Annotated in this window: 47 protein-coding genes (1 of these 47 cut by a window edge); 24 read left to right on the plus strand and 23 right to left on the minus strand. The window is 68.8% G+C overall.

Annotated features, from left to right (window positions below; translation table 11 throughout):
• The 4 genes from Amac_RS57305 to Amac_RS13955 form a co-directional block, all read right to left on the minus strand.
• Nucleotides 1-744: the 5' portion of a serine/threonine-protein kinase gene (locus Amac_RS57305; RefSeq protein ID WP_155354789.1), read on the minus strand. 1,491 nt of this gene lie to the left of the window's left edge; only the first 744 of its 2,235 coding nucleotides appear in the window; its start codon is at nt 742-744; its stop codon lies beyond the left edge, outside the window.
• A 56-nt stretch (nt 745-800) separates the two neighbouring features.
• Complete coding sequence (locus Amac_RS13945; RefSeq protein WP_155354790.1) at nt 801-1,967, minus strand: serine/threonine-protein kinase; 1,167 nt, start codon at nt 1,965-1,967, stop codon at nt 801-803.
• A 93-nt stretch (nt 1,968-2,060) separates the two neighbouring features.
• Nucleotides 2,061-3,701, minus strand: a complete 1,641-nt coding sequence (locus Amac_RS13950) for a fumarate hydratase (RefSeq protein ID WP_155354791.1) — start codon at nt 3,699-3,701, stop codon at nt 2,061-2,063.
• 37 nt (nt 3,702-3,738) lie between these two features.
• The gene (locus tag Amac_RS13955; RefSeq protein ID WP_246268321.1) at nt 3,739-4,665 is read right to left on the minus strand and encodes an EamA family transporter; all 927 of its coding nucleotides are present in this window, start codon (nt 4,663-4,665) and stop codon (nt 3,739-3,741) included.
• A 68-nt stretch (nt 4,666-4,733) separates the two neighbouring features.
• Between Amac_RS13955 and pdxR the strand changes: the two genes are divergently transcribed.
• Nucleotides 4,734-6,107 carry a MocR-like pyridoxine biosynthesis transcription factor PdxR gene (gene pdxR / locus Amac_RS13960; protein ID WP_155354792.1) on the plus strand — a complete coding sequence of 458 codons (1,374 nt, stop codon included), beginning with the start codon at nt 4,734-4,736 and terminating at the stop codon, nt 6,105-6,107.
• 12 nt (nt 6,108-6,119) lie between these two features.
• Here the strand turns inward: pdxR and Amac_RS13965 are convergent, their stop codons facing one another.
• On the minus strand, nt 6,120-7,283 hold the full coding sequence (locus Amac_RS13965; protein ID WP_155354793.1) for an MFS transporter: 1,164 nt from the start codon (nt 7,281-7,283) through the stop codon (nt 6,120-6,122).
• Between the two features lie 111 nt (nt 7,284-7,394).
• On the opposite strand from Amac_RS13965, the gene Amac_RS13970 reads away from it, so the two are divergent.
• The gene (locus Amac_RS13970) at nt 7,395-8,027 is read left to right on the plus strand and encodes a DUF1707 SHOCT-like domain-containing protein (RefSeq protein ID WP_246268322.1); all 633 of its coding nucleotides are present in this window, start codon (nt 7,395-7,397) and stop codon (nt 8,025-8,027) included.
• A gap of 178 nt (nt 8,028-8,205) precedes the next feature.
• Here the strand turns inward: Amac_RS13970 and glpX are convergent, their stop codons facing one another.
• The gene (gene glpX, locus Amac_RS13975) at nt 8,206-9,240 is read right to left on the minus strand and encodes a class II fructose-bisphosphatase (protein WP_155354794.1); all 1,035 of its coding nucleotides are present in this window, start codon (nt 9,238-9,240) and stop codon (nt 8,206-8,208) included.
• Between the two features lie 416 nt (nt 9,241-9,656).
• Between glpX and Amac_RS13980 the strand changes: the two genes are divergently transcribed.
• The 3 genes from Amac_RS13980 to Amac_RS13990 all read left to right on the plus strand — a co-directional run bounded on the left by Amac_RS13980 (nt 9,657) and on the right by Amac_RS13990 (nt 11,578).
• Nucleotides 9,657-10,259, plus strand: a complete 603-nt coding sequence (locus Amac_RS13980) for a TetR/AcrR family transcriptional regulator (protein ID WP_155347081.1) — start codon at nt 9,657-9,659, stop codon at nt 10,257-10,259.
• A gap of 24 nt (nt 10,260-10,283) precedes the next feature.
• A complete protein-coding gene (locus Amac_RS13985) occupies nt 10,284-10,820 on the plus strand; it encodes a DUF4245 domain-containing protein (RefSeq protein ID WP_155354795.1) in 537 nt (178 codons plus the stop codon).
• Between the two features lie 566 nt (nt 10,821-11,386).
• Nucleotides 11,387-11,578 (plus strand): hypothetical protein, encoded by a 192-nt coding sequence (locus Amac_RS13990; protein WP_155354796.1) that lies wholly within the window; start codon nt 11,387-11,389, stop codon nt 11,576-11,578.
• Between the two features lie 163 nt (nt 11,579-11,741).
• On the opposite strand, the gene Amac_RS13995 is transcribed toward Amac_RS13990, so the two are convergent.
• The 3 genes from Amac_RS13995 to Amac_RS14005 form a co-directional block, all read right to left on the minus strand.
• Nucleotides 11,742-11,981, minus strand: coding sequence for an exodeoxyribonuclease VII small subunit (locus Amac_RS13995; protein ID WP_155354797.1), 240 nt, complete (start codon nt 11,979-11,981; stop codon nt 11,742-11,744).
• A 9-nt stretch (nt 11,982-11,990) separates the two neighbouring features.
• Nucleotides 11,991-13,202, minus strand: coding sequence for an exodeoxyribonuclease VII large subunit (gene xseA, locus Amac_RS14000; RefSeq protein ID WP_155354798.1), 1,212 nt, complete (start codon nt 13,200-13,202; stop codon nt 11,991-11,993).
• 457 nt (nt 13,203-13,659) lie between these two features.
• Nucleotides 13,660-14,433 (minus strand): hypothetical protein, encoded by a 774-nt coding sequence (locus Amac_RS14005; protein ID WP_155354799.1) that lies wholly within the window; start codon nt 14,431-14,433, stop codon nt 13,660-13,662.
• A gap of 98 nt (nt 14,434-14,531) precedes the next feature.
• Between Amac_RS14005 and Amac_RS14010 the strand changes: the two genes are divergently transcribed.
• Nucleotides 14,532-15,506 (plus strand): 4-hydroxy-3-methylbut-2-enyl diphosphate reductase, encoded by a 975-nt coding sequence (locus tag Amac_RS14010; protein ID WP_155354800.1) that lies wholly within the window; start codon nt 14,532-14,534, stop codon nt 15,504-15,506.
• Between the two features lie 108 nt (nt 15,507-15,614).
• On the opposite strand, the gene Amac_RS14015 is transcribed toward Amac_RS14010, so the two are convergent.
• Nucleotides 15,615-16,082, minus strand: a complete 468-nt coding sequence (locus Amac_RS14015; protein ID WP_155354801.1) for a DUF6542 domain-containing protein — start codon at nt 16,080-16,082, stop codon at nt 15,615-15,617.
• A 168-nt stretch (nt 16,083-16,250) separates the two neighbouring features.
• Complete coding sequence (locus Amac_RS14020; RefSeq protein WP_373869816.1) at nt 16,251-17,516, minus strand: DNA recombination protein RmuC; 1,266 nt, start codon at nt 17,514-17,516, stop codon at nt 16,251-16,253.
• Nucleotides 17,517-17,666: 150 nt separating this feature from the next.
• On the opposite strand from Amac_RS14020, the gene ychF reads away from it, so the two are divergent.
• From ychF to Amac_RS14080, 12 genes are all read left to right on the plus strand, one after another.
• Nucleotides 17,667-18,743 carry a redox-regulated ATPase YchF gene (ychF, locus tag Amac_RS14025; protein ID WP_155354803.1) on the plus strand — a complete coding sequence of 359 codons (1,077 nt, stop codon included), beginning with the start codon at nt 17,667-17,669 and terminating at the stop codon, nt 18,741-18,743.
• A gap of 236 nt (nt 18,744-18,979) precedes the next feature.
• Entirely contained in the window at nt 18,980-19,780 is an 801-nt protein-coding gene (locus Amac_RS14030; RefSeq protein ID WP_246268323.1) for an SAM-dependent methyltransferase, read from the plus strand.
• A 50-nt stretch (nt 19,781-19,830) separates the two neighbouring features.
• Nucleotides 19,831-20,463, plus strand: a complete 633-nt coding sequence (locus tag Amac_RS14035; RefSeq protein WP_155354804.1) for a nitroreductase family protein — start codon at nt 19,831-19,833, stop codon at nt 20,461-20,463.
• A 112-nt stretch (nt 20,464-20,575) separates the two neighbouring features.
• Nucleotides 20,576-21,466 carry a hypothetical protein gene (locus Amac_RS14040; protein WP_155354805.1) on the plus strand — a complete coding sequence of 297 codons (891 nt, stop codon included), beginning with the start codon at nt 20,576-20,578 and terminating at the stop codon, nt 21,464-21,466.
• 304 nt (nt 21,467-21,770) lie between these two features.
• A complete protein-coding gene (locus tag Amac_RS14045) occupies nt 21,771-22,769 on the plus strand; it encodes a conjugal transfer protein (protein WP_155354806.1) in 999 nt (332 codons plus the stop codon).
• A 50-nt stretch (nt 22,770-22,819) separates the two neighbouring features.
• Nucleotides 22,820-23,134 carry an LptF/LptG family permease gene (locus Amac_RS14050; RefSeq protein WP_155347094.1) on the plus strand — a complete coding sequence of 105 codons (315 nt, stop codon included), beginning with the start codon at nt 22,820-22,822 and terminating at the stop codon, nt 23,132-23,134.
• Nucleotides 23,135-23,164: 30 nt separating this feature from the next.
• Nucleotides 23,165-25,195 carry a TcpE family conjugal transfer membrane protein gene (locus tag Amac_RS57310; RefSeq protein ID WP_155354807.1) on the plus strand — a complete coding sequence of 677 codons (2,031 nt, stop codon included), beginning with the start codon at nt 23,165-23,167 and terminating at the stop codon, nt 25,193-25,195.
• Complete coding sequence (locus Amac_RS14060) at nt 25,188-27,671, plus strand: ATP-binding protein (RefSeq protein ID WP_155354808.1); 2,484 nt, start codon at nt 25,188-25,190, stop codon at nt 27,669-27,671. The genes Amac_RS57310 and Amac_RS14060 overlap by 8 nt, the downstream gene beginning before the upstream one ends.
• Nucleotides 27,668-29,965 carry a type IV secretion system protein gene (locus Amac_RS14065; protein ID WP_155354809.1) on the plus strand — a complete coding sequence of 766 codons (2,298 nt, stop codon included), beginning with the start codon at nt 27,668-27,670 and terminating at the stop codon, nt 29,963-29,965. The genes Amac_RS14060 and Amac_RS14065 overlap by 4 nt, the downstream gene beginning before the upstream one ends.
• A 2-nt stretch (nt 29,966-29,967) precedes the next feature.
• A complete protein-coding gene (locus Amac_RS14070; RefSeq protein WP_155354810.1) occupies nt 29,968-30,603 on the plus strand; it encodes a hypothetical protein in 636 nt (211 codons plus the stop codon).
• The gene (locus tag Amac_RS14075) at nt 30,600-31,751 is read left to right on the plus strand and encodes a C40 family peptidase (protein ID WP_246268327.1); all 1,152 of its coding nucleotides are present in this window, start codon (nt 30,600-30,602) and stop codon (nt 31,749-31,751) included. Before Amac_RS14070 ends, Amac_RS14075 begins: the two co-directional genes overlap by 4 nt.
• A 77-nt stretch (nt 31,752-31,828) precedes the next feature.
• On the plus strand, nt 31,829-32,236 hold the full coding sequence (locus Amac_RS14080) for a (deoxy)nucleoside triphosphate pyrophosphohydrolase (RefSeq protein ID WP_155354811.1): 408 nt from the start codon (nt 31,829-31,831) through the stop codon (nt 32,234-32,236).
• Between the two features lie 1,905 nt (nt 32,237-34,141).
• Here Amac_RS14080 and Amac_RS14085 read toward each other — a convergent pair.
• Nucleotides 34,142-34,321 (minus strand): hypothetical protein, encoded by a 180-nt coding sequence (locus Amac_RS14085; protein WP_155354812.1) that lies wholly within the window; start codon nt 34,319-34,321, stop codon nt 34,142-34,144.
• Here Amac_RS14085 and Amac_RS14090 point away from each other — a divergent pair.
• Nucleotides 34,308-35,069, plus strand: coding sequence for a hypothetical protein (locus Amac_RS14090; RefSeq protein ID WP_155354813.1), 762 nt, complete (start codon nt 34,308-34,310; stop codon nt 35,067-35,069). The genes Amac_RS14085 and Amac_RS14090 overlap by 14 nt on opposite strands.
• Nucleotides 35,070-35,127: 58 nt before the next feature.
• Here Amac_RS14090 and Amac_RS14095 read toward each other — a convergent pair whose 3' ends face one another.
• From Amac_RS14095 to Amac_RS14125, 7 genes are all read right to left on the minus strand, one after another.
• Nucleotides 35,128-35,874, minus strand: a complete 747-nt coding sequence (locus tag Amac_RS14095; RefSeq protein WP_155347110.1) for a succinate dehydrogenase/fumarate reductase iron-sulfur subunit — start codon at nt 35,872-35,874, stop codon at nt 35,128-35,130.
• The gene (locus Amac_RS14100; RefSeq protein ID WP_155354814.1) at nt 35,874-37,793 is read right to left on the minus strand and encodes a fumarate reductase/succinate dehydrogenase flavoprotein subunit; all 1,920 of its coding nucleotides are present in this window, start codon (nt 37,791-37,793) and stop codon (nt 35,874-35,876) included. The genes Amac_RS14095 and Amac_RS14100 overlap by 1 nt, the downstream gene beginning before the upstream one ends.
• A gap of 2 nt (nt 37,794-37,795) precedes the next feature.
• Complete coding sequence (gene sdhC, locus Amac_RS14105) at nt 37,796-38,581, minus strand: succinate dehydrogenase subunit SdhC (protein ID WP_155354815.1); 786 nt, start codon at nt 38,579-38,581, stop codon at nt 37,796-37,798.
• A gap of 106 nt (nt 38,582-38,687) precedes the next feature.
• A complete protein-coding gene (locus Amac_RS14110; RefSeq protein ID WP_155354816.1) occupies nt 38,688-39,140 on the minus strand; it encodes a response regulator in 453 nt (150 codons plus the stop codon).
• Nucleotides 39,133-40,689 (minus strand): sensor histidine kinase, encoded by a 1,557-nt coding sequence (locus Amac_RS14115; RefSeq protein WP_155354817.1) that lies wholly within the window; start codon nt 40,687-40,689, stop codon nt 39,133-39,135. The genes Amac_RS14110 and Amac_RS14115 overlap by 8 nt, the downstream gene beginning before the upstream one ends.
• 1 nt (nt 40,690) lies before the next feature.
• Nucleotides 40,691-41,851 carry a PP2C family protein-serine/threonine phosphatase gene (locus Amac_RS14120; RefSeq protein WP_155354818.1) on the minus strand — a complete coding sequence of 387 codons (1,161 nt, stop codon included), beginning with the start codon at nt 41,849-41,851 and terminating at the stop codon, nt 40,691-40,693.
• Between the two features lie 36 nt (nt 41,852-41,887).
• Nucleotides 41,888-42,811, minus strand: coding sequence for a LysR family transcriptional regulator (locus Amac_RS14125; RefSeq protein ID WP_155354819.1), 924 nt, complete (start codon nt 42,809-42,811; stop codon nt 41,888-41,890).
• Between the two features lie 155 nt (nt 42,812-42,966).
• Here Amac_RS14125 and Amac_RS14130 point away from each other — a divergent pair, with 155 nt between their 5' ends.
• The 3 genes from Amac_RS14130 to Amac_RS14140 are packed head-to-tail and all read left to right on the plus strand — an operon-like array spanning nt 42,967 to nt 46,357.
• Complete coding sequence (locus Amac_RS14130; RefSeq protein WP_155354820.1) at nt 42,967-43,701, plus strand: succinate dehydrogenase cytochrome b subunit; 735 nt, start codon at nt 42,967-42,969, stop codon at nt 43,699-43,701.
• A complete protein-coding gene (locus Amac_RS14135; protein ID WP_155354821.1) occupies nt 43,698-45,623 on the plus strand; it encodes a fumarate reductase/succinate dehydrogenase flavoprotein subunit in 1,926 nt (641 codons plus the stop codon). The genes Amac_RS14130 and Amac_RS14135 overlap by 4 nt, the downstream gene beginning before the upstream one ends.
• A complete protein-coding gene (locus Amac_RS14140; protein WP_155354822.1) occupies nt 45,620-46,357 on the plus strand; it encodes a succinate dehydrogenase/fumarate reductase iron-sulfur subunit in 738 nt (245 codons plus the stop codon). Before Amac_RS14135 ends, Amac_RS14140 begins: the two co-directional genes overlap by 4 nt.
• A gap of 65 nt (nt 46,358-46,422) precedes the next feature.
• Here the strand turns inward: Amac_RS14140 and Amac_RS14145 are convergent, their stop codons facing one another.
• The gene (locus tag Amac_RS14145; RefSeq protein ID WP_218041061.1) at nt 46,423-46,980 is read right to left on the minus strand and encodes a Clp protease N-terminal domain-containing protein; all 558 of its coding nucleotides are present in this window, start codon (nt 46,978-46,980) and stop codon (nt 46,423-46,425) included.
• The gene (locus tag Amac_RS14150; RefSeq protein ID WP_155347118.1) at nt 46,977-47,210 is read right to left on the minus strand and encodes an RNA polymerase subunit sigma-70; all 234 of its coding nucleotides are present in this window, start codon (nt 47,208-47,210) and stop codon (nt 46,977-46,979) included. Before Amac_RS14150 ends, Amac_RS14145 begins: the two co-directional genes overlap by 4 nt.
• 130 nt (nt 47,211-47,340) lie before the next feature.
• Between Amac_RS14150 and Amac_RS14155 the strand changes: the two genes are divergently transcribed.
• The gene (locus tag Amac_RS14155) at nt 47,341-49,029 is read left to right on the plus strand and encodes an ABC transporter ATP-binding protein (RefSeq protein WP_155354823.1); all 1,689 of its coding nucleotides are present in this window, start codon (nt 47,341-47,343) and stop codon (nt 49,027-49,029) included.
• Nucleotides 49,029-50,768: an ABC transporter ATP-binding protein gene (locus tag Amac_RS14160; RefSeq protein WP_155354824.1), complete on the plus strand. Its 1,740-nt coding sequence runs from the start codon at nt 49,029-49,031 to the stop codon at nt 50,766-50,768. The genes Amac_RS14155 and Amac_RS14160 overlap by 1 nt, the downstream gene beginning before the upstream one ends.
• A gap of 46 nt (nt 50,769-50,814) precedes the next feature.
• On the opposite strand, the gene Amac_RS14165 is transcribed toward Amac_RS14160, so the two are convergent.
• Both Amac_RS14165 and Amac_RS14170 read right to left on the minus strand, forming a co-directional pair.
• Nucleotides 50,815-51,684, minus strand: coding sequence for a peptidoglycan recognition protein family protein (locus Amac_RS14165; protein ID WP_155354825.1), 870 nt, complete (start codon nt 51,682-51,684; stop codon nt 50,815-50,817).
• Between the two features lie 1,170 nt (nt 51,685-52,854).
• Nucleotides 52,855-53,251, minus strand: a 397-nt coding sequence (locus Amac_RS14170; protein WP_218041062.1) for an HNH endonuclease signature motif containing protein, incomplete at its 5' end; no start/stop codon positions are given.

Here is a 53,251-nt window from a genome sequence, read left to right on the forward strand (position 1 = left end):
CTCCAGCAGGCCCTCCAGCACCGGCCGCAGCGGCCCGGCATGCGTGGGCGGGTCGCAGCTCTCGGTCATCAGCGCGGTGAGCGTCTCGGCGACCGACCGCCGCTCGTACGCGGGACGGCCCTCCACCGCGTAGTACAGCGTCGCGCCCAGCGCCCACAGGTCGGACTCCGGCCCGGTGTGATCGCCCCTGGCGCGTTCCGGTGCCGTGTAACCGGGCGAACCGATCACCATCCCGGTCTGGGTGAGCGCGCTGTCGCCGATCGACTTGGCGATGCCGAAGTCGGTGAGCACCACCCGGCCGGTATCGGTGAGGATCACATTGCTGGGCTTGACGTCCCGGTGCAGGATGCCCTGGGCGTGCGCGGCCCGCAGCGCGCCGAGCAGATCGTGGCCGATCTCGGCCACCAGCCGGAGCGGCAGCGGCCCCTCCGCCTCGATGACCCCCTCCAGCGAGCGCCCCTCGACCAGCTCCATGATGATCCACGGCACGCCCTCGAACTCGATCGCGTCGTAGATCGTGGCCACCGAGGGATGGCGCACCCTGGCCGCGGTGCGGCCCTCACGGATCATGCGTTCTCGCAGCTCGTGGCGTTGCTCGGCGGTCAGACCCGAATCCTGCCTGATCTCCTTGACCGCGACGTCGCGCCCGAGCGAGCGATCGACGGCACGCCAGACGGTGCCCATGGTCCCGCGACCAAGGGGTGTGATCAACTCGTAGCGCTCAGCGAGCAGCCTGCTCTGCATGAGTAGAAAGATAGCGATTCTTCCTTGAGTATCGCTTTCTGATCACTTGCGAATTTTCAGCGGCCAAGCCGCCGGGGCCAGAACCGGCGGGGAAGCACCATCTTCAGGAAGTTGGAAAGGGCTCGCGAGAAAGGGCTCGGAGTCACCTCGTACTCCGCCGGTTTGCGGTGCACGCCCTCGCTCGGGCGGCGGCGCTGGGCGGGCACCGGCACGGCGGCGATCTCGCCGGTGTGCGGTTCGCGTGGGTAGACCGGCAGAGGAGACGGGCGCGGCGCGGGCCGGGGCAGCGGGCGCGCCTCGGCGCGGTGCTGCCCGCGATGTGGTGGTTTGCGGGTCGCCGACGGGAACACCGGCGGCGCGGACGGGCGAGGCGTGCGATGCGGGGTGATCGGCTCCTCGGCGGAGCCGCCCGCGGCCACCCGGGCCAGCATGAGGGCGGCCCGGACCGCGTCGAGGCGCGCCTCCGGGTCGATCTGCAGCAGCCCGCGCAGCACCGGGGCCAGCGGCCCTGCGCGCTCCATCGGGATCGGCGCGCCGCTGGTCAGGGCGGCCAGCGCGGCGGCAGCCGTACGGCGGCCGTGCAGGCCCCGGCCCTCGACGGCGGTGTACAGGGTGGCGCCGAGCGACCACAGGTCGGCGGCCGGGCTGGCCTTGTCGCCCAGCACCCGCTCCGGCGCGATGTATCCGGCCGAGCCGAGCACGATCCCGGCCTGGGTGATTGAGACGTCGCCCTCCAGCGCGGCCAGACCGAAGTCGGTCAGCACCGCCCGGTCCTCGGTGACCAGCACGTTGCTGGGCTTGACGTCCCGGTGCAGGATGCCCTTGGCGTGCACGGCGCGCAGCGCGCCCAGCACCTGGCGGCCGATCTCGGCCACCCGCTGCGGGTTCTGCGGGCCGCTGTTCTTGACCAGCTCCTCCAGGGACTCGGCCTTGAGTAACTCCATCACGATCCAGGGCCGGTCGTCCTCGGTGATGACGTCGAAGACCGTGATGACGGAGGGGTGGGCCACCATGGCGGTCGCCCGGCCCTCCCGTTCGGTCCTGGCGCACAGTTCGGCGCGCAGATCCTCGTCCAGGACCAGCGGCAGCCGCACCTCCTTGACCGCGACATCACGGTCAAGAAGCTCATCGCGGGCACGCCAGACGGTCCCCATGCCGCCGCGTCCCACCGGCTGGAGCAGCCGGTAACGCGCGGCTAACTGGTATCCGGACGGCGCGCGCATGGGTGGCAGCTTACCCATTTCGGTACACGTGCCTGTAGACACCTGGCCGAATAGTTGTCGAGATCTTCTGTCAAATCCGGTCAGGACGGTCGTTCAACGCCTGCCGATGGTCAACACCGGGCCTGTGGTGTCCTGGAAGAAGTCCTCACCCTTGTCGTCCACGACGATGAAGGCGGGGAAGTCGACGACCTCGATCCGCCAGACCGCCTCCATCCCAAGTTCCGGATATTCCAGGACTTCGACCTTCTTGATGCAGTCCTGCGCGAGGCGGGCGGCCGGGCCGCCGATCGAACCCAGGTAGAAGCCGCCGAACTTCTGGCACGCCTCGGTGACCTGCTTGGAGCGGTTGCCCTTGGCCAGCATGACCATCGATCCCCCGGCCGCCTGGAAGCGCTCCACGTAGGAGTCCATCCGGCCGGCGGTGGTGGGGCCGAAGGAGCCGGAGGCGTACCCTTCGGGGGTTTTGGCGGGTCCGGCGTAGTAGACGGCGTGATCCTTGAGGTACTGCGGCATCTCGCCGCCCGCGTCCAGCAGGTCGGCGATCTTGGCGTGCGCGATGTCGCGGGCCACGACCAGCGGGCCGGTCAGGCTGAGGCGGGTCTTGACTGGGTACTTGGTGAGCTCGGCTCGGATTTCGGACATGGGTCGGTTGAGATTGATGCTGACCACGTCGTCGGAGAGGTGCTCGTCGGTGGTATCGGGCAGGAAACGCGCCGGGTCGGTCTCCAGCTGCTCCAAGAACACGCCCGCCGGGGTGATCTTCGCCAGGGCCTGGCGGTCGGCGGAGCAGGAGACCGCGATCGCCACCGGGCAGGACGCGCCGTGCCGGGGCAGGCGGATCACCCGGACGTCGTGGCAGAAGTACTTGCCGCCGAACTGGGCGCCGATGCCGAGCTTCTGGGTGAGCTCGAAGACCTTCTTCTCCATCTCCAGGTCGCGGAAGCCGTGCCCGGCCGGGGATCCTTCGGTGGGGATGCTGTCCAGGTAGCGGGCGCTCGCGTACTTCGCGGTCTTCAGCGCGTGCTCGGCGCTGGTGCCGCCGACCACGACCGCCAGGTGGTACGGCGGGCACGCGGCCGTGCCGAGCGAGCGGATCTTCTCCTCCAGGAACTGGAGCATGCGCTTCTCGTTGAGGACGGCCTTGGTCTCCTGGTAGAGGAAGGACTTGTTGGCGGAGCCGCCGCCCTTGGCCATGAACAGGAGTTTGTAGGTGTCGTCGCCCTCGGCGTACAACTCGATCTGGGCGGGGAGGTTGGAGCCGGTGTTCTTCTCCTCCCACATGGTCAGCGGGGCCATCTGGGAGTAGCGCAGGTTGAGCTTGGTGTAGGCGTCGTAGACGCCGCGCGAGATGTGCTCGGCGTCGCGGCCGTCGGTGAGCACGTGGCGGCCGCGTTTGCCCATGACGATCGCGGTGCCGGTGTCCTGGCACATGGGGAGCACGCCGCCGGCCGAGATGGAGGCGTTCTTGAGCAGGTCAAGCGCGACGAAACGGTCGTTGCCGCTCGATTCGGGGTCTTCGATGATCTTGCGGAGCTGGGCGAGGTGGGACGCCCGGAGGTAATGGGAAATATCGTGAATCGCGGTTTCGGTGAGCAGCCGGAGCGCCTCCGGGTCGACCTCCAGGAACCGGCGCCCCGCCCCCTCGACGACCCGCACCCCCTCTGCGGTGATCAGACGGTATTCGGTCTCGTCCGCGCCCAGCGGCAGCAGGTCGGTATAGTCGAACTCGGGCATCGTCCTTGATCCTCCGTGCGGGGTGTCCACTCGCCGTTCACTGTACGACGCCTCGCTCCGGCCGCAGGCCGAGGAGTATCCCGACGATCACGAGGGCCGCTCCCGCGAGGTCCGCGACGGACGGCACGCCAAGGCCGAGTACGACTCCCGTGCCGATCGCGCCAACCGGGATCATCCCGGCGAACAATCCCGCCTTTCCCGGGCCGAGCCGGGGCAACGCGCTGTACCAGAGGAAGAACGCGACCGTTGTCACGATGAGTGCCAGATATCCCAGTCCGAGCGCTTCCGCGAGCGTCGGAACTCGCAGGATCCCCGTCCCGTCGAAGACCACCCCGAGCACGAGCAGCGACGGCACGGCCAGCGCCGCCGAATACGCCGACACCCTGATCGCCCCCAACTTCGGCAACAGCGGCAACGCCAGCAACGAGAAGCACACCTCACAGGCGAGCGCGCCCAACGCCCACAGCAGCGCGGCCGGGGTCCCCGATCCAAGCCCGGTCGCGAGCGTGGCCCCCGCCACCACCACGGCGGCGGCGATCAGGATCCGCCTGGACGGCGGCGTCGGCTTGGCCCGGCTCAGCATGGCCGGGATCGGCGCACACAAGGCCAGTGCCAGCGGCACGGTCCCAAGAACGGTCCCGACCAGGGCAGGACCCGCATGCCGAGCTGACTCGATCACGCAAATATTGAAGATCACAAGCCCGGTGAGCGAGAGCAACACAAGCAGCACCCGATCCCGCGAAGTCAACCGCTCAGCCCGGAACCGCCTTGCGTCCATGGCCTGAGCCACCACGAACAGGACCACGGCGGCGACCGCGTAGCGGACGGCCTGGCCGCCGTAGAGCGGGTAGTTCTGGATCACGTCGGAGACGGCCGCGAGGGTGCCCACCATGAACATCGCGCCCGTGGCCATGGCGACGGCCTGGAGGTCTAGGGCGTGGGCTGTCTTGATATCCGTGGTCATGTCGCACGATGCTAGGGATGTAATGGTTCTCGCTAGGAGTCCAATTATGTGCGGGAATTGAGGACCAATTGGCTGATCTTCATGTGGAGATCGATCGGGAGGCCGGGGGGATCGCGGGGCAGATCGCGCGGGAGTTGCGGGAATCGGTGCGGTGTGGGCGGCTTGATCCGGGTGCTCGGCTGCCGGCGAGCCGGGATCTGGCGAGGGATCTCGGGGTTTCGCGGGGGGTGGTGGTCGAGGCGTACGAGCAGTTGGTCGCGGAGGGGTTTCTGGAGTCGCGGATCGGGGCTGGGACGCGGGTGGCGGTGACGGCGGGGCGTTCCGAGCGGGAGCCTTCGGTCATTCCGCCGGAGGCGTCCTTTGCGCATCGGCCGACATCTCCGGATTTGGGGGCGTTTCCGCGGCGGGCCTGGTCGGCAGCGTTGCGGCAGGTGCTGGCCACGTTGCCGAACGATGGGCTGGATTACGGGGATCCGGGTGGGGTGCTGGAGTTGCGGGTGGAACTGGCCGCCTACCTCCGGCGGGTACGCGCCGCCGACGTGACGCCCGGCGACATCGTGATCGTCACCGGGGTCGCGCAGGGGCTCAGCCTGCTGGTGACCGTGCTCGCCCAGGCGAAGGGCCGCCCGATCGTGCTGGCCACGGAATCGCCCACGAGCGCCCGCCAGGAGCCGCTGCTCAGGCGCGCCGGAGCCGACCTCGTCGGGGTGCCGGTCGACGACGAGGGCGTGGATGTGCAAGCGCTCACGCGTACCGGGGCTGAGGCCGTGCTGGTCACGCCCGCGCACCACTACCCGACAGGCGTGGTTCTGTCCCCGCGCCGCAGGGCCGAACTCGTCGCCTGGGCCGCCGCGACCGGAGCGACGATCATGGAAGACGACTACGACGCCGAGTTCCGCTTCGACCGCGACCCCGTCGGCTGCCTGCAGGGCCTCGCCCCCGGCCACGTCGTCTTCGCGGGCAGCGTCAGCAAGGCCCTCGCCCCGGGCCTGCGCCTCGGCTGGCTCGCCGCTCCACCCGCCCTGGCCCGCGCGGTACGGCTAGCGCGCGCCGAACTCGACCTCGGCTCCCCGGTGATCGACCAGCACACGCTCGCGCATTTCATCAGATCAGGCGGATACGAGCGACATCTCCGCCGCATGCGCCGCGAATACCGCACCCGCCGCGACGCCCTCGTCCAAGCCCTCGCCGAACACTTCCCTGACATCCGGGTTCGCGGCATCTCGGCAGGTCTGCACCTCTACGCCGAACTCGACGACCCCGCCATCTTCGCCCGCTCCGCACAGGCGCACGGCCTCGCCGCCGAAGTCGCGGGCGACGGGTTGGCGATCGGGTTCGCGCGGCTGCCGGAGCATCGGATCGCGGCAGCCGTTCGGGCTATCGCCCAGAAGGGCGGACCATGGCATGCGAGGGCCGATCAGGCGGGCTATGGCACAGGCTGATCGGGTGGGCTATCAGAGGGGAGGGCTGACCGGGCGCCCATCGAACCCCCGGGCCAGGACGATGATCGCGGCGGCCAGCACCAGCGGGGCGACGAACGCGATCCGCAGGTCGGCGGCGTCCGCGATGCCGCCCACCAGGGCCGCGCCGACGATGAACCCGACGTAGTTGAACATGTTGACCCGGGCGATGGCGATTCCCGTACCCGCCGGATCCAGGCGGCCCGCCGCGGAGAAGGACTGCGGGGCGATCACCGACAGACCCACTCCGGTGAGGGCGAAACCGGCGATCGCCAGGGACTCACTGGGAGCGGCGACGATCGCCAGGAAGCCCAGCGTGGCCACCACCGCGCCGGTCCGGACGATCGCGACCGGCCCGAATCGGCGCACCGCGACATCCCCGCCGACCCGGACCAGGAACGTCGTCGCCTGGTACGCGCCCAGCGCCCACGGCACCAGCCACGCCTCCGACAGCATGATCTTGTCGAAGTAGACCGAGCCGAAATTGGAGATCGAAGAGTCGCCGACGTACAGGAAGGCCATCGCGAGGCAGAGCGGCAGGATCGGAGCCCACGGGAAGCGGCCGACGGCCCGGGTGGTGGATTCGACGTGTTCTTCCGCTGGGGTGCAGAGCCAGTGGGACGCGATCAGGGAGATGGCGATGCCGGGGACCATGGCGATGGTGAAGGTCGGGCCGAGCGTGAGGCCTTCGGCGGCCAGGGACGCCCAACCGGCGCCGATCACGGCGGCGGCGCTCCAGAGGGCGTGGAAGCTGGTCATCACCGGGCGGGCGTACCGGCGTTCGACCGCCGTGCCCTGCATGTTCATGCCGGCGTCGACGCCGCCGAGGCCGATTCCGAACAGGACCAGGGCGCCGATCAGGAGGGGGACGTTCGCCGCGAATCCGCACAACACCACGGCTACGCAGGCCAAGGGTTGGACCGCGCGGAGGATCTGGCGGCTGCCGTACCGGGCGGCGAGGGCACCCGCGAGCACGCTGCCGACGCCCGCGATCACGGGGACCACGAGCAGGAGCAGGGTCAGTTCGCCCTCGCTGAGGCGGTGCTTCTCCTGGAGGGCCGCGACCTGAGTGAGGAGCGTGGCGAAGGTGAGACCTTGGACGAAGAAGACGGCGAAGGTGGCGAGCCGTGCCTGCCGGTCTCGTGGGGAGGGGGCCACGATGCCTCCGTTAGAACATGAGGGGCATTCAAGATTCCGTCAGGCTAGGGGTGCCGGAGACGGTGGTCAACGGGTGTGCTAGACCTTCGGGTCAGCGCTTAGGCTCAGGACGTGAGCAGTGAGTTCCGCGATTTCCGCGACTGGATCGCCGCCTGGGTGGCACCCCGCGACACCAGCGGCCCCCGGCCTCAGGACCTGCGCGCCTCCGACGCCGACCGGGAGCGAGTGATCATGGCGCTCACCGACGCGGTCTCCGACGGCAGGCTCTCGCCCGTCGAGCACGAAGAGCGCGTCGAGGCGGCCTACCGGGCCCAGACGCTGGGCGGGCTCGCCGAGCTCACCCGCGACCTGCTGCCGCCCGAAGACCAGCCCATCGTCATGCACGACCGCCCGGTCATGGCCTTGTTCCGCACCGAGAACCGGGGCGGACGCTGGGTCGTCCCCGCCAAGATCCCGGTCACCTCGTTCGGCGGCAAGGTCAACATCGACCTCCGCGACGCCCTCCTGGCCTCCCACCGCGTGGTCGTCCAACTCGCCGTCATGGCCGGCACCGTCACCCTCCTCGTCCCCGACGGCGTCCTCGTCACCCCCGCCCCCGGCGCCCGCGTCCGCTCCTTCAAAAACGAAACCCGCCCTCCGGACTCCCCTTCCCCACCGGTCATCGAACTCGCCGGTTTCGTGTACGGCGGCAGGGTCATCGCCCGCTGCCCCAAACCCCCCAAACGAGGCTTCTTCCGCCGCTGATTCCCTGGCAACTACCGCGAGGGCGGGGGTGGGCGGAGCCCGAGAGGTGGGTGGGTGGAGCTCCACGGCAACACCCAGCACCCGCTGCCGTTCTTGGCGCGGTATAGCGAGAACCACCACCGCCGCGAACAGTGCCGGATAACGGTGAGCCCGGCGGGCTGCGTCTCCGTTGGTGTCTTTAGAGGGCGGTGTCGAAGTTGATGGCGCTGTAGGCGCCGAGTTTCCAGAGTTGGTGTTCGCTTTCGATCTTGCGGATGGTGCCGGAGCGGCCGCGCATGACGAGCGAGTGGGTGACGGCCGCGCCGCCTCGGTAGCGTACGCCGCCCATGAGCTCGCCGTCGGTGATGCCGGTCGCGGCGAAGAACACGTCGTCGGAGCTGACCAGGTCATCGGTGAGCAGGACCTGGTCGAGGTCGAGCCCGGCGTCCAGGGCGCGGCGGCGCTCGGCGTCGTCCTGGGGCCAGAGCTTGCCCTGGATGACCCCGCCCAGGCACTTCATCGCACACGCCGCGACCGTGCCCTCGGGGGTGCCGCCGATGCCGAGCAGCAGGTCCACGCCGGTGCCCGCGCGGGCCGCCATGATCGCCCCGGCCACGTCGCCGTCGGTGATGAACTTGATCCTGGCCCCGGTCTCCCTGATCTCCTTCACGATCTGGTCGTGCCGGGGTCGATCCAGGATGACCACTGTCACATCCGATGGTTTGCCGCCCTTCGCCCGGGCGACCGCGCCGATGTTGTGCGCCACCGGAGCGTTGATGTCCACGGAGTCGGCCGCTTCCGGGCCGGTGACCAGTTTCTCCATGTAGAAGACGGCCGACGAGTCGTACATCGAGCCGCGCGGGCTGACCGCGATCACCGAGATGGCGTTGTTCATGCCCAGCGCGCACAGCCGGGTGCCGTCGATCGGATCCACGGCCACATCACACTCCGGCCCGGTTCCGACCCCGACCTCCTCCCCGTTGAACAGCATGGGCGCGTTGTCCTTCTCACCCTCGCCGATCACGACGACCCCGCGCATCGACACCGTGTTGATCAGCTGGCGCATGCTGTTGACCGCCGCGCCATCCGCTCCGATCTTGTCTCCGCGCCCCACCCACCGGGCGCTGGCCATGGCCGCCGCCTCGGTAACGCGTACGAGTTCCAACGCCAGGTTCCGGTCTGGCACATGCTCCCCAGTCGCCAGCACACCGGGGACAGCCGTCTGATCAGCCATGATCGAACTCCTTCACATGGTGCTTCCCTACCCAGCAGCGACACAATCGATCGTAATTGCCGCCCTCCAGCCGACCACGACCGGCTTCCCCACACGCCCTCAAGGGTTCAGCGAGGCGCTCTGGAGGGTGATCAAGGTGGGGGGCTGGACTGAGATCCATCAGCTGAGCCGGGGCGCGCGAATGCCGGTCAAGGCGATCGTCCAGCGCTTCCACGAAGGCTTCGCGGGGCTTCCGCGAGCTTCCTGAGGTTTCCGCCTTATGGTCCGCTTCGCGGGCTTCTGCTTCAGGGCTTGTGCTTCACGGGCGTCCGTGGGGCTTTCCGGAGCGATAGTTGGGTCTTCCCAAAGGGCTGTGCGGGCCGTCTAGAGCGAAGGTTCGGTCTCGTGGAGTGACGGTGGAGGATAATCTCGCCACCATGAGCAGCGACACGAGCGCCACCGAACGATCGGTCACCGTGCGCACGTCCGAGCGCGGCGCCGCCACCCGCGGCGCGCTCCTCGACGCCGCCAGGGAGATCTTCATCACCAGCGGCTTCGCCGACGCCGGAGTGACCGACGTGGTGCAGCGAGCCGGAGCCAGTGTCGGCAGCCTCTATCATCACTTCTCCGGCAAGGCCGACCTCTATCGGGCGCTCTTCGAAGACTTCCAAACCCGGCAGACAAACCGCACCAAACAGGCTGTCCAGCTCGCCCGGCTCTCCGGGGAGTCCGACCCCATGCCGCTGTTCCTCGCCGGAGCCCGCGCCTACCTCGACGGCTGCCTGGCCGAACGCGACCTCGCCGCCCTCTTCCTCCGGGGCGACGGCCCTCCCGGCTTCGAGGTCATCATGCGCGACCGCCTCCGCCAGTGGGCCCGCCGCAACGCCACCCTCTTCGAGAACGAGGACGCCCTCGTCGTCGTCATCACCGGCGCCCTCGCCGCCGTCGTCCAGGAACTCACCCTCTCCGACGACCTCGAAGCCGCCAGCCGGATGGCCGAAGACGCCCTCCTCATCATCAGCCGAATCCGCCCCCACTGACCCCGCCCGGTAGTCTCCATTGGCGTGCGCCAATTCACCCAGGGTTTCTACGGCTACGCCTTCGCATTGTTCGTCTGCCTATTGGCAGCAGGCGCGTTCCTCCTGATCACCCCGCAAAGCCGGACCCAGCACATTCCCCGGGTGGACTTCAGCATCGACACCGCGAACGCGGCCCGTCTCGCGCCCTACCGGGTCGAAGTCCCCCGCCAGGTCCCCACCGGCTGGACCCCCACCAGTTCCCGCGTGACCCAGGACCAGAACACCCTGACCTGGCGCCTCGGCTTCGCCACCGCCAACCAGATGCACGCCATGCTCGCCCAGAGCAACGAAACCCCCACCGCCGACTTCGCCGCCCGCATGGCCAACACCGCCACCATCACCGGCACCCAGCAAATAGGCGGCACCACCTGGGAACAACGCTTCCGCGAAGACAAAAACCAACGCTCCCTAATCAGAATCCTCCCCGACCACACCATCATCATCACCGGCTCCGCCGACTGGCCCGAACTAACAGCCCTAGCCACCACCCTCACCCCCGCCCCCAAACCCGCAGCCTCCTAAACACCCCCAACACCCCCTGTAGTGACACCCGCAGACGTGGAATTCGGGGGGGTGCCGATCGCCTCCCTGAGGTTGTGTTTGCGTCAGTCCGCGTGTTCTTTCCGGTGACGCCGGCAGGCCTGGAATTCGGGGCGGGTTGCCCGCCGAGGGCGGAGCTTCTGCCGTGGGCCTCCCTGAGGTTGTGTTTGCGTCAGTCCGCGTGTTCCTTCCAGCGACGCCCGCAGGTGTGGGGAAGTCAGGGCAGGCTGCCCGCCGACGGCGGAGCTTCTGCCGAACGCCTTCCTGAGGTCGTCATTTCCGTCAGAATGCCGCTCCTGCTCTTGGTGCCGGTGCGGCGAGAGCCAGCGCTAGCGTGAACGGCGCCGGATAACGGCGAGTGACTCGGCGACCTGGTCATTCTGTTGGGTGCTCTGAGCATGCCTCGCCGATTGGTCGCGTTAGTGGCGTTGTGCTTCGGCCAGAGTCCGTTATTCGCAGGTGGTCATCAAGCTTCGTGCAAGTAAGGGCCTCTCCAATGAAGCTATGGAGAGCATTTCTCCGGCGATCCGGCCACGGAGGAAGAGGACATGACCAACCCGGTCCGCTACATCATCGCCAGCCTCATCGTCGCAGTCATGATCGCGGCCGCCCTCGCAGGATTCCAGGGCTTCTTGAACCCGCCCGGGATACTCCTTGCGATCGGCCTCGGAATCTCCGGCCTCTACAAACTCTTCGAGTCACGCACGCCGTCCGACAAGGAGCCCGCCCCCGGCGAGTAACTCGGGCCCACCTGCAGATAGTTCCGGTCCAGCGCGGTCTTTGTCGGCCGGATGGTCCCGAGCGCGGGTGCGCCCGTCTGGCGGGATGGTTAAGACCACCCCACGAATGCCGCTGCCGCTTCGTCGGACGTGCCCGGGGGCACTGCCGGCCTGGGGGTTTGGGTTAGAAGGGGGCTTCGTCGGAGGTGTTGGGGTGAGGGGTTTCTCGTTGGGCCAGGGCGGCGGCTAGTTTGGCTCGGGCGCCCTGGAGCCATTCTTCGCAGACGGCGGCCAGTTTTTCGCCGCGTTCCCAGAGTTCGATGGACTGCTCCAGGGTGAGGCCGCCGGTTTCGAGGCGGCGGACCACCTCGGTGAGCTCCTCGCGCGCCTGCTCGTACGACGGGGTCTGCTTGTCCTGGGCCACGGCACCACCCTAGGGGGCGGTCTCGGTGACGGTCACCGAGACGCGGTCGTCGGGCAGGCGGAGGGTGAGATCGTTCCCGGGGGAGAGGTCGGCGGCACGGCGGACGACCTCGCCGGAGGGACGCTGCACGATGGCGTAGCCGCGTTCGAGGGTGGCGGCCGGCGACAGGGCCACCAGGCGGGCCCTGAGATGTTCCAGGCTGTCGGTCGAACGGTCCAGGGAACCGGTGAGGCAGCGGCGGGAGCGGTCACGCAGGGCGTCCACTTGTTCGGCGCGGCGATCGAGCTCCCGCACCGGATCCGACAGGGACGGCCGTGATCGGACCGACTGGAGCCAGTGCTGCTCGCGATCCAGCCAGCCACCGACCACCCGGCGCCCACGATCCCTGAGCTGCCGGACGAGCGTCAGCTGCTCTCCCACATCAGGAACGACCTTCTTGGCCGCATCCGTGGGCGTCGACGCCCGCAGATCAGCCACCAGATCCAGCAGTGGACTGTCCTGCTCATGACCGATCGCGCTCACCACCGGAGTACGGCACGCCGCGACCGCACGCACCAGCGACTCGTCGGAGAACGGCAGCAGATCCTCCAGCGAGCCGCCACCCCTGGTCACGATGATGACGTCGACCTCTCGATCGGCGTCCAGCTTCCGCAGCGCCTCGCTCACTTCGGCGACCGCGAACGACCCCTGAACGGCCACCGCCTCGATCTTGAACTGCACGGCCGGCCAGCGGCGGCGCGCGTTCTCCAGCACATCCCGCTCGGCCGCGGAATCACGCCCGCAGATCAACCCCACCGTGCCGGGCAGGAACGGCAGCCGCCTTTTGCGATCGGTGTTGAACAACCCTTCCGCGGCGAGCACCTGTCTCAACCGCTCCAACCGAGCCAGCAACTCCCCGACCCCCACCGGCCGGATCTCCAACGCGGTGAACGCGAACGACCCCCGATTGACCCAGAAGTCGGCCTTCACATGCACAACCACCCGAGCCCCATCGACCGGCCTCGGCAAACTCGCCTCATACACAGTCCGCGCACAAGTCACCCGAGCCGACACATTCGCCACCGGATCCCGCAAGGTCATGAACACGGTCCCGCCCCGCGCCGTCAACTCGGTGATCTGCCCCTCAACCCAGATCGTGCCCAACCGCCCAATCCACTGCGCCACCATCTGCAGCACGGACCGAACCGGCAACGGCTCCTCCGGAGACGTCTTCGCGCCCACTCACCCTCCCTGCCTCTGCTCACGCACCGCATTCAGCTACGCCCGGCAGCGTAGCCACCCCCACCGACAGAACAGCCCGACGCCCCGGCTCTCCCATCCACCCGCCCCGTCTAGTTCCAGGAACGCCTGGCCCAGCTCGTCATGATCCGCGGGAGAGAGCCTAGATCACCTACATCAGAAGACACTCTGGGCCTGGCGTTTCATTTCCGCCTCCCGCGTGGCGGGACTCGTGTCCGTACTTGTCGTACGGGGCGTTCACCCAACGGCGTCCGTTTTCGCCGTGCGGGTGCCCGCCCCGAAACGCCAGTACGCCGACGCCCAGGTCATTCCAGCGTCGGCCGGTTCAAGCGATCTGGCGGCGATTTCCACGAGGTGGGGCATGGCCGAACCAGGCGACCCGCTTCACCATCGTGCGTTCGGCCCCTTGTCTCGATGACCTGTCCCCGCCGGGAGCTCGTCAGATTCCGGATTCGAGCTTTGTCAGGCGGTTGCGGTACATGGTGGTGACTTCGGGGCGAGCGGACGTCGCCTCTTCGTAGGCGATCAACTGCTGGATTTCGACGGCGGACTTTCCGCGCATGCGGGCGCGGAGGGATGCGATCGTCAAGCCGGCATACCCGGGGATGGGCTCAGGCGGGGCAGCCTTCTTGGCGGGCGTGACGACGGCGGTGTCCGCCTGAGGCTCGGCAACCGGCTTGGCCTCGGCTTCCGGCTTAGGCGCGGAGTCCAGTTTGGGTTCAGCGCTCGGCCGGGGTGCGGCTTTCGGCTTGGCCTCGGCCTTGGGCTTGGGTTCGGCCTTCGGCTTGGGTGTGGAATCCAGTTCGGGCTCAATGCTGGGCCGGGGTTCGGCTGCTGGCTTGGGCTCGGCTTTCGGTTTGGGTGTGGAGTCCAGTTTGGGTTCAGCGGTCGGCTGGGGTTCAGCGTCCGGCTTGGGTGCTGGTTCAGGGGTGGGTTCGGGTTCTTGGTTGAGATCGGCGGCGGGTGTCGTGGGGCGAGGGGCGAAGATGACGGGCTCGCGGCGGGCCGGTTTCTCGGCTTCTGGAGCGGGGGATTTGGTGGGTTTCTCGTCGGGGGTGGCCAGGCGTCGGATGGTGGTGCGGACGCGGTCGGTGATGAGGAGGGCGTGGCCCACGCCGCTGAGGGCGGTCTGGAGGACCGCCATCGGGAGGTCCTTGGCCTTCTCCATGAGCTCACCGCGATGGTCGTACGCGTCACGGAGAGGCTTGGTCAAAGTTCGAAGGAGAGACATCGCGGCTCCTGGAAAGTGTCTTATCGGGTCAAGTCGACGTGAGGTCAGGATGCGGCTGACGCTCCACGTAGCATGAGACCATGACCTCACAGACCCCCGCGAGCATTCCGGACCGTAGACGTGTGCTGGTGGCGAAGCCGCGTGGGTACTGCGCGGGGGTGGATCGTGCTGTCGAGGCGGTGGAAAAGGCCCTCGCGCAGTACGGAGCGCCAATTTACGTGCGCAAACAGATCGTGCACAACACGCATGTGGTGAGAACCCTGGAAGGGCGTGGCGCGATCTTCGTCGATGAGACCGAGGAAGTCCCGGAAGGGGCGATCGTGGTCTTTTCCGCGCATGGGGTGGCTCCTGCCGTACATGACGAGGCTGCTCGTCGTCGTCTGAAGACCATTGACGCCACCTGTCCGCTGGTCACCAAGGTCCACAACGAGGCCAAGAGGTTCGCCGCCCAGGACTACGACATCCTGCTGATCGGTCACGAAGGCCACGAAGAGGTCGAAGGCACCGCCGGGGAAGCGCCCGATCACGTGCAACTCGTCGACGGCCTCGACGGCGTCGGCACCGTATCCGTCCGCGACCCGCGGAAGGTCGTCTGGCTCTCTCAGACCACCCTCTCCGTCGACGAGACGACGGAGACCGTCACTCGCCTCAAAGAGCGCTTCCCCAACCTTATCGACCCGCCCAGCGACGACATCTGCTACGCGACGTCCAACCGCCAGACCGCCGTCAAGGAGATAGCCGCCCAGTCTCAACTGGTGCTCGTGGTCGGCTCCGAGAACTCCTCCAACTCCAAGCGCCTGGTCGAAGTGGCCCTCGACTACGGCGCCAATGCCTCCTACCTGGTCGACGACGCCTCACACATCGACGACACTTGGCTCGACGGCGTCACCACCATCGGCCTCACCAGCGGCGCCTCAGTCCCCGAAATCCTGGTCGACGGCGTCCTCCGCAAACTCGCCACCCACGGCTTCACCGACGTCGAAGAAGTCGAATCCGTCCAAGAACGCATGCGCTTCGCCCTCCCCCACGAACTCCGCAAAGACCTCCGCGCCTAGCACCCCACAAGCCCGGGCACACAGCCACAAGTCCCCAGCGCCGGGTTACTCGCCGTTATCCGGCGCCGTTTACGTTCGTGTGGCGCTCTCGCCGTACTGGTGCTGGGGTCAGTCTTCTTTGGTGGAGCCGTACAGGCGGGGTTCGAAATAGCCTTCGGGTTCGGCTGCGTACGTGGGGGTGGTTTCGCGGCTTTGGCGGGGTTTGGGGACGCGGTGGGCGTGGGCCAGGCGGAGGGTGCGGATGTTGGTGGGGAGGCCGCGGTACCAGGCGATGGCGAGGGTGAGGGCGGAGCCGGCGAGGAGCCAGGGGGCGGCGGCGGAGAGGATCGTGAAGAGGCCCAAGGCCAGGGATTGCAGGAAGCTGGCGGTGCGGAGGGCGCGGACGCTCTCGATGAAGAGGGCGGTCAGGAAGAAGATCAGGGGCGGGGTGACGACCAGGGGGAGCAGGTCTCGGGCGTTGACCAGGGTGACGGCGGCCGCGCAGCCGAGAATGAAGATGGGGCCGGGGGCGATGAGCTGGCCAAGGAGAGTAATCACGAAAAGCAGCGTGACGGCGCCGCGCGCGGTCAACTTCATTGCCGGAAACCCCCTTTCTCCAGCCCCCTAACCTACCGTTCCACAGCTCTGGAAGAGGGCCGCTTACCTGCTCTTCCCGCTCCGTAGCGACAGCGGAAAGGCGCTTACCTGTTCTTCTCGTTGTACAGCGACTATGCGTGCTGGCGGGACGCTTGCCTGTTCTTTGCGTTACAGCGACAGTGGCGGGGCTTCTTCTTCCACCAGTTCCGGTACGGACAGCAGCCGTGGCAGTTCCTCGACCAGTTCGGGGGCGGCCAGCGGGCTGTCCACGAGGCCAAGGTCGCTCAGGCGGCGGGCGCTCACCAGCACCCGGTTCTCCAGCGACCCCACCGTCCGGTTGTACGCGGCGACCGCCTTAGACAACGACTTGCCGAGCGCGTCCACGTTCCGGCCGAGCCCGCCGAGCCGGTCGTACAGCTCCTTGCCGATGTCGAACACCGCGCGGGCGTTCTCGCTGAGCGCGGCCTGCTGCCAGGCGTACTGCGCGGTGCGGAGCATGGTGATCAGGGTGGTGGGGGTGGCGATGTGCACGCGCCTGTTCATCGCGTACTCCAGGAGGGCGGGGTCGCGCTCCAGGGCGGGGGCGAGGAACGCCTCGCCGGGGATGAACAGGACCATGAACTCGGGCGCGGGGCTGAACGCCTGCCAGTAGGTCTTGGCGGCCAGCCGGTCCACGTGCTCGCGGACGTGCCGCGCGTGCGCGTCCAGCCGGGCCCCCGCCAGCTCCGGATCCTGCGCCTCGGCCGCCTCCAGGTACGCCGCGAGCGACACCTTGGAGTCGACCACGATGTTCTTCCCGCCACTCAACCGGACGATCATGTCGGGCCGGACGACGCCGTCGGCGGTGTGCCCGGTCACCTGCTCGTCGAAGTCGCAGAACCGGGCCATTCCGGCGATCTCCGCGACCCGCCGCAGTTGGAGCTCCCCCCACCGGCCCCGGGCCTCCGGCCGTTGCAGCGCCCGCACGAGTGAGCGGGTCTGCGTCTGGAGCTGCTCCGAACTCTGCCGCACGAACTCCATCTGCTGCTGCAGCTCGGCCCGGGCCCCGCGCGCCCCGAGCTCGCTCTCCCGCAGCTGGTGCTGCACCCGGGCCAGCGTCTCCTGCAGCGGCGCGACCAGGTTCTCCACCGCCTGCCGCCGCTGGTCGAGATCCCCGGCGGCCTCGGCCCTGGTGGTGTTGAGCCGGTTCTCCGCGAGTTCGAGGAAGCGCAGGTTGTTCAGATCGAGCGCGCGGGCGGAGAGAGCCTGGAACCGCTCGGTGAGCTGCCCCTCGACATAGCCGAGTTTCTCTTCCGCGGCCCGCGCCCGGGCCTCCGCGTCGGCGAGCCTGGCCGCGGTCTCCTCGGCGGCGCGCCCGGTCTTGCCCCGGCCGAGCGTGTATCCGACGGCCAGCCCGGCGGCCAACCCGAGGGCGAGCTGGATTGCGAGAGCCATGACGTCCACATGGGGGATGATCCCAGTCCTTTTCCCACAGAAGGGGGAGGCGCGCTTGCGCGGCGTGCGCTGATTACTCAGGGTTTCCATCCCATTGCGTACGGCATGCACGCTCAGCCGCTCCCTGTCCGGCCGGTAAACTCGGATCCCGTGAGTCTGAGCATCGGGATCGTCGGCCTGCCCAATGTCGGCAAGTCCACCCTTTTCAACGCGCTGACCAAGAGCGCCAACGCCCTGGCGGCCAACTACCCGTTCGCCACCATCGAGCCCAACGTGGGGATCGTGGGTGTGCCGGACGCGCGTCTCGCCCAGCTCGCCACCATCCACGGCTCGGCCCGGATCCTCCCGGCCAAGGTGGAGTTCGTGGACATCGCGGGCTTGGTGAAGGGGGCTTCGGAAGGTCAGGGCCGTGGCAACCAGTTCCTCGCCAACATCCGCGAGACCGACGCCATCTGCCAGGTCATCCGGGTCTTCACCGACCCCGACGTGACCCACGTGGACGGCGACATCGCCCCCGAGCGGGACATCGAGACGATCAACACCGAGCTCATCCTGGCCGACCTGCAGACGATCGAGAAGGCCGTGCCGCGCCTGCAGAAGGAGGCCAGGACCAACAAGGACCGCAAGGCCGCCCTGGACGCGGCCGAGGCGGCCAGCAAGATCCTCGACGGCGGCACCACGCTCTACGCCTCCGGCATGGACCTGACCGACCTCCGCGAGCTCCACCTGCTCACCGCCAAGCCGTTCCTGTACGTCTTCAACCTCGACGCCGACGAACTGGTGGACACCGACCTCCGGACCCGGCTGTCCGCGATCGTCGCCCCCGCCGAGGCCGTCTTCCTGGACGCCAAGATCGAGTCCGAACTGGTGGAACTCTCCGACGAGGAGGCACTGGAACTCCTCCAGTCGGTCGGCCAGGACGAATCCGGCCTCTCCCAGCTGGCCCGCGTCGGCTTCGAGACCCTCGGCCTGCAGACCTACCTCACCGCCGGCCCAAAGGAAACCAGAGCCTGGACCATCAAGAAGGGCTCCACCGCCCCCGAGGCCGCCGGCGTCATCCACACCGACTTCCAGCGCGGCTTCATCAAGGCCGAAGTGGTCTCCTTCGACGACCTGATGACAGCCGGCTCCGTGGCCTCCGCCCGCTCCGCCGGAAAGGCCAGGATCGAGGGCAAGGACTACATCATGCGCGACGGCGACGTGGTCGAGTTCCGCTTCAACGTCTGACCAGACCAGCGGCGGAACCTGGGTCACCACCCCGGACAGGTACGGGAGCACCGTCCCAGCCACAATTGGTACAAATTGGTCAAAATTGCTAGAAGGCGCGATATTGGTCAATATCGGGTTTTTTTGGTGAAGGATCGATAATGATGCGATTAGATGGTGTCTGTTCGCAGTTACGATCTCATTGGTCTCCCGCTGAGGAGACGCCCGCTCCTGGGCTGCGCTGATGGAGGAACGCTTTGAAAGAGGACAGCGCACCTGTCGAACTCAAAGTCCACATTGCGCACCCAGCCCGGATGTACGACTACTACCTGGGCGGCAAGGACAACTTCGCGGCTGATCGCAAGACTGCGGAGGAATCACTCCGGGTGGCTCCCGAGATTCGGGACATCGCCCGGGAGAACCGGGCGTTCATGCAGCGTGCGGTGCGCTACATGGTGAAGGCGGGGATCCGCCAGTTTCTCGACATCGGTGCGGGCCTGCCCACCCAGCGCAACGTGCACGAGGTCGCGCAGGAAGAAGCCCCCGGCGTGCGCGTCGTCTACGTGGACAACGACCCGATCGTCCTCGTGCACGCCAGGGCGCTGCTGGCCGGGATCGGCGAGAGCGAGACGCGGGTCGTCACGGCCGACCTTCGCGATCCCCAGGCGATCGTGTCCCGGCCCGACGTCAACGGCTTCCTCGACTTCACCAAGCCGGTAGCGATCATGTTGTTGTCCGTCCTGCAGTTCATCCCCGATCGGGATCCCGAGGAACTCGTGGCTCCGCTGCGGGAGATCATGGTCCCGGGCAGCTTTCTGGTGATCTCTCACCCCACCCAGGATTTCCGGCGGGAGCAAGCGCTTCAGGTTGCGGAGACCTATGTCCGGGCCAGCGCGCCTGCCGTGGCCCGGCGAAAAGCGGAGATCGAGCTGTTGTTCGGGGATTTCCAACTCGTCGAGCCTGGCCTGGTGCAGAGCCCGCTGTGGCGGCCGGACCACGAGTTCATCGGCGAGCTCGACCATATTTGGATGTACGCCGGAGTAGCCCAGAAGAAGTAGTCGGGCCGCAACTGCCGGTATTTCGGACCTCTTCCCGCAAGGTGTGTGCCATGGACGTCATAGAAGCGATGACAACAACGGGAACGTGCCGCTATTTCCGTAGCGATCCCATCCCCGAGAAGGTGCTGCTGAGCGCGTTCGACGCCGCTCGCTTCGCGCCCCAGGGCGGAAACCGGCAGCCGGTGCGCTGGGTGGTGGTCACGGACCCCGACCTGAAGCGGCAGCTCAAAGCGTGGTACCTGGAGCCGTGGAAGGCCTATCTCAGCGCGGTCGGGGTCGGCGACATCGCCGTACAGGCACTGCCCAAGGTCGTCGCTGACGCCGACCACTTCGCCGAGCACTTCGACGAGGCGCCCGCCATCGTCGTCTGCTGCGCCGTGCTCGACGGGCTGCACCCCACAGATAACGAACTCGGGCGGCTGAGCGTCGTAGGCGGCGCGTCCATCTACCCCACCGTCCAGAACTTCTGTCTGGCCATGCGCTCGCAGGGCCTCGCCAGCGCCATCACCACCCTGCTCTGCCACTCCGAACCTCAGGTCAAGGAGCTGCTCGGCATCCCCGACGACGTCATCACCGCCGCCCACATCGCGGTCGGTTACCCCGCCAATCCTTTCCCCACCAGGCTCAACAGGATCCCGGTCGACGAGATCGTTTTCTCCAACACGTACGGCAGGCCGCTCTAACGGGCCCTTGACACTCCGAGGTTGACCCCAGGCGTGCGGAAATGTCAGAAAGGCCCACCGCAGGGGATGCGGATCGGTAGGCTCCTGCGCCGTGATCGATCAGAACATACCGGTGGAAAACACCGCTAACCTGTCGCGTTCCAGCGATGACGTCCAGGCTGATAAGGAAGCCAGTGGAAGCGTCATCGAACTGGTCGAACGCATCGCCTCGGTAGTCCTCCCGATCGGCGTCGCGCTTTACGCGGTCCTCTATATCGGCATCGAGGAGATATACGCGGTCTTCGGCATCAGCCCGCAGCAGGCGGGGATCGACCAGTCGGTGCTGTTCGGCCGGCTCGTGGGCACGTTGGTGCTGGTCCTGCTGCTGGGCATTCCGGCTCTCGGCTTGATCATCGGGCTGGGCTGGTTAGTCAACAAGGTGACCTTCGGCTACAGCGGAAGGCTCGTGGCGGGCATCAGGAAGCGCCCGTGGGTGGCCGCGCTGATCGCCGCGCTGTGGTGCGGCGCCACCTACTGGGGTTTCTTCAACTTCGTCGGCGACCTCGACCTCACCATCATGATCGCCATCGCCGTCGGGCTGGGCGTGCTGACGTTCCTGGTGCCGTTCCGGCTGCTCCGCCGTAAGCCCGTCGGCCGCGCCGGGTTGAAGGTGCTCGTCGGCGGACTGACCGGGCTGGGCCTGGGCTTCCTGCTCATCCTGGAGCTGTCGTACGGCGCGGTGGAGGTGCAGCGGACCGGGCAGGCCAACCTGCTGCTCGACACCCTGGGGTTCCAGGACCAGTGGGCCGTGTTGAAGAGCGCCGACGACGACAAGCCGCTCTACGACGGCCGCTGGATGATGCTGCTGGGGGAGAGCGAGGGCACGTACCTCTTCTACGACTGCGACAAGCTGGAGACCTTTCGCCGTCCGATCGAGACCACCAACCTCAGCAGCCTGCAACTCAGCCCCGAGCGCGAGGAGGGCTTCACCTGCGGCGGCCTCGCCGAAGGCGCAGGTCAGTGACCGGCCGTGGGGTGAAATCCAGGTAGGAGTCTCGGTACGGTTTGGATAGCTCTCGCTGACCGGTTGGTAATAGTACGGAGCGCTGGCCTGCAAAGACGTCGTTTCGTGGTCGTACCTGCCGGTACGGCCACTCTCCGTCTCATGCAGACTCGGTTTGGCCGGTTACTTAGATGCGCACAGCATGGGCGTGGCTTTCCTGGAACAATTGGCGGGACCGCTAGGGTGAATACTTCAACGTGGATAACCGGATCGAGAGTAAGAAGACACCGCGCCAGCCGGGGGGATCGGCGCGAGCGGAGGCGTGATGGCTCGCAGGTCAACCGTCCAGCAGGATCCTCGGATCGCTGGCGACCCCGAGTCGTACCCGTTGCCTGATCTCGACTCGGCGCCGGTGCGGCGCAGGGGCTGGAGCGGCGGCGGGGGCCGCTGGCTCGTGTGGGTGGGGCGCGCGATCCTGTGGGCGCTCATCGTCGTGATCGTGGTCAACGGGGTCCGGGCGCCGTTCGAGCGGTTCACCCAGGGCGAGAACGCGGCCGCGCCGGTCACGCCGGAGAACTCCGGGTTCCCGGTCCAGGAGGCGGCCGGATTCGCCAATCAATTCGCCGCGGTCTATTTGAATTTCGACGCGACCAATCCGGAGCAGCGCGACGAAAGGCTGACCGCTTTTCTCGCCCCCGGGGTCGAGCGCCGGTTCGGCTGGAATGGGTACGGCCGGATGTCGGCCGGGGCCATTCAATTCCAGAGTATCGACGTGGCCGCCGATAACGAGAACGCCACGGTCGTGGTGAGTTTCCAGTCGGGCAGTAAGAGATGGCTGCTTTCCGTGCCCGTCTACCACTCGGGTGACCGCTTCGTGGTGACCGGCCGCCCGGCGCTGCTGCCCGCGCCCGCCGTCGCCGATCTGCCGGCCGTCGCCGACCCGGACCGGGACAACAGCCTGGAGGACCAGCTCCGGCCGACGCTGGAGGGCTTCTTCAAGGCGTACGCGTCGGGGAACACGGCCGAACTCCGGCTGTACGCCACGGATGGCGCCACCATCGAAGGGCTCGGTGGCTCGTTCACGCTGGCCCAGCTCACCGATGTGATCGTGCCGGTGGGCGGGGAGTCGAGCCGGACCGTCACGGCGGTCGTGGTGTGGGCCGTGCCGTCGGGCGCCGCCGCGGCGCTGCCGAGCACCGACCCGGCCGCCGATCCGGCCGCGCAACCGGCGGGTCTTGAGCAGGCCTACCAGCTCACATTGGAGAGGCAGGGCGAGAAGTGGCTCGTCGGGCGGATCCAGGGCGCGGGCCGGTCCGTGGGGTAACACATGGCCGACCGTGATGTCGCTGATCCACACCCCCCGGGAGGGCGAAAATGATTGTGCACACGATTCTGGAGAGCGCCGTGTCCAGCCAGCTGGGCGGCGCCGAACTTCTTGCTTTCACGCCGACCCCGGCGCCGAACCAGGGCATCAACACCGAAGGGCTGGCCGAATTCCTGCGCCGCTTCTTCGGGCCTTTGTTCCTGGTGATCGTCTCGGTGGTCGCGCTCTTCTTCCTCTTCACCAGGGAGATCACGCGGTTCGTCCAGTTCATCATCCTGGCGATCGCGATCGGCGTGATCTTCTACGTGCCGAACATCATCGAGGTGACGGCGAAGGCCATCGCGGGGGCGCTTGGCATCCAGTGAACCTGGGCACGCTGGGAGAGGAGGAATCGGGTGGACCTACCTACATACACCAATATTTGGCGCATTGAGAAGCGGCTCTACAAGCTGTACGACCTACGGCTGCCGACGCCGCTCCCCATCGTCTGGATCGGTGTCTTCATCGGCGTGAGCGCGCCCTGGTGGGTCTTCCTGCGGCTCGTCGGCCTGGGGTTCGAGGCGCCCTGGCACGTGATCTACCTGGTTCCGCCCGGCGTGATCACCTGGCTGTCCACTCGCCCGGTGATCGAGGGGAAGCGCCTCACCGAGCTGCTCCAGTCGCAGAGCCGCTACTTGTCCGAGCCGCGCACCTGGTGCCGCCTGGCCCCCGTCTCGGAACCGGACGAGGTCGTCTTCCACAGCCGCGTCTGGCGCGCCTCTCGCCGTACGGTCCCCCGCCGCGCCCGGCATGCCCAGCCCGCACCCATGTTCGCTCGCGCCGCCGCCTCGGCGAAGCTCTCCGTGAAGCTCCCGCAGAAGTCCCCGGAGCCGCTGAAGCGCCGCGTCCCTGGCACGGTCCGCCCAGCCGTCGCCGCCGCGGCCGCCGCGATCCCGGCCGAGCCCACGCCGATCGCCCCGGTCGCCGAGCCGACCGTCCGTCCCTCCTGGGGTACGGCGACCGCCAAGGCCCCGGCCATCCCGGTCTTCGCGCCACAGGAACCCAGAAAACAGGAACCGAGCAAGCCGGAACCCGAAAAGCCGCAGCCGAAGAGGCCCGAGCTCGTCACGGCGAAGCCGGATATTTCGGAAATGCCCGAGCCGCGCAGGCCCGAGCCCCACATGCCCGAGCCACACATGCCCGAGCCGCGACGGCAGGAATCCCCGGTCGCCGAAACCACGGCCCCGCCGATCGGCCCCGACGCTCTCCGCCGCCTCCGCCGCCTGGCCGCCGCCTCCACTGAGACCGACAAATCGGCCCCAAGCCCCATGAGCGCCGCCACCTCCGCGACCGACTCCGCACCTCCCGCCGACAAGGCCAGAGAACAACATCGCCGCGGCCAGCCCCCCAGACCCCCCATCCCCGGGCGAAACCCCGAACCCGCCCGCCAGGTCTCCATCCGCGCCGTCCCGGCGTTATCCGGCCAGCCCGCAGCCCCCGTCCCCGTCCCCCGCCCCGAAAGCAAACCCGCGGAAGAGCCCAAGGTCCGCCGCGTCGAGTCCGTCGTCGGCCGGGATCCCCAAGGCGGCTGGCGGCGGATCGCCCAGGTCGTGGTGGGCAGCGGCGGAGGCCGTACCGATGGGACCGAGAACGACGAGGCGCGGGTGCGCACCCCGATCACCGGCAGCCGCCGCGTGGTCGTGCTGGGCTGCACCGGCGGCGCGGGCCAGAGCACGACCGCGCTGCTGCTCGGCCACACCCTGGCCCGGCACCGCGACGACGGCGTGCTGGCCGTGGACGCCAATACCGGCGACCACACCCTGACCACCAGGATCAGGCCCGAGTCCCCCGAGACGCTCAGCTCCTTCCTGGCCGTGATCGATCAGGTCGGCACCCACGTCGGCGCCTACACCAGCCGGTGCGAGTCCGGCCTGGACGTGCTGGCCGCCGACACCGACGAGGGCGCCGAGCAGCGCATCTCGGACCGGTCGGCCTTCTCCGACCAGCGGATCGCGCGCGCGATGCGGCTGCTGGACCAGCAGTACCGGGTGATCCTGATGGATCCGGCGGCGGCGCTGGCCGCGCGGCTGCTGCCGTACGCCGATCAGCTGGTGCTGGTGGCTCCGGCGAGCGCGGACGCGCCGGACGCGGTGGCCATGACCTACGACTGGCTGGACGGGCACGGCTGCGCGGACCTGCGGCGGCGCGCGGTCATGGTGGTGAACGGGGTCAGTCGGCGCAGCCTGGCGGACGTCGAGCGGGCCGAGGCGGTGGCGCGGGGCAGGTGCCGGGCCATCGTGCGGGTGCCATGGGAGGACGAGCTCGCCGAATCCGGGCCGGTGGATCTCGGCGATCTCCGCGCGGGCGGGCGCCGGGCGTATGTCGCACTGGCCGGAGTGGTCGCCAGCGGGCTGACCACCGCGAGAGGGGAGAGCATCGTTGGCTAGGGCGTCCCGGGCGCGAAGCCGCCTGGCCGTGCGGTATTTCGACGACCGCGTGTTGCTCACCGAGTCGGCGGCGTGGGCCTACTTCAGGCTCCCGACGGTCAGCTACGAGTTCATCACGCCCGAGGAGCGCGAGTCCCTCGCCACCAATGTGACGATCGCGCTGGCCGCGATCCGGATGCAGGACGCCGAGGTGCACCTGCGGGTCGCGCACCGGACCTATCCGGCGGCCGAGTGGGCGATGGCGCTGAACGCGACCTCGGACGAGGGCCCGGGCTGGCGCGACTACCTGGAGGAGATGTACCGGCACGTCTGGGCGAAGGACTTCTGGTCCAAGGAGGTCTACCTGGGGGTGCGGCTGGGGTCGCGCGGCACGCAGCTCGGCAGCGGCGTGCTGGCCCAGCTGTTCGGCTTCTACCAGCGTTCGGAGAAGTCGCTCGGCCTGGAGGACGACCACGTGCCCGAGCGCGAGGTGACGAAATGGACCGAGTCGGCGGAACGGCTCGGCCGCGCGCTGGCCTCCAGCGCGCTGTACGCCAGGCACGCCACCTCGGTCGAGATCGCCTGGCTGTTCCAGCACGCCGCGTCCGGCGCGCTCGGTGACCCGCCGCCCTCGGCCAGCCCGCGCAGGCGCTGGGGCCGGGGCGAGATCGAGGCCCTGGTCGAAGGCCAGATCCACAACGGCAGGTCACTGCTGCGGATCGAGCAGCCCGGCGGCGACTCCTACACCGCCCACCTGTCCTTCGCCCGCTTCCCCGACCTGATGCCGTTCCCCGACGGCGAGCCGTGGATTCACTTCGGCGACCAGCTGCCGTTCCCGGTGGAGATCTCCAGCCGGATGCGGCTGATCCCGCCGGTGCGGGCCAGCAAGGACGTGGCCCGCAAGCTGGCGCACGCCCGCGACATGGACATCCACATCAGGGAGGCGGGCGCGGAGGCCCCGCTGGCGCTGGCCGAGCAGATCGACGCGGCCAGGATGCTGGAGCACGGCATCACCAAGGAACGCCTGCCGTTCGTGTACGGCTGGCACCGGATGAGTGTCTCCGCCCCCACCGAGGAGATGTGCGTGCAGCGCGTCGAGGCGGTCGTCGAGCACTACCGCGACCTGGGCATCGACGTGGTCAACTCCACCGGCGACCAGTTCTCGCTGTTCTGCGAGGCGCTGCCGGGGGAGAAGGTGCGGGTCAACGCGTACGCCCAGCGCCAGCCGCTGCGCACGATCGCGGGCGGGATGGCGCACGCGACCGTGGATCTGGGTGACCGGGTGGACGACGGCAGTTCCGGGTGGCTCGGGCCGTACATCGGGGAGACCTTGGGCCGGGCGCGCAGCATCGTGCACTTCGACCCGCTGGTGGCGGCGACCAGGAACCGGCCGACGGCGATCGCGATCACCGGCGAGCCGGGCGGCGGCAAGACCACGCTGGCGCTGCTGATGATCTACCAGATGGCGGTGCGCGGGGTCACGGTGGCCGTGATCGACCCGAAGGGCGACGCCTCCTCGCTGGTGGAGCTGCTGCACCAGCGGGGCCGCCGGGCCAGGACGATCCCGCTGGCCTCGGCCGCGCCAGGGCTGCTGGACCCGTTCTCGTTCGGCGACGACATCGCGGCCAAGAAGACGATGGCCACCGAGACGCTGCGGCTGCTGCTGCCGCGTATGTCGGAGGAGCGCGAGTCGGCGATGATCCAGGCGGTGGCGGCGGTCTCCAACCAGCCGGATCCCTCGCTCGGCAAGGTGATCGACCACCTGGAGCAGACTGAGGACGCGGCCTCCAAGAACCTGGGCGCGGTGCTGCGCTCGATGTCGGAGATGCGCCTGGCCCGGCTGTGTTTTGACCGTTTCGGCGGCGACCAGATCGACACCGAGGGCTGGACGACGGTGTTCACCCTCGGCGGCCTGACCCTGCCGGACGTGGCCACCACCCGCGACGACTACTCCTACGAGCAGCGGCTTTCGGTCGCGCTGCTCTACCTGGTGTCCCAGTTCGCCCGGCGGCTGATGAACGGCCTGGACCGGCGGACTCCCAAGGCGATCTTCCTGGACGAGGCGTGGGCGATCACGTCCACGCCGGAGGGCGCCAAGCTGGTGCCCGAGGTGTCCCGGATGGGGCGGTCCCGTAACACCGCGCTCGTCCTGGTCTCGCAGAACGCGGGCGACCTGCTGAACGAGCAGGTCACCAACTGCCTGTCCTCGGTGTTCGCGTTTCGCTCGACCGAGCGGGTCGAGGTCGAGCACGTGCTGGAGTTGCTGGGTGTCGATGGGTCAGAGGAGCACAAGGCGGTCTTGCGTTCCCTCGGCAACGGCGAGTGCATCTTCCGCGATCTGGACGGCCGGGCCGGCCGGATCGGCGTGGACCTGATCTCGCCGGAGCTGCTGCGCTGGCTCGATACGAATCCGACGCACGACAAACCCGGCGAGAACATGCATGATCTTCAGGGGGGATCCAGCAGGTCGGGGGTCGCGCAGGAGGTGCGGTCGTGAGGTTTGTCCGCCGGTTAGCGCTGGTGCTGGTGGCTGTGGTCACCGTCCTCAGTCTTCCGTTGGTCTTCGCATCCAGTACGGCCAGCGCCGACGGGATCTGTGATCTGTCCTCGTCGCTGGCCCCGGAGATGGTCGGCGGCGGCGTCGACGGCCTGGTCAAACCGCCCCCACCGGACACCGGTGACACCGGCGCCGCGGCGGGCGCGGGCGTCGGCGCGGGCACCCCGGTCGAGGTCGCCCCGGACCAGCAGCTCACCAACTACGCCAGGTACGGCATGGCCGGCCAGTTCTGGCACACCTACGGCCTCGGCTGCTCGGACGTGGCCGCGGTGCTCGGCAACGCCTGGGCCAACACGATCTTCTCCTGGGCCAAGGCGGTCGACCGGCTCACCATCACCACCTACGAGGCGGCGGCCACCGAGGGCCCGCTACTGCCGATCAAGAACGTGGTCGACGACATGGTCGTCAACCTGGCCGACGCGATGTACTGGCCGTTCCTGCGGCCGATCGTGATCATCGCGGCGATCTGGCTGGCCTGGTACGGCCTGCTCCGCAAACGCGCCACCACCACCTACGAGGGTGTCATCTGGATGGTCCTGGCGGTCACCGTGGCCACCTGGTTCTTCAGCCGCCCCCAGGACCTGACCGGCGTCGGCAAGACCATCACCGACAAGACCAGCGAGATCGTCAACTCGGCCTTCTCCGGCCTGCCCGGCGCGGGCGGCGCGTCCTGCCTGCCGGCGCAGGGCGCCGAGGGCACCCGCGCCGCCAACGGCGGCTATGGCCAGCCCGGCACCCCCGGCGTGGCGCAGAACGCCGACGCGCTCTGGTCGACGCTGGTCTGCAAGCCGTGGCTGATGGGCGAGTTCGGCACGGCCGACCCGAACGCCCCGATCGTGGCCACCTTCGGGCCGAAGGTGCTGGAGATCCAGGCCATCGACCAAGCTGAGCAGCAAGCCCGCCAGGCGCCCGCCGGCGACGCCCACCAGCAACGTTTCGAGGAGGAGGTCGCCAAGCCCCTGGAGGCCACTCCGCAGTTCTTCCTGTTCCAGGGCAAGGACTGGACGAGCCGCCTGAGCGTGGCGATCGGGGCGTTCATCGCGGCGATGGTGGCCGGGGTGCTGATCTTCCTGGTCTCGGTCTCGCTGCTGGTCCTCAAGATCGGCTTCCTGCTGCTGCTGATCCTCGGTCCGGTGTTCCTGCTGATCGGCGTGCATCCAGGGGCCGGGCGGATCATCGCGATGCGCTGGGTGGAGATGCTGGTCGGCACGCTGCTCAGGCAGGCGGTGCTGGCCCTCGTGCTGGGCGTCCTGGTGTACGGCTACGCGCTGATCATCTCGACGCCGCTGCCGTGGGGCATGCAGATCATGTTCATGGCGTTGCTGACGCTGGCCGTGTTCTTCTACCGGCGGCCGTTCCAGCATCTGTTCTCCACCATGGGCGGCCACAACCTCACCACCCGGATGCTGGGCGAGGCGGCGAGTTCGCCGATCCTGCAGCGCTCCAGCGTGGTGCTGCCGCCGGTGGCCTCGGCCAGGATCGGCCGCTGGGGGCTGCGCAAGGCGGAGCCCGTCATCGGGGCCGCGTCCATGGCGGCGGGGGCCGGGGCGGGAGCGGCCGCAGCCACGACGGTGGCCCAGGGCAAGGTACGCGGCGAGGATCAGGCCGCCGGGGCCACCGGAGTCCGGGCGACCGGGCAGCCCGCGCCGCTGGAGACCGACGCGCGCAAGAAGGCCGGCGGCGTGCCCGCGCCACGGCCGGGCTCGGCGCCGCCGCTCAACCTCCGGCCACCCGCGGGCGCCCGTCCTGGGGCCACCGGTCCGCGACGTCCGGGTGGACCGGTTCCGTCCAGCAGCGGGAGTGTGCCGAGTTCGGGTGGTTCCTCCTCCTCTTCCGGAGGGTGGTTCGGCGGCCGTTCCGGCGGCTGGGCCTCGCGCCCGTCCTCCGCGTCCCGTGGTGGTTCATCGCGCGGCTCGTCCGGGTTGTTCGGTGGTGGCTCGTCCGGTGGCCGCAGTTCGTCCGGCGGTGGGTTCTTCGGTGGTGGCGGGAGCCTGTTCGGTGGCGGGCGGCGTTCGGGGCGGTCGGAGAGTCCGCGTGCGGAGCGGCGGTCGGAACCGCCACGGCCGCCGCGCGCTGAGACGCCCCGGTCGTCGCAGCCGCCCCGTGCCGAGTCGCCCCGGCAGCCACGTTCCGAAGCGCCGCCGCTGTGGCTGCCCAGCAGCAGAGCCAAGAGCGCGCGCGGCGGCGACAACGCACCGTTCTGGTTGAGGCCCCCCGACCGCGACAAGGACTGATCATGGAGGGAACCGACGGCCGGAGGAGACTCGTCTTCGTGGCCGTGGTGGTCGTGCTCGCCGCCCTCGGCATCTATCTCACGATGCTGGGCGGTGGGGATGGCCAGAACGACCCGGAGGCGGCCCCCACCGGCCGCAACGCTCCTTCGGGCACCGTGGCGCCCGTGTTGCCGAGCCAGGTGGCGAGCACGCCCTCGGGCGAGTTCGATGTCTACAACTACCTGCCGCTCAGCCGGGACGAGCTGGCCGCCGCCGCCGATCTGGCTCGGCGGTTCGTCGGCGCATACGGCACATACACGCATGCGGATCCGGTAGCCCGGGTGGATCGGGTGCGCAGATTCGCGACTGTGGAGTTCGGTGAGGAGCTGACCAGGAGCCTGACCGCGCCCGCGCTGACCGAGCACGACGCCGCCGAGCAGATCGTCTCGGACGGCTCGGCCAAGGTGACCTTGATCAGGGACATGAGCGTGGGGTCGGTGGTCTTCGTGGTCGACTCCATTCAGCACATCACCAGCACCGCGGGGGAGCGTGATCAGACCGACTCCTACGCGGTGACGGTCATGAAGCTGGGTGTGGACTGGCGGGTGTACGACATGCAGCCCGCCGACGCCGGGCAGGACGGGGACACCACCCCGTGACGAAGAGCCGGCTCTCGTGGAAATGGGTGGCCGGGCTCCTCGCCGTGGCCCTCCCGCTGACCCTGTTCGGGTCGATCGTGCTGATGACGCCGTTACCGGGCGGGTTGTTCGGTGGCGGGGGCGCGGAGTGTGAGGTCGATACGGGCGACCTGTCCGAGACCGCGAAAGAGGACATTCCGCCGGAGTATCTGGCTTTGTACAAGAAGCACGGTGCCGCCATCGGGGTGCAGTGGAATGTGCTGGCGGCGGTTGGCAAGCGGGAGACCGACCACGGGCGCTCCGATCTCCCGGGGGTCAAGTCGGGCACCAACGAGGCGGGTGCGGCTGGGCCGATGCAGTTCCTGATCAGTACCTGGGGGGGCAAGGCGCGGATCGAGATCCCGTCGGAGTTCAATGGCTACGCCTCCGACGGTGATGAGGACGGCATCGCGGACGTGTACAACCCGGCGGACGCCATCCTGGGGGCGGCCAAGATGCTCAAACGTAACGGCGCGCCCGACGACCTGCGCAAAGCCATCTTCGTCTACAACCGGGCGACCTGGTATGTGGATCAGGTGCTGGAGATCGCCGCCCGGTACGCGGCCAGCGGTGAGGTCGGCGTTCCTCCGGAGAACAATCCCGACTGCGATTTCACGGTGCAGGCGCCGAGCGCGGTCGTGGCCAAGATCCTTGAATATGCGCTGGCGCAGCGGGGCAAGCCCTATCGGTGGGGGGGAACCGGGCCGGACGCGTACGACTGTTCGGGGATCATCTACATGGCCTACCGGAACGCGGGGTTGTCGATTCCGCGGACGACGTTCGGGCAGTGGCCGTTCGGGGAGAAGGTCGACGCGGGGGAGGAGCAGGCGGGGGACCTGGTGTTCTTCAACGCGGGGCCGGGGACGTCTGTCACCAATCCGGGGCATGTCGGGATGATTGTTTCGCCGGGGAAGATGATCGAGGCGCGGTGTACGTTGTGCGGGCCCATCAAGATCACGACGTATAAGGATCGGATCGGGATCGTGGGATATACCCGGCCGTTGCAGAATCCGGATGTGCTGGAGCAGCTGAAACGGCTGCCGCTGGCGGTGGGGGCGCCCAGCCTTGGCGCGATGGGATCGCTGGGCGGTCGCGGCGGTGAGTCGGCTGGTCGGCGGGGTTCTGGTTAGGAGTTTGTTGGTTGGTAAACGTGAGTCAACCGCGTTGGTCCGGTGTGGGGGAGCGTTCCAGCGTACCCTAGGCAGGCATGGAGAAGATCGTTGTCGGCGCTGCGATTGTCGAGGGTGGGCGGCTGCTGGCCGCTCAGCGGGCCGAGCCGCCGGAGCTCATGGGTGGGTGGGAGCTTCCGGGGGGGAAGGTCGATCCGGGGGAGAGTGAGCATGACGCCCTGGTGCGGGAGTGTGATGAGGAGCTCGGGGTAAAGATCAGTATTGGTCGGCGGGTGGGTGGGGACTGGCCGCTGAGCGGGGGATACGTGTTGCGTGTCTGGCTGGCCACGCTGGCGGCGGGGACGCCGGTGGCGCGGGAGCATCTGGCGTTGCGGTGGCTGGCGCCGGCGGAGTTCTCTTCGGTGGCGTGGTTGCCTGCTGATCTTCCGATCGTGGGGGCGGTCCAAGATCTGCTCAAGGAAGGATTGAGCTCGGACCTGGTGTGACATAACGCTTACGAAGCGTGCATCGGGGGAGTTCGGGTGGCGAATTGGTGGCGGCGGGGATATGTCGTGTCGGTTGTGGGGGCTGGGGCCGTCATTCTCGGCGGCACCGCGACGGCCGCAATCGATAACCAGCCGATGACAGATCCTGCCGCGGTTCCGCTGCCGCCCCCGTTGCCCCTGCCTCCACCACCTCCACTCCCGCTGCCCCCGCTGGCTCCTCTGCCGCCTGGGTCGCCGCTTCTGCCGCTGCCTTCGTCCGGCCTGCCTGCCTGCGTGCCGCCGCCCATCACGGGTGTCACCATTCCGAGCATTCCAGTCATCCCGACGCCCGCCCCCTGGGTTCCGATGCCTAACGTTCCGATCCCTTCCGCTTCGGTTCTTCCCTGGCCAGTCCCACCATCCCCAGACCTCACCTGTACGCCTTCGCCCGCCACCGGGCCGTTCTTCGCACCGGCTACCGAGCCCTTGGCGACCCCTTCGAGAGGCTTGCCCAGCGGTCCGACGCCGACGCCGCCGATGCCCTCACCGTCTCCAGGGATCAGTGCTGGGCCGGGTGTCGAACCGTTCGCGCCCGTGCGGCGCCGCGAGGACTCCGAGTGGGAGAGATGGGACAGAGCCTGGCTGCTCGAAGATCGGCGTTTGAGGGCTGAATCGCGTGTGTTCGAACAGCACGAGAGGTCTGATTGGGGGAGGCAGCCTGATCAGTTGATGGCCGATTCCGCGAGTCCGTCGGGTCAGGGGGTTGTCCCACCCACCCTCCCTTCGTTTTCCCGCGGGCTCCGCCCGCCCCCGCCATCCCGTGGCTTCGCCACCGAGCCCCGGAGCGGCCCAGGTTCGCCGAGCAGTTCAGGGACGTCGAACTCAGGGACGTCGAACTCAGGGACGTCGGGCGGTTCAGGGACGTTGAGCTCGGGGGCGTCGGGCGGTTCAGGGGCGTCGAGCTCGGGGGCGTCGGGCGGTTCAGGGGCGTTGAGTTCGGGGGCGTCGGGCGGTTCAGGGGCGTTGAGTTCGGGGGCGTTGAGTTCGGGGACGTCGAGTTCGGGGACGTCGGGCGGTTCAGGGACGTTGAGCTCGGAGGCGTCGAGTTCAAGGGCGTCGAGCTCTGGAAAGTCGGGCAGTTCAGGGACGTCGAGCTCAGGGGCTTCGAGCTCGGGGACGTCGGGTGGTTCAGGGGCGTCGGGTGGCCAGGAGGCGCTGGTTGCTGGGCGGGATGCGCGGGCTGGGTCTGAGGTCGGGCGAGTGCCTCAGGTGCAAGTTGGGTCGGGGGCGTCGCAGGGTGGTTCGCCTAGTTTGGGGGTGCCGCCCGTTGTTGGTTCTGGTGCTGTGCAGAGTCCTTTGGGTGGGGGGAGTGTGTCGGGTTCGTCGGAGCTGGGTGGGGTGGCGGGGGTGCCTTCGGTGATTGTTCCCTCGCTGCCTGTGGTGACGCCGGAGATGGGGTCTGTTCCGTTCTCGCCTGGGTTGTTTGGGTCTGCTGGTGTTCCGCTTATCGCGCCTACGCCGGGGGCTTCGCCGCTGCTCAACCCGCCTTACCTGGGGAAGCACGTGTCTGCCCAGGCGCAGGATCGGCTTGATTCGATCAAGGGGTTGCCGGGTGTCGCGGCGGCGGTGGCGGGGTTGGTTGCGGTCTTGGGGTTGCAGATGCGGTTGGGCCGGAAACGTAGGGAGATTGAGGCCGAATAAGACTCGCTGGGTCGAAACATGTTTTGCCACTCCTTTGCCGGACTAGTATTTCCCTGACCTAGTAAGTCGGGCAGAGACGGCGAAAACGGCGGAGGATGCGGTGGTCGGACGCGCACGCAGGCGGGTCGCGTCCGTGGTCGCCGCCTCGCTGGCCTCGGCTTCGGTTGTGGTGATGATCGCCGCGAGTGCGCAGGCAGCCAATCCGGTCGATCCTTGTCCCCCCGGTCAGCCCTGCGTTACGACCACGATCACGGTTGAGCCCACCGGTGATGTCAGCGTCACCGTCACCGCGACGGTCACGCCGACGCCGACCACCGCGGCCCCGAGCCCGTCGCCTACGCCTGCGGCGCCCAGCAATACGCCCCCCGCCACGATCCCGACCGTGCAGCCGGTGATTCCGAACACCGATCCGATCATCCCAACCGAGAGCGCCGAGGTGTCGGAGCCCTCGATCTCCCTCCCGACCGCCGGAGAGACCCCGCCGGCGAATCCGACCCCCGGCCCGGCCTTGACCGAGCCCGACCCGGAGACGGTCGCGATCGAGATCCGCAACTCCATCCCCGAGTTCGACCAGACCGGCCTCAGCCGCAAGCTGGCCGCCCCGGCCGCGTTGCTGGTGCTGCTCGCGCTGGTCGGCTGGCTGGTCTTCGAGGGCCGCCTGCGCAGGCTGGCCCACGCGGCGGCGATCCGGCGCGGGATGCCGATGCCGGGGATGCCAGGCATGATGCCGGGGATGCAGGCGATGCCGGGCATGACCATGCCGGGGATGATGATGCCGGGCATGCAGGCGATGCCTGGGATGCAGCCGATGCCGGGGATGCAGATGCCGGGACAGCCGATGCCTGGTCAGGCGATGCCCGGCCAGATGATGCCGTATCCCGGGTATCCGGTGCAGCCGTACCAGCCGCCGGTGGTCAGCTATGTGCCGGTGCCGTACCCGATGCCGTACCCGCAGCAGCCGTATGGCCAGCCGGAGGCGCAGCAGCAGTCGTATCCGCCGCCCGCGCAGGCGCCGGGGTATCCGCAAGGGTATGTGATCGAGCGGACGATCGAGGAGCCACTGCCGGGCCAGCCGGGCGGAACCGCGACCTTCCCCGCGCAGGGGGATCAGCCCGGTGAGCAGGACGATCCACGCCGCCGCAGGCCGTACTAGAAGCAGGCCGTACTAGAACGAAAGCGCCGACCGGATGGATCCGGTCGGCGCTTTGATGTCAGCGGCGGAAGATCTTGTTGCCGAGCCAGACCAGCGGGTCGTACTTGCGGTCGACCACGCGTTCCTTCATCGGGATCAGCGCGTTGTCGGTGATCTTGATGTGCTCGGGGCAGACCTCGGTGCAGCACTTGGTGATGTTGCAATAGCCGAGCCCGTGTTCCTCCTGCGCGGCGTCCTTGCGGTCGGCCACGTCATACGGATGCATGTCCAGCTCCGCGATCCGCATCAGGAAGCGCGGCCCGGCGAAGTTGGTCTTGTTCTCCTCGTGGTCCCGGATCACGTGGCAGACGTTGTTGCACATGAAGCATTCGATGCACTTGCGGAACTCCTGGGACCGCTCGACGTCGATCTGCTGCATCCGGTACTCGCCGGGCCGCACGTCGGACGGTGGCGTGAACGACGGGATCTCCCGGGCCTTCTGGTAGTTGAACGAGACGTCGCAGACCAGGTCCTTGATGACGGGGAACGTCCGCATCGGGGTGACCGTGATCGTGTCGCTCTCCTCGAAGGTGGACATCCGGGTCATGCAGCCCAGCCGCGGCTTGCCGTTGATCTCCATCGAGCAGGATCCGCACTTGCCGGCCTTGCAGTTCCAGCGGACCGCCAGGTCGGGCGCCTGGGTGGCCTGCAGGCGGTGGATGACGTCGAGCACGACCTCGCCCTCGTTCACCTCGACGGTGAAGTCCTCCAGCTTGCCGTCGCCGCCCTCGCCCCGCCAGACGCGGAACTTCGCCTTGTACCCCATCACGACTCTCTCTTCTGTGCTGCCAGCGGCCCCGCGAGCGCGGCGTCGTACTCCGCCATTTCTTCCTCGGTGAGGTATTTGGCCAGCTCGCCGCGGTCGAACAGGGTGAGCAGGTCGTCGCGCATGGACGGCTGCTCCCGCTCGACCACGGTCACCTCCGCGCCGTCCGGTGGGGTCGAGCAGACCAGCAGCTTGCGCCGCCACCCGGCCGACATGACCGGGTAGTCGTCGCGGGTGTGGCCGCCCCGGCTCTCCTCGCGGAGCAGCGCCGCCTTGGCCACGCACTCGCTGACCAGCAGCATGTTGCGCAGGTCGATGGCCAGGTGCCAGCCCGGGTTGTAGATCTTGCCGCCGGTGGAGGCGGTGTTCTTGGCCCGCTCCTTGAGCTTCTCCACCACGTCCAGGGCTTCCTCGATCTCAGCCGACTTGCGGATGATGCCGACCAGCTCGTTCATGGTGCGCTGGAGCTCGTGATGCACGTCGTACGGATTCTCGCCGCTGGCCCGCTCCAGGGGCGCGACGGCCTCCGCCATGGCCTCCTCGACCCCGGTCACCACCGGGCGCTTGGCCAGGCCGTCCACGTACGCGGCGGCCCCGGCCCCGGCGCGGCGGCCGAAGACCAGCAGGTCGGACAGGGAGTTGCCGCCCAGGCGGTTGGAGCCGTGCATGCCGCCCGACACCTCGCCGGCCGCGAACAGGCCGGGCACGGAGGCGGCGCCGGTGTCGGCGTCCACCTCGACCCCGCCCATGATGTAGTGGCAGGTCGGGCCGACCTGCATCGGCTCCTTGGTGATGTCGACGTCGGCCAGCTCCTTGAACTGGTGGTGCATCGACGGCAGCCGCTTGATGATCTCAGCGGCGGGCAGCCGGGAGGACACGTCCAGGAACACGCCGCCCTGCGGGGAGCCGCGCCCGGCCTTCACCTCGGAGTTGATCGCGCGGGCCACCTCGTCGCGGGGGAGCAGCTCCGGCGGGCGGCGGTTGTTGGCCTGGTCGGTGTACCAGCGGTCGCCCTCCTCCTCGGAGGTGGCGTACTTGTCCTTGAACACGTCTGGCACGTAGTTGAACATGAACCGCTCGCCGAGCGAGTTGCGCAGCACGCCGCCGTCGCCGCGGACCGACTCGGTGACCAGGATGCCGCGCACCGAGGGCGGCCAGACCATGCCGGTCGGGTGGAACTGGATGAACTCCATGTTGATCAGGTTCGCCCCGGCCAGCAGGGCCAGCGCGTGCCCGTCCCCCGTGTACTCCCAGGAGTTGGAGGTCACCACATACGACTTGCCGATGCCGCCGGTGGCCAGCACCACGGCCGGGGTGTCGAAGAGGATGAACTTGCCGGTCTCCCGCCAGTAGCCGAACGCGCCGGAGATGGCGTCGCCGTCCTTGAGCAGGCGGGTCACCGTGCACTCGGCGAAGACCTTGATGTAGGCCTCGTAGTCGCCGTGCAGCGCGTAGTCCTCCTGCTGGAGCGCCACCACCCGCTGCTGCAGGGTGCGGATCAGCTCCAGGCCGGTCCGGTCGCCCACGTGCGCGAGCCGTGGATACTCGTGGCCGCCGAAGTTACGCTGGCTGATCTTGCCGTCCCTGGTGCGGTCGAACAGCGCGCCCCAGGCCTCCAGCTCCCAGACCCGGTCCGGGGCCTCCTTGGCGTGCAGTTCGGCCATCCGCCAGTTGTTGAGGAACTTGCCGCCGCGCATGGTGTCCCGGAAGTGCACCATCCAGTTGTCGTCGGGGTTGACGTTCCCCATGGCCGCGGCGGCGCCGCCCTCGGCCATGACGGTGTGGGCCTTGCCGAACAGGGACTTGCAGACGATCGCCGTGCGCTTGCCCTGCTGTCGTGCCTCGATCGCCGCCCGCAGCCCGGCTCCACCGGCTCCGATGACGACGACGTCGTATTCGTGACGCTCCACGTTGAGAATCCTTATGCGTACGGGAAGGTGATGACGCCCTTGGCGACCAGCCGGACATAGAAGTCAGCGATCATGACGGAGAACATGGAGGCCCAGGCGAGCTGCTGGTGCTTGGCGTTGAGCTTGGAGATGAACGTCCAGGCCCGGTAGCGCAGCGGGTGCTTGGAGAAGTGGTTGAGCCGCCCGGCGGTGATGTGCCGGCAGGAGTGGCAGGACAGCGTGTAGGCGACGATGAGACCCGCGTTGACCAGCAGGATCCAGGTGCCGAGACCGCCCGGCTTGTGGATCAGCGCGAGGATCGCGTCGTAGGTGAGGATCGCGCCGATCACGATGGCGCCGTAGAAGAAGTAGCGGTGCACGTTCTGGATGATCAGCGGCAGCCGGGTCTCCCCGGTGTACTTCTTGTGCGGCTCGGCGACGGCGCAGGCGGGCGGGGACAGCCAGAAGGACCGGTAGTACGACTTCCGGTAGTAGTAGCACGTCACCCGGAATCCGGCCGGCAACCCCAGGATCAGCAGGCCGGGGGGCAGACCGTACCAGTCGCCGAAGGGAGCCAGGCCCAGGAATCGGGCCCCCTCGGGGCACGACGTCGCCAGGCAGGGCGACGAGAATGGCGCTATATAGGGATCGACGAAGTAGCTCGCGTCGAAAGTCGCCCAGAACCCGTAGATGAGAAACGCCATGAGACCGGCGAACGTCAATGCCGGGGCAAGCCACCATCGATCGGTGCGAAGCGTTCGCACTTTGAGCTGAGCGCGTTGTTTCCTGGCCGGGCTCTCGGCCGTTGTCTGGGTCATCGGGGACCTCTCCACCGCGTACGGACGCCGTATTGGTGGGGGCTACGTTACGACCATGCAAACACTATGTGTGAAGCGGGTCACTGAGTTGTCCTTGTGATTCCTGTCACGTGCCCCGGTACGAGTTCCCCGGAAGCTTGACGACAGTCACGAAGAAGTCATCAATCTGCCGGACCACGCGGATGAACTGATCGAAATCCACGGGCTTGGACACGTACGCATTAGCATGCAGCCGATAGCTGCGGAGGATGTCCTCCTCCGCCTCGGACGTGGTCAGCACCACGACCGGGATCGCCCGCAACTCCGGATCGTCCTTGATCTCTTCAAGCACCTCCCGGCCGTCCTTGCGCGGCAGGTTCAGGTCCAGCAGCACCAGGTCAGGCCGTGGAACATCAGTGTAGTCGCCCTGCCGGCGCAGGAACGCCATGGCCTGCTCGCCGTCGCTGACCACGTGCAACTTGTTGCGTACCTTGTTGTGCTCGAACGCCTCCTGGGTGAGCAGCACGTCGCCCGGGTCGTCCTCGACCAGGAGCACGTCGATCCAGCGCAGTTCATTCATCAGTCGCCTCCAGGGTCCAGCGGAATGTGGTGCCCGGCGTGTCCGGCTCCTTCTCCAGCCAGATCCGGCCGCCGTGGTATTCGACGATCTTCCGGCAGAGCGCCAGGCCGATGCCGGTGCCGGGGTAGACGTCGCGCGGGTGCAGCCGCTGGAAGATCAGGAAGATCCGGTCGGCGTACTTCTGATCGACGCCGATGCCGTTGTCGGCGCAGGAGAACTCCCACATCTGGCCGTCCCTGCGGACGCCGATGTGGATCACCGGGGGGTTCTCTGAGCGGAACTTGATGGCGTTGCCGACCAGGTTCTGGAACAGCTGGGTGAGCAGCAGCCGGTTGCCGTTGACCACGGGCAGCACGTCGTGGGTGACGGTGGCGTCGGTGTCCTCGATCGGGGCGGCCAGGTTGCCGACGGCGACCGCGAAGATCTCCTCGGTGGAGACGGGTTCGCGTTCGTTGCTCACCCGGCCCACGCGGGAGAAGTCGAGCAGGTCGTTGATGAGCAGTTGCATGCGTTTCGCGCCGTCCACGGCGAACTTGATGTACTGCTTGGCGCGGTCGTCCAGCTGGTCGCCGTACCGCTGTTCCAGCATCTGGGTGAAGCTGGCCACCTTGCGCAGCGGCTCCTGCAGGTCGTGGCTGGCCACGTAGGCGAACTGCTCCAGCTCGCCGTTGGAGCGTTTGAGCTCGGCGGCCTGGTCCTCCAGGGTGCGCTGGGTGCGCGAGGTGGTGCGCCATTCGGCGATGATGCGGCGGCGCATGGCGTCGGCGTGGCTGGAGAGTTCGGCCATCTCGGCGGGGTGGGCGACCCGCAGTTCGCGGTCGAAGTCGCCTTGGGCGACGGCTCTGACCTGTTCGGCGAGGCTGGCCACCGGGCGGAGCACGACGTAGCGGACGAGCAGGGCGAACACCAGCGCGGACAGCACCAGCAGGGCGGCGAGCGCGACCAGCGCCCGGTAGAAGGTGTCCCAGCCCTCCTCCAGGCGGGTGCTTCCGGCCCGGTGCAGCTGTTCCAGGTGCAGCTGCTGGGTCGCGATCGCGTTCCTGACCGCGCCGAACCTGGTGCTGTTGACCTCGGCGAGGTTGGGGGCGGCTTCCCTGCCCTGGGTGGGGACGTTGCGGATGATGGCGTCGGCGTAGTCGCGCCGCCAGGCGTCCACGGCGGTGCGCAGCTGGCCCAGATCCGCTCCGGCCTCCGGGGCCGCCGGGAGCAGTCGCTGGATCGCGGCCTCGGCGGTGGTCTCGGCGGCCCGGGCCCGGGAGTATTCGGTGAGGAAGGACTGCTCGTTGGTCCGGCCGTACCCGCGGATGGCGCTCTCCTCGGTGCTCAGCGCTGTGGAGACTTCGAGGGTGTGCAGCACCAGGGGGTCGATCACGTCGATGATGTACACCCGGGCGTCCCGGGTCTCGTTCAGCGTGGTGAGCGTCACCGTGATCGCGGCCGCGAAGGCCAGCAGGAGCACCGTGCCGACCAGCAGGAACCACCGGCCGACTCGGATTCGTCCGAGTCCGCTGGGCGCGCGGGGCGGTGGCAGGGGTTCGATTCTGGTCACGTCATCTCCGGGACAGGACTACGGCGGCCAGGTCGTCGGTCAGGGCGTTCTTGTGGAGTTCCTGGACGCGGGCGATCAGCCGGTCCAGGTCGACGGCGCCCTGCTCGCGGATGAGGCGGATCAGCCCGTCGGTGCCGAGCAGGTCCCGCCCGCCGCCGACGGTGGCCTCGATCAGGCCGTCGGTGTAGAGCAGCAGCGACCACGCGTCGCCGAGGGTGACGTCCACCGGCGTCCACCGCATGTCCGTGAAGATGCCCAGCGGCGGCCCGGACGGGGTGTCGGTGACCACGTTCACCTGGCCGTCCCTGATCGCCACCGGCGGTGGGTGGCCGACCACGTAGAGGCGGGCGCTGCTCAGGTCGGGGGAGATGGTGGCGGTGCAGAGCGTGGTGAAGATCTCCGGCGAGTCGCGCTCGTTGCGGAGCAGGGTGTCCATCGTGGTGAGCAGGCGGTTGCCGTCCAGGCCGGCGATGGTCAGCGTGCGCCAGGCGATGCGCAGCGCGGCGCCCAGCGCGGCCTCGTCGGGGCCGTGGCCGCAGACGTCGCCGACCAGCACGTGCACCGCGCCGTCGGGGGTCTGCACGGTGTCCCAGAAGTCCCCGGCCAGCAGCCCGGCCTGGCGTGAGCCCGGCAGGTAGCAGGTGTCGTGGACGAGGTCCCCGGTGGACAGCATCGGCACCGGCAGCAGGCCGTGCTCCAGGCGGGCGGCCTCAGCGCTGAGCAGGCGTTCCGCCACGAGTTCGCGCTGGGCCACGTCGCCGCGCTTGCGCTCGATCGCGTAGCGGATGGCGCGGGCCAGCAGCGGGCCGTCCATGTCCTGCTTGAGCAGGTAGTCCTGGGCGCCGGCGGCCACCGCGTCCACCCCGACCTGGACGTCGTCGAGGCCGGTCAGCACCAGCACGGCGGTTTCCGGGGCCATCTCCAGGACGTGTTCCAGCGCCTCCAGGCCGGTGGCGTCCGGCAGGGAAAGATCCACCAGCACGCAGGAGACGTCCGGGGTGAACCGCTCCCGGCTCTCGGCCAGGCTGCGCGCCCAGATGATTTTGGGCGGCTTGCGGCCAGTCGAGAGCGACTCCTCCACGAGGAACTTGTCCTCGGGATCGTCCTCGATCAGGAGCAGCGTCAGTGGATCCGGCAGTCCATGGGAGAGAGTCGGCACCATGCCTCTTTCGGGGAAGGCTTCCCAAATATAGCGAGATCAGGTGACCGCTTCGACGCCCTCGGGAAGGCTTCCTTCCCGGGTGGCCTCGGTGAGGAAAGACAGGAGCGTGGCGCGGAACGCCTGCGCCGCACGGGTCGGTTCGACGTCCTTGCGGTGCGCGAGCGCGATGGTGCGCGTCAGGCCAGGGAGCAGCGGTGTCCCGGCCAGATTGGGCCGCCCGTCCAGCACCATGGACGGCACCACGGCCACGCCGAGCCCGGCTTCCACGAACCGCAGCACCGCGTCCATCTCGCCGCCCTCGACCGCGAACCTGGGCTCGAACCCGGCCTGGCGGCAGGCCGCCAGGGTCGCCTCCCGCAGGTCGTAGCCGCGCCGGAACATCACCAGCGGCCGCCGCCGCAACTCCTCGATCCGCAGGTACGGCTTGCGCCCCGCCAGGTGCGCCGGAGCCGCCACCACCAGCGTCTCGCGCAGGATCTCCTCGGTCACCAGGGCCGGATCGTCACCCTGCAACGGCAGGATGATCAACGCCAGGTCCAACTGCCCGCGGGCCAGTGCCCGGACGAGATCGCGGGAGCCGCCCTCCTCCACCTGGAGCTCCACACCCGGGTAGTCGTCGTGGAACCGGGCCAGCGCGTCCGCCAGCAGCCCCGCGCACAGCGACGGCGTCGCGCCCAGCCGCACCCGGCCGCGCCGCAGTCCCGCGAGTTCGGCCACCTCGCGCCTGGCGGTCTCGGCGTCGGCCAGCATCCTGCGGGCCAGCGGCAGCAGCGCCTCGCCCGCCGGGGTCAGCGTCACGTTTCCCCTGGCCCGGCTGAACAGCGGCGCGCCCAGCTCGGTCTCCAGGGCCTTGATCTGCTTGCTCAGGGAGGGCTGGGCCACCCGCATACGTTCGGCGGCCTGGGTGAAATGCCGGGTCTCGGCCACCGCCACGAACGACGCGAGCTGCTGAAGCTGCACGTTTACCAAGCGTACGTGTTGTGAGATTGCTCGCACTGTCCCGGGTGGCCGGGACCCGGTACGGGCGGCGGGCCAGAGGTCATAGCCCCCGGCTATCGAAACCAGATCCTTGATGACTTGGACGACGCCTCCAGCGGCTTCCTACCGTCCGGAGTGTGACTGCCATCATCGAACGCGGCGCGGCGACCGCGCCCATCGAGCCGCCACCCTCGCATCCGCCGCGGCGGCGGGGGTTCTTCGGGTCCTCCACCGGCCAGAAGGCGGTGATGGCGGTGACCGGCGCGATTCTGGTGCTCTTCCTGGTCGGCCACATGGTCGGCAACCTGAAGACCTTCGCGGGTCCCGAGGCGTTCAACGGTTACGCGCTCTGGCTGCGTGAGGTCGGCTATCCGCTGGTGCCCAAGCGGGGGCTGCTCACCCTGGTCGAGGTAGTGCTGGTGGCCGCGGTCGTGCTGCACATCTGGTCGGCGGTCGCGCTCTACCGCCGCGCCGCCGCGGCCCGGCCGGTCCGGTACGCGACCCGCCGCAGGTCCCAGGCGGGTGGGTACGTCGTGCACATCATGCGCTGGGGTGGCGTGACCATCGCCCTGTTCGTCGTCTACCACCTGCTGGATCTGACCTTCGGTGTGGCCAACCCGGCGGGGGGCGCGGCGACGCCGTACACGCGGATGATCGAGGGCTTCAGCCGCTGGTACGTGACGCTCTTCTACGCGGTTGCGGTGATCATGGTCGGGCTGCATCTGCGGCACGGCCTGTGGAGCGCGTTCCAGACGCTCGGCCTGGCCAGGGGGCGGCAGGGACTTCGGGTGTTCGCGGCGTTGCTGTCGGCCGTGCTGGTGCTGGGCTTCCTGTCCGTGCCGTTCGCGATCATGATCGGAGTCGTGAAGTGAAATATCGCGAAGGCGAGCCGATTCGCGACACCAAAGCGCCAGAAGGGCCGATCGAGGAGCGCTGGGAGAAGCGTAAGTTCGCGGCGCGGCTGGTCAACCCGGCCAACAAGCGCAAGCTCAGCGTGATCGTGGTCGGCACCGGCCTGGCCGGGGGTTCGGCGGCGGCCACCCTCGGGGAGCTGGGCTACCAGGTCACCTCGTTCTGCTACCAGGACTCGCCCCGGCGGGCGCACTCGATCGCGGCGCAGGGCGGCATCAACGCGGCCAAGAACTATCGGGGCGACGGCGACTCGATCTACCGGCTGTTCTACGACACCGTGAAGGGCGGCGACTTCCGGGCCCGGGAGTCCAACGTCTACCGGCTGGCGCAGGTCAGCGTGAACATCATCGACCAGGCGGTGGCCCAGGGCGTGCCGTTCGCCCGCGAGTACGGCGGCCTGCTGGACACCCGGTCGTTCGGTGGCGCCCAGGTTTCCCGTACGTTCTACGCCCGGGGGCAGACGGGGCAGCAGTTGCTGCTCGGCGCGTACCAGGCGCTGGAGCGCCAGATCGCCGCCGGGACGGTCACCATGCACGCCCGGCACGAGATGCTGGAGCTCATCGTCAGCGACGGCCGGGCCCGCGGCGTCGTGGTCCGCGACATGGTCACCGGCGAGATCGAGAGCCACCTCGCCGACGCCGTCGTCCTGGCCACGGGCGGGTACGGCAACGTGTTCTTCCTGTCCACCAACGCCAAGGGCTGCAACACCACCGCGATCTGGCGCGCCCATCGCAAGGGCGCCCTGTTCGCCAACCCCTGCTACACCCAGATCCACCCGACCTGCATCCCGGTCTCCGGCGAGTACCAGTCCAAGCTCACGCTGATGTCGGAGTCCCTGCGCAACGACGGCCGCGTCTGGGTGCCGCTGCGGAAGGGCGACACGCGCCCGCCCGCCGCGATCCCCGACGACGAGCGCGATTACTACCTTGAGCGGATATATCCGGCTTTCGGGAACCTGGTTCCCCGGGACATCGCCTCCCGCGCCGCCAAGAACGTCTGCGACGAGGGCCGCGGCGTCGGGCCCGGCGGGCTCGGCGTCTACCTGGACTTCGCCGACGCCATCACCCGCCTCGGGCGCGAGGCCGTCGAGGAGAAGTACGGCAACCTCTTCGAGATGTACGAACGCATCACCGGCGAGGATCCGTACGCCCAGCCGATGCGCATCTACCCCGCCGTCCACTACACGATGGGCGGTCTGTGGGTCGACTACGACCTGCAGTCCACCGTCCCCGGCCTGTTCGTCGTCGGGGAGGCCAACTTCTCCGACCATGGCGCGAACCGGCTGGGCGCGTCCGCGCTGATGCAGGGACTGGCCGACGGCTACTTCGTGCTGCCCGCGACGATCGGCGACTACCTGGCCGACGCGCGCGACTTCGGGCCGGTGAACGAGGTCAGCGTGGCGGAGGCCGAGATCGCGGTCCGGGATCGGATCCACCGGCTGCTGTCCGTGGACGGGGACAGGACCGCCGACTCCTACCACCGCGAGCTGGGCAAGCTCATGTGGGACTACTGCGGGATGGAACGCACCGAGGCGTCGCTGACCAAGGCTTTGGAGCGTATTCCGGAGTTGCGGGAGGAGTTCTGGCGGAAAGTGAAGGTTTCCGGGACGAACGAGGAGCTCAACCAGGCGCTGGAGCGGGCCGGGCGGGTGGCCGACTTCTTCGACCTGGCCGAGCTGATGTGCCTGGACGCGCTGCATCGCACCGAGTCCTGCGGCGGCCATTTCCGGGCCGAATCCCAGGACGCCGACGGGGAGGCCCTCCGCGACGACGAACATTTCGCTTATGTCGCGGCTTGGGAGCACGCCCCGGAGGGCCCGGTGCTGCACCGGGAGGACTTGGCGTACGAGTACGTCACGATGAGCCAGCGGAGCTACAAGTGAACCTCACCCTCAAGATCTGGCGCCAGCACAGCCCCGACGAACCCGGCCAAATGGTGAAATATCACGTCAAAGACGTGTCGCCGGATATGTCGTTCCTGGAGATGCTGGATGTGCTCAACGAGGGGCTGATCCTGGCCGGGGACGATCCGGTGGCGTTCGATCACGATTGTCGCGAGGGCATCTGCGGCATGTGCGGCATGGTGATCAACGGGGTCGCGCACGGCGAGCAGAAGGCCACCACCACCTGCCAGCTGCACATGCGCCACTTCAAGGACGGCGACGTCGTCACCATCGAACCCTGGCGGGCCGCGCCGTTCCCGGTGATCAAGGATCTGGTGGTCGACCGGTCGGCGTTCGACCGGATCATTCAGGCCGGGGGGTTCGTGTCGGTTCCGGCGGGGGCGGCGCCGGACGCGCATGCCGTACCGGTGCCGAAGGGCGACGCGGACGACGCGTTCGACGCGGCGACCTGCATCGGGTGCGGGGCCTGCGTGGCGGCCTGCCCGAACGGCTCCGCGTCGCTGTTCACCGGCGCCAAGATCACCCATCTGGGGTCGCTGCCGCAGGGCCGGCCCGAGCGCGCGTCTCGGGCCAAGACCATGGTCGAGCAGATGGACCTGGAAGGATTCGGCGGGTGCACCAACACCGGGGAGTGCACGGCGGTCTGCCCGAAGGGCATCTCGCTGGACGTCATCGCCCGGATGAACGCGGACTTCCTGAAGGCGTCTCGTTAGTAATTACCGCGGCGGTGAGTCGCCTGGTCGGCGGCTATGCGGCTGGCTATGGGACGGGTTTCTGGTTAAGCGGGCCTGGCGCGCAGGGTTTCCGCGATCGCGCTCGGGTTGAGGCCGCGTTCGACGAGGATCTGCATGGCCAGGCCGCTGCCCTCCCGGATCAGGCCGAGCAGCATGTGCGTTGTGTTGATCTCCTTGCTCTTGAGCGCGAGAGCCTCCCGGAGTGAGAGCTCCAGGGCCTTCTTGGCCTTCGCCGACCAGGACAGGTGCCGCCCGCTGACCAGCGCGCCGCGCCTGGTCCGGAATGGCGCGCGGTCCAGCGAGCCAGGGCCGAAGCTGGCCTCGATCTTCTCCCGGACCGCGTCCAGGTCGATGCCGAGCGTGCCGAGCAGGTCGGCGTCCAGCTCCTCGCCGGAGGGCCGCTGGATCCAGGTCTTGATGGCGGCCTCGGCCTCGGTGTGATCGATGCCCCGCAGGGCTATCGCGGGGGGTGACTCCGGGTCGGCCAGCAGGGCGAGCAGCACGTGCTCGGTGCCGATGAAGCGGTGCCCCAGCCGCCGGGCCTCCACCTGGGCCTGGACGACCACCTGGTGGGCCTCCGGGGTGAATCGTTCGAACATCATTTCTCCCGTCTCAACAGGCCGCGGCCCCCGGCGTACTTCTTGTGCACGGCCTGCCTGCTCACGTCCAGGAGCACCGCGATGTCCTGCCAGGACCAACCCTGGTCCCGGGCGTTCTCCACCTGGAGCGCCTCCAGGCGGTCGACCAGGATCCGCAGGGCGCGAACGGCCCGCAGCCCCACGGCCGGATCTCTGCTGCTGGCGTCACTGGCCAGCTGCGCTGTCTCATTCATGTATGTCAATGTAGGTTGACATATGGGGATATGTCAACCCTGGTTGACGGTGCAAGATCTGTGCAAATCCGCGCCACGACGGGAAAATCATTTGCTGATTGACCTGCGGACTTGCGAGTCTTTGGGGGTCATGCGCGCCTTACCCGTGCCCGATCCCGGCACTCCAGACACCCGCAGCCCGTCCCGGTACCTGTGGTGGACCATGCGTACCCAGTGGCGGCCGCTGGTCATCGGCATCGGTTTCGCGATCCTGTGGTGGCTCGGGCAGGCGCTGGTGCCGTACGTGATCGGCGCGGCCGTCAACGCCTTCACGGCCAAGGACAGCGGCGCCCTGGTGCGCTGGTCCGCCGTGCTGCTCGGGCTCGGTGGGGTGCAGGCGGTCTCGGGTGTGCTGCGCCACCGGTTCGCGGTGATCACCTGGCTGAGTGCCGCCTACCGCACCGTCCAGGTCACCGGCCGCCAGGCCACCCGGCTGGGCGCGACCCTGCCCAAACGCCTGTCCACCGGCGAGGTGGTCAGCGTCGGCAACTCCGACATCGCCTCCATCGGCAACGCCCTGGACATCATGCTGCGCGGCAGCGGTGCGCTGGTGGCCATCGTCGTGGTGACCGTGATCCTGCTGTCCAGCTCGTTGCCGCTCGGCCTGATGGTGCTGATCGGCGTGCCTGTCATGGTCGCCGCCGTGGCCCCGTTGCTGAAACCTCTGCACCATCGCCAGCAGCGCCAGCGCGACCTGTACGGCGACATGGCCACCCGAGCCGCGGACATCGTGGTCGGCCTGCGCGTGCTGCGCGGCATCGGCGGCGAGCAGGTCTTCGCCGACCGATATCGGGAGGAATCCCAGCGAACCCGCCAGGCCGGCGTCCGGGTCGCCTCGATGGAGTCGCTGCTGGAGGGCATGCAGATCCTGCTCCCCGGCCTGCTGGTGGCCGCCGTCACCTGGCTGGGCGCGCGCTTCGCCCTCGACGGCCAGATCAGCGGCGGTGACCTGGTCGCCTTCTACGGCTACGCGGTCTTCCTGATCGCCCCGCTGCGCACCCTCACCGAGGCCGCCGACAAGCTGACCAAAGGCCATGTGGCCGCCCGCCGGGTCTGCCGGATCCTGAACCTGGACCCGGAGATCACCGGCGGCGCGCTCGCCGTCCCGGACGGGCCGCTGGCCGACCGGGAGTCGGGTGTGGTCGTCCGGCCCGGCCTGCTGATCGCGCTGGCCGCCGCCGACGCCGAGGACGCCATCGCCATCGCCGACCGGCTCGGCCACTACACCCCCGGCGACGTCACCCTGGACGGCATGCCGGTCGCCGATCTCGACTTCGCCGCCCTGCGCCAGCGTGTCCTGGTCGCCGACAACGCCGCCAAACTCTTCTCCGGACGCCTCCGTGACGAGCTCGACGTGCGCGGCGCCGCCCGTGACGACGACCTCGCCAGGGCCCTGCACACCGCGTGCGCGCTGGACATCGTCGAGGCCCTGCCCGACGGCCTGGACACCGAGATCGCCGAGGCGGGCCGGGAGTTCTCCGGCGGCCAGCAGCAGCGGCTCCGGCTGGTCCGGGCACTGCTGGCCGACCCGGAGATCCTGATCCTGGTCGAGCCCACCAGCGCCGTGGACGCGCACACCGAGGCCAGGATCGCCGAACGTCTGGGCAAGGCCAGGGCGGGCCGCACCACGCTGGTGTGCACCACCAGCCCGCTCGTCCTGGACCGGGCCGACCTCGTGCTCTACGTGGCCGACGGCGAGGTCAGGTCCGAGGGCACCCACCGGGAACTGCTCCAGGCCGACCCCGGCTACCGATCGACCGTCACCCGAGGGGAGGACTGATGGCGCGCCAGATCCTGCCCGTCGCGGACCGGGCGCAGGTGCGCGCCTACGCGCGGCGGCTGACCCTGAAATACCCCCGGCAGCTGGGCGGGGCGCTGGGCCTGCACGTGCTGGCCGCGATCTCCGGCCTGGCCGGTCCCGTGGTGCTCGGCAATCTGGTTCAGGCGGTCTCCGAGGGCACCTCCATCGACCTGGACACGCTGGTCCTGGCCTTCGCCGGTTTCATGATCGCCCAGGCGGTGCTGACCAGATTCGCCGTGTACGCCTCCTCCGCCCTGGGCGAGCGGGTCCTGGCCGAGCTCCGCGAGGAGTTCGTCGACCAGGTGCTCGCGCTGCCGCTGTCCACCGTTGAGCGGGCGGGCTCCGGCGACCTCATCACCCGTACCTCCCGGGACGTGGACGCGCTGTCCCGCACGGTCAGGCAGGCCGTGCCGGAGACCCTGATCGCGGTCGTCACCGGCGTCTTCATGCTGGGCGGCCTGCTGATCGTCGCACCCCTGCTGTCGCTGCCCTCGCTGGTCGCCGTACCGCTGCTGTGGATCTCCACGCGGTGGTACCTGAAGCGGGCCAGGGACGGCTACCTCCGCGAGAACGCCGCCTACGCCGACATGACCGAGGGACTGGCCGAGACCGTGGAGGGCGCCCGCACGGTGGAGGCCCTGGGGCTGCGCGAACGCCGCCGGGTCAGGACCGACACCGACATCGCCCGCTCGTTCGCGGCCGAAAGTTACACCCTGGGCCTGCGCATGGTCTGGTTCCCCGCCGTGGAACTCGGCTACGTGATCCCCATCGTCGCCACCGCCCTGGTCGGCGGCCTCCTCTACATCGAGGGCTGGGTGACCATCGCCCAGACCACCACCGCCATCCTCTACATCCAGCAGCTCATCGATCCGCTCGACCGGCTGCTCTCCTGGATCGACGAGCTCCAGGTCGGCGGCGCGTCCATGGCCCGCCTGCTCGGCGTGGCCAACGTCAGCGACGACCGCGTCGCCACCGGCGTCCAGGCCGACGGCGAGGACCTGCGCGCCACCGGCGTCCGGTACGCCTACCGCGACGGCCACGACGTCCTGCACGGCATCGACCTGGACATCCGCCCCGGCGAACGCCTGGCCATGGTCGGCCCGTCCGGCGCGGGCAAGTCCACCCTGGGCCGCCTGCTGGCCGGGATCCACCCCCCGCGCACCGGCGCGGTCACCGTGGGCGGCGCTCCCCTGGTGGAACTCCCGCTGGACGAGCTGCGCGGCCACGTCGCCCTGGTCACCCAGGAACACCACGTGTTCCGGGGCACCCTGAGGGACAACGTGCTGATCGCCCGTCCCGACGCCACAGACGAGGAGGTGCGCCGGGTGCTGGAGGCGGTGGACGCCTGGGAGTGGGTGTCGGCCATGGGCCTGGACACCGTGGTCGGCTCCGGCGGCGCGGCCGTCTCCCCGGCACACGCCCAGCAGCTGGCACTGGCCCGCCTGGTCCTGGCCGACCCGCACACGCTGGTCCTGGACGAGGCCACCTCCCTCATCGACCCGCGCGCCGCCCGCAACCTGGAACGCTCACTGGCCGCCGTACTGGACGGCCGGACCGTGATCGCCATCGCCCACCGGCTCTACACCGCCCACGACGCCGACCGGGTGGCCGTGGTCGAGGACGGCCTGATCAGCGAGCTGGGCTCCCACCACGAGCTGGTGGCCGCGAAGGGAGCCTACGCCGCGCTCTGGGACAGCTGGCACGGGAAGTCGCGCTAATAATCTGCGCCGTCACGCGGCGCTCTATTCACGCCTGTCTCCCCGTCTACTGCCCCCATTCACCCGGCTCCTCCTCGCGCTCGGTCAGCGCCCGTCGCGACCGCGTGGTCATGGAAGGGCTGGTCAGAGGTGTATAGATCTGGGCTGGAAATATTCCGAAGGCGGCTTCCCAGGTCAGCCGCCCGACGATGCCGTCATCGTCGAGGTCAACCTGCCGCTGGAAGGCGAGGCACACCGCGCGGGAGCGGGGGCCGTACCGGCCGTCCACGTCGAGCTCGAAGCCGTGTTTGGTCTTCATCTGCTCCTGCCACTGCCGGACGTCCGGCCCGGACATCAGGGGCGTCCCGGCAACTCCGGACGGGTACCGCAGCAGCCGCCCTGGCCAGGCGTCCGGGTCCGGCGGTGGCGACCCGGGCCGCCGCGCGCCCGCCCGTACCCAGGCGTACAGCGGACCGCCCGGGCAGTCGGTCGCGTAGCCGTCCCGATGCCCTTTGATCTCCCGCCCGGCACCGCCCTCTTCCCGGAGGTAGTCGATGGCGTCGAGCACGCCGTGCAGGAGGTCGTCGTTCGGCTCAACGAGTCCCTTGTTACCGAGGATCGCCAGCACAGAGTAGTGCTGGGTGTTGAGCCCGGACCCGTTGGCGGCCGTCAGGTGGTGGGGTCCACGTCCCATGATGACCCGGCGATGCACGCAGACCGCCATGCTGTAGGCGAAGTCCAGCCACCCGCGGCCGTCCATGTGGAACGCCTGCACGTCCCGTATGACCTTCAGGCACCGGTCGTGGTCGTCCAGGGCGGCCGGGTTGAGCGCGCCGCCCAGGTAGTGGACCTTCACGCCCTTCGCGGACGCGACCTGGGTGTAGGAGCCCTTCGGTCTCCGTGCGCCCCACTCGGCGCGGCTGATGATGTCGCTCATGGAAACTCCTCAGAATCGGGGATGAGGACAGATACATCACCCAGCTGTGTGACCTACCGTGTGAGGATCGCCACCTACCGCGATGGCCGATTCCACCAGCGCCCCCGGTACGGCTCCGGCCGCCCGGAGATGCGCAGCACCAGTCCGGCCAGCACCACCTGTACGATCGTCGCCCGCGGGATGATGCCAGGAAGAGCAGAACACTGCCCCGGTAGCCGAGCAGCAGGTCCAGGCGGCGGATCACAGCCGGACCGCCTCCCGCTCGCCATCGCTCGTCTTGCCACACACGCCGACCGGGCCGTCATGGCGGATCCACACCACGCGACGGCCGCCCACGGTGTCCCGCAGCGCTGGCGTCCAGTCGTCCTCGCCCGGCCGGGCACCGCGCGCTCGGCCAGGTACACGGTGCTGATGTCGGCCGGGCCATGGGCATACAAACGATCACTGGCCTCGGCACCTCCGAAGCCGAATGGGGCAGGCGTTGACGGAGTGGCAGGCAGTCACAAGTCCACCGGTCCGGCCGTCTCCGCGACGGTCCGCCAGATGGTCACGGTACGGCTCCCGTCTCGTCCTGGCGAAGCTCGCCACAACCACGGACCGGGAACAGCGGATGGTCAACGCCGCCCTCGTAGCAGCGTCCATGGTCAGGCGGGTAGAGGGTGGAAATCCCGCGGCATTGAACGGCCGACATCTCGACCAGGCCACCGGCCGCACGCTCAACTCCCTCAGGTCCCGAGCCCGTTCCGCTGCGACGACAACCGCCGCCCGGGCGCAGAGGCAACACCACAATGAGGCCCTAGCCGTGTACGCGAGCAGATTGGCGCCGTCCCGACGGGGTGGCTTGCGTCTCATCGCTGATCCACTGCACGTTGTCCGAATGCTTGGGAGTGATCCACGCACGGAGGCGACCGTCAGGGCGCTCGCTGCGGACCTGCTGCACCTGGGCAGTCCGGCTTCGTCCCCGCCGAAGTGACCGGCATGCACCCTAGTGCCGCGATCTCCCGCAGATCGGCACGCGGGCATCCGCACTGTCAACGCCGAAGGGCCCGACCAAGTCGGCGCCGACCAAACGAGAGTCGGCACGCGGAGCCGGCACGCAGAGTCGGCACGCAGAATCGGGCACGGACGGTTCCCGGCTTGGGGCGGGTGGCGCGCTCGTGCCGGTTCGGTTCAGCGTCGGAATCGTCCGGCGAAGCGGTTCCTCTTGCCGTGGTAGAGGAGGGTCCAGGTGCCGTCGTGGTTGCGGCGGGTGCGGTAGCGGTCGGGGTGGGTTGCTTTGTCGCGGTTGTGCCAGGTGCAGGCGGGGGCGAGAAGGTCCAGGTCGGTGGTGCCGCCCTCGGCCCAGCCCTTGATATGGTCGATTTCGGCCATGTCGGCGGGGATGGGGCAGCCTTCGCGGTAGCAGGTGGCGTAGCGGGCCAGGATGGCCTGCCGCTGGGCGGGCGTGGCCAGCCGAACCGCGCGGCCCATGTCCAGAACCCGTCCTCGCGCGTCGACGACCATACGGACCAGCCTTGAGGTGCGGGCCAGCCGGTGAACGTCGGAGATGGGCAGCAGCTGCCCGGTG

Source organism: Acrocarpospora macrocephala, assembly GCF_009687865.1.
In the GTDB taxonomy this organism is placed as follows: domain Bacteria; phylum Actinomycetota; class Actinomycetes; order Streptosporangiales; family Streptosporangiaceae; genus Acrocarpospora; species Acrocarpospora macrocephala.

What these genes read in the sequence shown, in the direction of transcription:
- Amac_RS14010 (WP_155354800.1), top strand. Translation starts at nt 14,532, where the DNA reads ATGACCTCACAGACCCCCGCGAGCATTCCGGACCGTAGACGTGTGCTG.
- Amac_RS13980 (WP_155347081.1), top strand. Translation starts at nt 9,657, where the DNA reads ATGAGCAGCGACACGAGCGCCACCGAACGATCGGTCACCGTGCGCACG.
- Amac_RS14020 (WP_373869816.1), bottom strand. Translation starts at nt 17,516, where the DNA reads ATGGCTCTCGCAATCCAGCTCGCCCTCGGGTTGGCCGCCGGGCTGGCC.
- Amac_RS13945 (WP_155354790.1), bottom strand. Translation starts at nt 1,967, where the DNA reads ATGCGCGCGCCGTCCGGATACCAGTTAGCCGCGCGTTACCGGCTGCTC.
- Amac_RS14165 (WP_155354825.1), bottom strand. Translation starts at nt 51,684, where the DNA reads ATGAGCGACATCATCAGCCGCGCCGAGTGGGGCGCACGGAGACCGAAG.
- Amac_RS13955 (WP_246268321.1), bottom strand. Translation starts at nt 4,665, where the DNA reads ATGACCACGGATATCAAGACAGCCCACGCCCTAGACCTCCAGGCCGTC.
- Amac_RS14160 (WP_155354824.1), top strand. Translation starts at nt 49,029, where the DNA reads ATGGCGCGCCAGATCCTGCCCGTCGCGGACCGGGCGCAGGTGCGCGCC.
- Amac_RS14110 (WP_155354816.1), bottom strand. Translation starts at nt 39,140, where the DNA reads ATGAATGAACTGCGCTGGATCGACGTGCTCCTGGTCGAGGACGACCCG.
- Amac_RS14155 (WP_155354823.1), top strand. Translation starts at nt 47,341, where the DNA reads ATGCGCGCCTTACCCGTGCCCGATCCCGGCACTCCAGACACCCGCAGC.
- Amac_RS14080 (WP_155354811.1), top strand. Translation starts at nt 31,829, where the DNA reads ATGGAGAAGATCGTTGTCGGCGCTGCGATTGTCGAGGGTGGGCGGCTG.
- Amac_RS14035 (WP_155354804.1), top strand. Translation starts at nt 19,831, where the DNA reads ATGGACGTCATAGAAGCGATGACAACAACGGGAACGTGCCGCTATTTC.
- Amac_RS13950 (WP_155354791.1), bottom strand. Translation starts at nt 3,701, where the DNA reads ATGCCCGAGTTCGACTATACCGACCTGCTGCCGCTGGGCGCGGACGAG.
- Amac_RS14070 (WP_155354810.1), top strand. Translation starts at nt 29,968, where the DNA reads ATGGAGGGAACCGACGGCCGGAGGAGACTCGTCTTCGTGGCCGTGGTG.
- Amac_RS14095 (WP_155347110.1), bottom strand. Translation starts at nt 35,874, where the DNA reads ATGGGGTACAAGGCGAAGTTCCGCGTCTGGCGGGGCGAGGGCGGCGAC.
- sdhC (WP_155354815.1), bottom strand. Translation starts at nt 38,581, where the DNA reads ATGACCCAGACAACGGCCGAGAGCCCGGCCAGGAAACAACGCGCTCAG.
- Amac_RS14145 (WP_218041061.1), bottom strand. Translation starts at nt 46,980, where the DNA reads ATGATGTTCGAACGATTCACCCCGGAGGCCCACCAGGTGGTCGTCCAG.
- Amac_RS13990 (WP_155354796.1), top strand. Translation starts at nt 11,387, where the DNA reads ATGACCAACCCGGTCCGCTACATCATCGCCAGCCTCATCGTCGCAGTC.
- glpX (WP_155354794.1), bottom strand. Translation starts at nt 9,240, where the DNA reads ATGGCTGATCAGACGGCTGTCCCCGGTGTGCTGGCGACTGGGGAGCAT.
- Amac_RS14150 (WP_155347118.1), bottom strand. Translation starts at nt 47,210, where the DNA reads ATGAATGAGACAGCGCAGCTGGCCAGTGACGCCAGCAGCAGAGATCCG.
- Amac_RS14050 (WP_155347094.1), top strand. Translation starts at nt 22,820, where the DNA reads ATGATTGTGCACACGATTCTGGAGAGCGCCGTGTCCAGCCAGCTGGGC.
- Amac_RS14015 (WP_155354801.1), bottom strand. Translation starts at nt 16,082, where the DNA reads ATGAAGTTGACCGCGCGCGGCGCCGTCACGCTGCTTTTCGTGATTACT.
- Amac_RS14045 (WP_155354806.1), top strand. Translation starts at nt 21,771, where the DNA reads ATGGCTCGCAGGTCAACCGTCCAGCAGGATCCTCGGATCGCTGGCGAC.
- Amac_RS14120 (WP_155354818.1), bottom strand. Translation starts at nt 41,851, where the DNA reads ATGGTGCCGACTCTCTCCCATGGACTGCCGGATCCACTGACGCTGCTC.